We start from the raw sequence: 57,671 nt of genomic DNA on the forward strand, positions 1-57,671 counted from the left end.
GCGGCTGCCTTGTTGGGCATGACCACACCGTCCAGGCGCACTGCCGGATCGGCGGCGTCGGAATGCACGACTGTGTCGACTGCGAACCATTCGCGATGCTTTTTGAATTCGGCGACCCATTCGGCGAGTGTGTCGATGTCTTCCTGCGATTCCTTGAGCAGGTTCCATTCGATGCCCATGTGTCCGAAGAAGGCCATGGCCATGCGCAGTTCCTGTGTGGTTGCGCGGTGCGTGGAGTGTGCCGGTGATGCGCCCACGTGTTCGCCGATCATTTCCGGTGGTACGAGCAGCGAGGTGTAGCGCTGGATGTCGGCGCGTTCCACTGGATCAACGCAGTCGGATCCCCAAATGCGGTCGGCTACTTCGAGAATGCCGAGGTCCACGCGGCCGCCGCCGGAAGAGCAGCTTTCGATTTCAAGTCCCGGATGTGCGGCCTTCAGATTGGTGAAAATGCGATATACGGCGAGCGTCTGCTGGTGCACTGCCGGACGTCCGGTGCGCGGGGAGACGGCTTCGGTGACGAGCTTGTTGTGATCCCACTTGATGTAGTCGATGCCGAGTTCACCAACGAGCTTGTCCATTGCGCCGTAAATGTAGTCGCAGGCATCCGGATTGGTCAGATCCACGACCTGCTGGGTACGTCCTTGCATGGGCAGACGGCCTTCGGTGGGCTTCAGCACCCAGTCGGGATGCGCGCGGAACAGGTCGGAATCTGGGTTGACCATTTCCGGTTCGAACCACAGGCCGAATTCGAGTCCCTTGCCATGCACATAGTCGGCGAGCGCCTTGAGTGACTTTTCGCCGTCGGGCCATACGTCTTGCGAGATCTGCCAGTCGCCGAGGCCGGAGGTGTCGTCGCGGCGGGAGCCGAACCAGCCGTCGTCTACCACGAAACGTTCCACGCCACTTTCCACGGCCTTGTCGGCGAGTGCGGTGAGGGTATCGTAATCATGGTTGAAGTAGACGGCTTCCCACGTGTTGAGAATGACTGGGCGCGGCTTGGGTGCGATGTTATGTTCAGCGAGCCAGTCGCGGTGCACATGGCGAATGTAGCTGTGGAAGCGGGCTGCGACTTCGTTGAGGCCTTCGCCGTAGGAGCCGATGAGCCATGGGGTGGTGTAGGACTCTGAATTGGCGAGGTTGATTTCGCCGCCGAACAGCACTTCGCCGCCGCCGATCACGCCACTGGTGTAGGGCAGACGTTCCGCGGAAAGCACGCTGTTACCGCTCCATGCCACGTGTGCGGAGTAGACGTTGCCGTGCGTGAAGCCGAAGCCTTTTTCGCCGACGCTGAGCAGTAGGGTGGCATCGAAGTCTGGACGTCCGGCCATGGATGCTTTGGCGAAGCGGCCGAGGGTGAAGTCCTGGCGCTGCGGGGAGCGTTCGCGCAGATGATGGCCGGTGGTGGTGAGGATTTCGTTGGCGTCGGCCGGCACGGTGAATGCGAGTTCGATCTTGCCGACTTCGAGCTGGCCTTCGCCGGCGTTCACGACTTCGGCGTTCTGGCGAATAAGCCCGGTTTCGTCGAGTTCGCAGGTCCAGATGAGTTTCACATGCTGTTCCGCATCTTCGGCGGTGACGGTGACGGTCGGGGTCTGCTTGGGTTCGTCGGCCACGCTCCAACTCGGGTATCCGTCTTTTTCGCCCATGACGTAGGTTTTGCCAGCTGCCACGGTTTCGGCGGTGATATTGGTGACTGTGAACTTGCAGAACAGTTCCACGCCGTCGCGACGCACATCAAAGCGGGTTGCGCCGATCCAGGATTCGGATTGCGTGGGCAGCACGCTCGGCCATGAGGTGTAGTCGAGCGCGCCGGAAACGCGCTGTGGCATTTGCGCGTCGAACATGTCGATCACGGTTGCCGGGGCTACGAGCGGGCGGCCCCAATGCACGAGTCGTGGCAGATCATTGCCGGGGAATACGAGTGCGAACGCCACGTTTGCGGCTGGCTGTTCGGCGTAGACCGCAGTGAGTTCGGTACCGTTGGTAGCGTTGCCATGGAAGGTTTGAATGAGCGTCATTGCAGCATCCTTTACATATTGCGATTGTCTTGTACTGTCATCTTAGATGGTATGACAAGCTTCATTTGTTGACGTCGCCGAGCGTGTTTCTTTCTTTCGGAAAGTATTTCTTGCGTCCACGGAATCGCAAGAAATACCATTACGTAAACATTACTGTTGAAATCACAATCATCTTTACCGAGATTTACTTGGTATTTCAATATTTCTTACGCTTTTTGCGACTGTAAAACCGCAATTATCGTTTTCCAGCGAAAAAATCAGTCATCAATCGCGCGCATTCCATTTCGCGCACACCACCAACGACTTCCGGAACATGACCGACGTGAGGGTCACGCGGAATGTCCCAAATCGAACCGCATGCACCTAATTTGGCATCCCACGCGCCGAACACGATTCGTCCGACATGCGTTTGCAGGCACGCGCCGGCACACATCGGGCACGGCTCCAAGGTAACAATCAACGTGCAGTCGGCAAGATTCCACGTACCAAGCGACCGAGCGGCCTGAGTCATGGCCTTGACCTCGGCGTGCGCCAACGGATCGACATGCGCCTCGCGCAGATTGCGCCCCCGACCAATCACCGCTCCCCCAGCGTCAAGCACGACGGCGCCGACCGGCACCTCACCCTCCGCGGCGGCCTCGCGAGCCAACTCGATCGCGAGTCCCATGTCGTCACTCCACTGCATATCCGCCACTATACGATTCCACTCGCGTAAGGCAAAAGACGAAACACGCCCATAAATACCTCTTGGTAGGCTGGAAGAGTTAGGAAAATGCGCGCAAAGGAGGCACGTTGGCGGTATTCGAATTGATTTTATGTATTATCGCCGCGGTTGTGCTGTCTTCCTTTATCAGCCGTTTCATTCCCAAGGTTTCCACGCCTCTTGTACAGATCGCGTTGGGTGCGTTGGCATCGCAATTGCCGTTTTTCCCGAACGTCACGCTCGACCCGGAACTGTTCATGGTGCTGTTCATTGCGCCACTGCTGTATTTGGAAGCGCATGAGATCGACAAAAGCGAGCTGTTGAAATCCGTTAAACTGTCACTTTCATTGGCGATTGGACTAGCGATCGCTACGATGGTTGCCGTTGGTTTCGCACTGCATGCAGCATGGCCCGCAATTCCCCTTGCCGCGGCTTTGGCGCTCGGTGCCGCGCTCGGACCGACCGACGCGGTCGCCGTATCTTCGCTCGGCAAGGAAGCCGCTCTTACGCAACGGCAAACCAGCGTGCTCAAGGGCGAATCCCTGTTCAACGACGCGTCCGGCATTGTCGGCTTCCAGTTTGCGATCGCGGCGGCTATCAGCGGCGTATTCGAAGTGGGCGATTCGGCCGCACAGTTCGTGTTCTCGTTCTTCGGCGGCGCTATTTTCGGCCTCGTGGTAGGCATGGTTGCCGACATGCTATTCGAAACGCTCCGATCCTTCGGCTGGGAGACAACCACAAGCCGTATTTTGATGGAATTGTTCCTGCCGTTCATTCTGTATTTGGGCGCGGAAGCGGCGCATGTTTCCGGCATTCTTTCGGTAGTGACGGCCGGTTTGATCATCCGTTTCGACCGCACTGGCATCGGCCCGAATGTTGCGCGCACCAACATTGTTTCATCAAGCGTATGGGGGGTATTCTCGTTCACGCTCAACGGCACGGTGTTCATTCTGCTTGGCATGCTGCTACCGAATGCGATGAGTACAAGCTGGGATGATCCTCAGGTCAGCAATTGGCTGCTGCTGGCTGCGATTCTTGCGGTTTCCGCAGTGGTGATCGTCATGCGATTCCTGTGGATTTCATTGATGCTACGTCTCGCGCGAGATACCGTCACCGGCAAGCGACGTAAGATGACGAAGCAACGTTGGCGTTCGGCCGCGGTCATGACGTTCGGCGGGCCGAAAGGCACCATCACTCTGTCGTTGATGTTCACGATCCCGTACACCATTACGGGAGGCGCGTGGTTCCCCATGCGTGACGAACTGATCTTCATCGCAGGTGGCGTGATCGTCGTAACCTTGCTGCTCGCCAACTTCCTGCTGCCACTGCTGGCGCCGAATCGCAATAAAGACACTTCCGTGGAAATGACCGAAATCACCATCGAAGTGTTGCGACGGACCGTGGAGGAACTGACGGGACGAGTCACCCCCGACAATCGTCGTGCGGTGCTGATGATCATCGACTCGTATACGAAACGTATCACAAGACTGAAGCAGCGCATCGGAGAAATCGATCCGCAAGGGTATATGCAACTGCAGATCGACGCGCTCAACTGGGAGAAGGAATACGTCAAGGCGCGACTGGCGAAAGTCAAAGCGACGCCGAACGACGACAAGGCAGCGCACGATCTGGAAATCGAAGCATGCGAGCGCCTGCTTGACCAGATCATGAGCTCGCTGCGTCATATTGAAACGGAACATAATTCCGGACGCACCATCTGGCGAGTCAAAGGCCGCTTCAGGGCGCTGCAGAGGCGTACGGGCACCATGTTGAAGCGTGTAAACAGCCGCATTCGCCGCACTACCCCGCTGTTCAGCGACGACGAGCTGTTCGCGCACACCCGCGTGGTGCAGGTGGATGCCATCGAACATGTGATCGACCGCCTTTATGAGGAGATGGGCCGCGACACGTACAATACGGAACATTGTTCGGCACTGCTGTTGGATTACCGACGAGGCGAAGCTACGCTGAAGTCGCGCCCGAATATGGGCACGAGCGCGGAGGCGCAGGCGCAGGCGGAAGATGTGAAGCGTGAAAGCTACGGTATCGAGCTGGGTGTGATCCAAGACATGTACGAGGCGGGCGACATTACGCGTGCACAATCTAAGCAGCTGCGACGCAACGTGTATGTGATGAGCGTGGACGCCGACGCGCAGATCTAGCATCCGCTGATCTGATGGGATCAGCAAGCTGACGTGAGCCGGTGATTCGCCATGAGTTTGTTTGCGGACGAACTTGGAAGCGTGGAGGACGAGATAACTGCGGGAACGGAACACGGCGTGGAAGGCGGCAAACTGGAGGCCGTTCCACAATCTAAAACACGGGGGGAATTGAAATTCTCAGAAATTTCCCAGAAAACACCAGACATGTACTCAGCATCGTCTGCTTATATAGGAGATGTCAGCAAAAGAGCCGACCAGGAACCCCAGCAGTTCCCGACAATTGAACCCTTTCTTCTTCTCTCTCCTTTCTCTCCCCGGTGGTCTTCTCTCCACCGGGGTTTCTTTTTGCCTTCAACGGGTGGATTCCTCCAGTCAGTGGGAGCATCTGCCCGCCAGCAAGCCGCCCAACGTCCCAAAACCTCCACCCACTGGCACAATCATCCCGCTTACAAGCCATCCAGAGTCCAGATTCCTCCAGTCAGTAAGAGAATCCGCCCGCTGGCAGCGCACTCAAAGTCCAGAAACCGCAACTCACTGGAACAATCACCCCGCTTACAAGCCACTCAGCGTCCCAATCCTTCCAGTGACTGGGAGGATCGCCCCGCTGGAACGGGTATATTGGAGGCATGAGTGAAATACGCGAGCACGAGACCAGCGATTCCCACGACTCCAGCAACCCAAACACCCCGACCGGTCTGATCGGACGCGAATCGCAGGCGGTTCCGGGGCGGTTCGGCGAGCCGCTGCAGGTCACGCACGTGCAGTATTCGCGTGGGGACGGCAATGCGGCTCCACGACGACCGCTGTTCCTCTGTCTGCACGGCTGGGGCTCCAATGAGGCCGATCTGGCCGACATGATGCGTTATGTGGCCCCTTACAACGATTTCGCGTCGTTACGCGCGCCGCTCGCGCTGCAGGAGGCTGGCTCCGGTGAATTCGGTTTCGGTCAGGGCGCGTATTCGTGGTTCCATGATTGCGTACCGTCCGGCGAAGATCTGGATCGCGACGCTTATGCTGCCGCTCAAGCCATTGACGATTGGGTTGCGCACTATGTTCCCGAAGATCGCGCTGTGGTGCCGATCGGTTTTTCGCAGGGTGGTTTGCTGGCGATTCATCTGCTGCGTGTTCATCCAGAACGGTACGCCGCGTCAATCTCGCTTTCCGGCTTCCTTGCGCCGGGAATCGTCGCCGGTAGCACGCCGGCCGACAGTCATGTCGCGGAATTGAATATTCCTGTGTTCTACGGTTATGGCAAGAACGATACCGTGATTCCGATGCCGGAGCTTTTCGCAACCGCCGCCTGGTTGGACGAACATACGTTCCTCACGTCGAAAAGCTACCGTGGACTCGATCATGCGGTCAGTCTCAACGAGTTCAGCGATTTGCGCGACTGGCTTGCAACACACGATATCGCACCGGGAATCCTGTAAGAAACCCTGCGGAAGAATCCCATAGAAAAACCTGCAGAAAATCCGATGCAACGGATTTTTGCGCACCAAGCACACGGCAATCGTTACAGCCCGATATAAGCCACGATATAGCGATACCGCGTTAGACTAGAGCCAGCTAATAATCATTTCGCAATTGCCAGCATTCGCACGCTCAACCATGCGAACGTTCGAATGTTGGCGAGCGCCATACCGGCACATTCGCGTGCCTGGCAATAAGGAGTTTCGATGCTGCTGTCCGATCGCGACATTCTCGCCGCGCAGGCCGAAGGTCATATTTCACTCGATCCGTGGACCCCGGAAATGGTGCAGCCCGCTTCCATTGACGTGCGTTTGGACCGTTTCTTCCGCCTGTTCAACAATCATGCGTACACGTATGTCGATCCGGCTGAGAATCAGGGCGAGCTGACTGAGCAGTTCGAGGTGGCTCCAGGCGAACCATGGATTCTGCATCCGGGTGAGTTCGCATTGGGTTCCACGTGGGAGTATGTGAAGCTTGATCCGACGATTGCCGCCCGTCTGGAGGGCAAGAGCTCGCTGGGTCGTTTGGGTATTCTCACGCATTCCACCGCAGGCTTCATCGACCCTGGTTTCGAGGGACATATCACGTTGGAATTGTCGAATGTGTCGACATTGCCGGTGAAGTTGTGGCCTGGCATGAAGATCGGCCAGATGTGCTTTTTCCAGCTCAGCTCTCCCGCCGAACATCCGTACGGTTCGCAAGGCACCGGATCGCATTATCAGGGCCAACGCGGTCCGACGCCAAGCCGTTCCTACGTGAACTTCTACAAAGCCGACATCACCGACTAATCATCAAATATTCTTGGATTATCGCAATATATTGCCGATATATGGCGATTGATATTCCCCAAGATTGCAAAAAAGATTGGCTATCACATATCGCATGATAGCCAATCTTTTTTGCAATCTTCTATTGAGATTTCCCGTTGCAATATCAGCAATATCGAATGATATTCAGGTAAGGGTCCGCAGACATTAATCCGACTTATTACTGCGAATCTATTTTGGGATACTTTCAGAATAAATTCGTTCAGCAAGATCATTACTTACGCTGATTCCACCATCAAGAATATCATCCATGATAAGCGGGAAAACTTCGTATAGGTCATGAAGCGCATTATCACGTTGAAAAACTATGTCATATGCCGTAGCACCATCACAGCAACGAATATTTTCTTTCTCAGGCCTGCCCGACACCTTCCAAGGTCGGTCATATCGCTCAGAAGTCTTGGGGACAATCTGGAAAATATAGGCTATAGCTCCATGGGTCTTCGCTGCAAGATCCAAGGTATCCCATACTTCCTTCTCATCAGAAGCCTTAATTGTGTTAAAGCGATTCTTTACTTCTGCGACTAAAGGCTTTCCGAAGCGCGAATCAGTGAATCCTGGTTCCATTTTGAGGTCAATGCCGCCGCCATTAGAGCCAAGATCCACCCAGCCGGGCGCAAGACTCAATATATGTTGGTGCCATAAACCAACACTGTTGGAAAGCGTCTTGTTGATTTTCCTTTCGACTTCAAAATGAAGAACATTTTCAAGAGTGCTCTCAGAAATAATTGATTGTGCCACCAAAGTAAAGGGGTCCGGAGGATTACTTTTCTTCTCTTTCTTTTTATTAATCGCTGATTCAAAGACATGCTTCGTCTTCTCATATAGCGCATCTTGGTCAATCCAGTCTAAGCCGTAATCGTGTCCCATTGCCACTCCAATCTTTCCTCCGTTTGAAAGACTAATCGACAGTTTAGCAATACAGTACTTACGAAACTTCTGTGAAACAAAATTTTTTTCTTTCAATATGGTAACCCTTACATAAGTAAGGGTTACCATATATCATGAAAGAATGGAGCAAGTAACAGTAACAAAGGCAAGCCATCTTTTAGACGTGTCCGCTGACACCATTCGGCGATGGTCAAAACTTGGGCTTTTACGATGCACTCGAGACAAGAACAACAACCGCTTGTTCGATCTTGAAGAAATTCGCCGTGTGCAACGTAAACACGAAAATACTACGTCCAAAGCCGAGAAACCTCGATTCAAAGTGCTTAAATCCTCACCGACGAATTACGTAAGCCTAGAACTATTCGCCGGTGCCGGCGGAACTGCGCTCGGAATGCATAATGCCGGTTTCCAACACATCATGCTTAACGAATTTGATAAAAATGCGTGTGCCACCTTGCGGCTTAATATGCCTTCCTGGAATGTTGTTGAAGGTGACATTCATGAAGTTGATTTCGCAGAATACGCAGGGAAAGTAGACTTACTTCAAGGCGGCGTGCCTTGCCAAGCCTTTTCCTACGCAGGTCTATCTCGAGGCTTTGAAGACACTCGAGGAACCTTGTTCTTTGAGTTTGCACGCGCCGTGAAGCAAGTGCAGCCCAAAGTACTCATGATGGAAAATGTTCGAGGTTTACTCACCCATGATCACGGCAGAACAATAATGACAATGCTGCGTGCTCTTGATGGCATCGGTTATAAGGTTGCCATTAAAATTCTGCATGCCCAGTTTCTTGATGTCGCTCAAAAACGAGAAAGACTCGTGCTTATAGGCGTGCGTAAGGATCTTGATATACCGATTCTTTATCCGAAAGAAACCAGCGACATTCTCACCCTTTGGGATGCGATTGGCGATTGTCCAAAATCGGAGGGAATGGAATATTCTCCCGCAAAAAAGAAAGTGCTCAGTCTAGTACCGCCTGGCGGTTACTGGAGAGACCTTCCTGAGGATATACAGAAATCATATCTGAAGGGATCTTACAATCTTCCCGGAGGGAAAACAGGTATGGCAAGACGTCTCGCTTGGAACGAACCTTCCTTGACTCTGACATGCGCACCCGCGCAAAAGCAAACGGAACGCTGTCATCCTGAAGAGACACGACCTCTAACTGTCCGAGAGTATGCTCGAATCCAGAGCTTCCCTGATGAATGGAAATTCGTAGGTTCCATTGCCTCTCAATATCGCCAAATCGGCAATGCAGTTCCATGCAATCTTTCATTCCATGCTGGGAAAGCTATCATTGCCATGCTTAGCAATAATGATAGAGAATCATTCACAGAGGTTGCTCCCATCGACGTTGACAACATGACAACAGAAACACTCAAACATGACTCACTAGCTGCTTTTTAAACAGGACTGTGCATAGTATCTATGCCCGATTTATACTTGATGAGGCATAATACAATATAAACTATGCGCGGGTATTTGGATATTATTAATTAGAGTGCAGCCTTAGGGATGAATATACTCCAGCATTTCTATGCGTCTCTCATGTATTATGCGAAATTGTTCTGCACGTGGCAACATGCTAATGTTTTCTTGAATTTGTTGAGACTCAGAGAGCCCTAGAAAACGTCATCACCTCGACCGGGTTACAACAACTTGACGATATGCATGCTCGACGCGATGCCGGGCATGCATATCGTCGATTTAAGTGAATACTTCGGGCGCAGGCGGTCGATAAACAGTGTCTTCTCCCCGTTCGATAGGCGCCTCAAATCAGCGCTAAGTCTTTACTAATTCATGCGACTCACTTGGACGGTGTCCGGATTCGATACGATCCTGGTTCTTTCTTCATGGCTCGCATGTCGGCGAATCGAAGCCTTTCCGTCTCTGTACGCGCGATACACGTTGAAGATTTCAAGCATGGAATTCGAGGAGAGGCTGAATACCACGTGCCTGCACATCCTGTAGATCAGCATGTGTGGAAAGCCGATTGTCGGAAAACGGAGCGTGTATTTCGAAGTTCGGAACGGGAATAACTCCTCGCTGCTTTATCCCATATCGGCGGCTGGAGATTCCAGGATCACCACATTGCTCGGCATCCTTTTCATGCCGAGCAATGTGGTTACCGGACGCCCAACGATGGCGCCGGTAAACGCGTTGGGTTCGAAATACGGAATCGATCCCTCCCCTGCGGGCACGCCTCCGCGCCTTTCCTGACGTCCAGCATCACATGATTGGAATCCCGTCGTTCCGCAGACTTTCCCCGAACGAAAGCCCATGCCTCCCGGCAACGCTTAGGGAATACGTCCGTGCGCGAAACACGGGAAAAGCCATGCATGGATGCTAGAAACGGTGGCATGTCCACGAATGGCCATCCGCAGACATACAATTCAGCCACCATAGGCAGGGTTAACATCCGGCCAATGTCAGAGTGCTCAATAGTGTTCAAGGACGGACGGGATGCACAGGTCGCCGTCCTCGACCATGCACACCAATTGCAGAAGGAGAGTCCACAGTCTACAGCCTTTCATTCAGCCAGTCGAGCACAAGTCCGATGGCTTTGTCTCCACGGAATCCGTAGGCGGCATGGCTCGCGTTATCGAGCTTATAGAAGGTGACGTCCTTATTGAGCGCTTTCATCGTGGCATACAGACGGCAACTCTGATTGAACGGCACAAGCAAATCTCGTCCACCATGCATGATCAGCGTCGGCGGTGTCGGATGGTCGGTAGACAGGTAGGTCAGAGGCGAGGCCTCACGGCTCCTGTCCGGATTATCCAGGACTCTCACGCCTCCTATCTCCATGCCTTCTGGGCACTGTGCGGGGTTATGATCCTGCGAGCTTGGGTAGTAGTTCATCTTCACAAAATCGGTAGGACCGTACCAGTCCACGATGCAGGAGACCTTCGAGCTGGTTTCAGCGTAATCTGCCGTATCCGGATCCTCGTCGCCAGTGAATCCGGACATCAGCACAGTGTGGCCGCCTGCCGAATCTCCGAACAGCGCAATACGCTCCGGGTCGAATCCAAGACGTTCCGCATTCTGACGAACATAACGGATTGCAGTCTTACAGTCCTGCGTCTGCGCCGGGAACGGGGCAACCGTACTTGGACGATATTCGGGCACAACTACGGCGTATCCCTTTTCAGCGAGTCTGATGTACAAACTGTTGAAACTGCTGGGGGTCGGTTTGAAAAAGCCCGCTCCACGCATGAAGACGATTACCGGCCACCCGTTCTCGTGATTGGCGTCTGGCATGTTCGGGTCGTCATGGAACGGCGTATAGATGTCAAGATTCAAATCAAGCGGCCCACCCTTGGTCTCCCGCGTCACATACTTTTCCTTGGTGACATAGGTGGAGAAGAAGAACGTGTCTTCGAAACCATCCACGACGACGCATCCATCCGGTACTTCGTCGGAATGAGGGAATTCGGCAACCTTATCGACAGGTGTCGGAATCGGCTTGAGTGGTTCGGACGAAGCCGGTGCGACCATGTCTTCAATATCGATGTTGCTCATTGGTTGCTCCTCGCTTCTCTCAGGCCGTGACGGACTTGGCGGCGGTCTTCTTCTTGTCGTTGACCATGAAAATGACTATCAGGACGATAACCACGGCCATGAATCCTGCACCCATGTTCAGCGACTTCCAAGGGCTGGTGATACCAGTGACGGCACCAAGCAACGCGAATGCGTACGGAGGAATAAACGATCCGACGGAGTTGCCGAAGAAGGCATAGGAAGTGGTCTGGGCGGAAATCGACGGGTCGGTGTGCTCATTGACGAGGATGTTGACATACGGCATGAACCAGCAGAATCCGACGCCGAGCAGTACGCCGGCGATGTTCCATGCTGCCAGCGAGGTGGTGTTGCCCCAAATCAGCAGCGCTGCACCCTGCATCGCGACTGCGATTACACCGATCCGCATGCCCACGAAGCTCTTGACCAAGCCGAAGACGAGGCCGCCGAGCAGAGAAGAGATGGAAATGATGGTAATAACGGTGGCTGCCTGAACCGCAGTGATAGTGCCGGTCTCCTCCGCCGCAAGAGAAAGGTTGATTGTGTAGAAGCCATAGCCGGTAGCGAAGATAATCTGCAGCAGCATTCCGAAGTACGCGGAGATGGGCGTCTTCCTGCGCTTCAGCTTGTCTTCGGAGGTCGTTGCATCTTCGCGGCCGAGATCATTCACTGCGTTCGGGATGAAGAGCAGAACTATCACAGTGACGAGCAGAGCGAAGAAATACACGTAGTAGAAATAATGCCAGTCGAAAGACATGATGCCTGCGATGGTGGAAGAGATGATGGTTGCACCCAAGCCAACGGCAGATGACTGGAAGCCCATTAGCGTATCTGCTTCCTTGCCCTTGAAGCAGTCAACGATCAGGGATGCGGACAACGGCTGAATCAGGCCTAAACCAAACCCGGCGAGCACGCGCAGCGCAGTCTGCCCGTCAAGAAGCGGGATGAACATCGGGAAGAAGCCGCCGACAAAGCAGAGCAGCGTGCCGATGACGCATAGGTTCTTCTTGCCGATTCTGGTGGCGAATCGTCCGCCTATAAGCGTGGCAACGATATTACCCAGCACGGGCACTGTCACGAAGCACTGCAGCTCCATGGCCGAAGCGTTCGGGAAATCCTGCTTGAGGCTTGAGACCACGGCTGCTGTCACGGAAATGCTTTGCAACAGCAGCGCGAGAGAAAGGATAGCGCCTTTCAACATCACTTTCTTTGACCCGGATTGAGGCAGTCCTGACAGCGGATCACGGTCGACCCTCTGCACATTCGATGTGGTTGTTTCAGTCATGTCATGCTCCTTTGCTTGTCGTCTTCACGAAACCGGATTTCAGCTCCATGCTGAAGGTTTGCCAGCGAAGACAGCTCCAAGCATATGTAAGCACTAAATGACCTATTGGGGCGTTTATTGACGCAGAAAAGTCATTTTGTGACCAGGATCTTCCTATTCGACTTGTCCTGGACGATGCCTTCTACGGAATGCTGCTGGAGTGGCAGAGAAACGGTCGCTGAACGCCTTGGTGAAAGATTTCACGTTGGCAAAGCCGTTACGATCTGCGATGTCCGCAATGGTATCTGAACCGTTCATCAGATCGTCAAGCGCCGATTGCAAGCGGATTTCCGTCAGATAACGATCAGGCGTCACTCCGGTGCCGCTTTTGAACATACGCGAGAAGTACTCGCGACAGTATCCGAAATGCGTGGAGATGTCGCCAATTGACATTTTCTCGGTGTAATGATGTTCCATATATTCAGTGATGTTACGCACTCCCGATATATCCTTTGGCAAAGGATTATCTGCTGAATGGCTATCGGCTTTGCAGTGGGTGCAGATATGCATCAATAGACTGTATAGCAGCGCGTTCAGTTCGATGATTTGAAGATCCGCGTCGTCATCGCTCACACATAGGGCAATTCGCTCGCACAACCCTAACATCTCTCCATCAGCCAGACCGTTAAAGCCGTAGACAACGCCTTGATTGAGGCGAATTCCAGACAGGCTTGGGCACATACGCGACAGATACTCTCCATCGAATGATATAGACAGAACATTCTGCCCTTCACTGCCCAGATGCGGATGAATCGAATGCAGAGATTTCGGACTAATCAGCCCTATCGACCCGTCATGCAACGTCGTTTCGATGCCATCTATGAACAGGGTCACTTCGCCATGGCGCACGTAGACTACTTCTATGCCGAGATGCCAATGAAGTGGAACATCTTGAGCCGGCATTTCGGTGTGCATACGAACGATTGCGGGATATAGCCGACTGCCTCCCCATGATTCGTGATGATCTGCCCCGATGGCCATATCGTAATTGATGTGCCTGTCGATATAGAACATGCGCGCTGATGCCGCTGAAGTGAACATGCAGCCATTGTAATGGCATCCGGCGTGACGGATCCCGCGCCGGCTTTTCCTCCCCTGCCGTCAGGCGCTTCCTTCTAGGTGCCTGTATCACGGACGGCTTCTTGGATCCGGCGAGCATCTGCCGTTCCCAGTTTCTCACGACCGATGGGTCGACCCTCAGCTCGGCGGCCGCCTCGCGTGATTTCAACCGTCCGGACGCGACCGCGACCACTGCCTCGCGTCTCAGTTCCTCGGGCACGGAGCCGCGTCTCGGTTTGCGTTTGCCCGGGGCGAGCTCGTCGATCCACGCGGTGAGCAGCTCGCGGCTTTTCGGATAGCCGAGCGCTCGCATGGTACGTTTCAGACGCCTGCCATGTTCGAGATGATGTTCCACGGCGGCGCAGCGCTCGTATTTGACGTACAGATCCATGGCTCTGCCTCGCTGCTCCATGCTGCACTTTCGCCATAATGGGTTCTCCTCCTGATCAAGGAGTCCAAGAAAACGTCACCACCTTGTACTGTGAACGTCAGCTTGCAGAAACACAAGCATCTCCCCACGCGCATACGACTATGTGGTGAATGGCAAGACTGCAATCGGCTGGCTGATCGGTCATCATCAGACCACAACGGACAAGAAGATCGACATCGTCAACAATCCGAACGAATACTCGCCCGACCCGCGCTACATCGTCGACCTGGTGGAGAAGGTCATCCACGTGAGCGTGAAAACCGTCGACATCGTGAACGGCCTACCGCAACTCAATGAGAAGAAGACCCAGCCCATCTACTGACCCACCGAAATGGTAACAAATAGCACAAAAAACTGTAGGAATCGGCAGATGTTGGATTGTCTGATATCCATTATCGCGGAGATTAAGCCCACCGTCACCATCCTAGAAGTGTACAATCGCTGTATCTTTGGTCTGTCCCGTCAAACCTTTGTCGGACGATACTTTTTGCCTCCGGCAAGTACTGAACCAGTAAGTACGTTTTGTGCTTATAGGTCGAAACAAGGATGATCCCAGCTGATGGCCCAGCTTTAAAAGCTGGACGTGTGAGATCACCAGCAATCTACCTGCCTATCTCTCACGAGAGCAGCCACCAGCGACACGGTGACGGTCTTCTCGCACCTCCTGAACGAATTAGGATACCTTAGGCTTGTCCGTTCTTTCCCTGACAACGTCGGTAAACAAGGAAATCTGCAACGTGAATATCGGCGGCTTCGCCATGACGAGGAGGTCTCCCCCATACCTGTGTGCAATGTTTCTGATGCTTTTCAGTCCCAGGCCATGAGAGAAGACGTCCGGCTTTGTAGTCTTTGGTAGTCCGTCCGCCATATCCAGAGTTCCCTCGAAATAGTTGTCTATCGACAGTACAATCAGATTCCCCTTCTGGCGGGCGCTCACTGAGATCACCCGCTTGTCCGGATTGTCGAATCGCATCACGTAGTCACAGGCGTTGTCGAGCGCGTTACCGAGGACTGTGTACAGATCCACCACGTCGATAGCGTCCCAGTCGCATCCCGCCAGCGAGCATGTCATGCGGATGCCGTTGCGACTGCAGAAGAAGTTCCGTTCCGTGATCAGAGTATCCAGCGCGTCGTTGCCGGTGTTCGCCGTCGAGTCGTACAGATTCAACGCGTTCCGTACCTCCCGGACCAACGCGCCGCGGCGGGAGCCCTCCGCGTATTCCAGCGCGTCTATCTGGTGTTTGAGATCATGCGACTTGCGGTTGATATAGTCGATATTCGCGGAAATCGTATCGAATTGGCGGCTTTTCTGTTCGGAGAGCACTTGTAACAGAGTGCTTTCATGCCGGAGCTCCGTGGTGTGGTAGATCGCGTATTGGAACAGGAAGATCAGAAATGCGACCAGGCCAGCCATGCCCGTGCTGAAGTACAGGATATAGTCGAGCAACGTTCTACCTTCGGCATCGCCCCCGATAAGCTTCCGGAGCAAATCAACATACTGCTCGCTGATTCCCATGGAAGCGTTGGTGACCAGATACAGCGCGACGACACCCAATATGTACAGCATGCACAGAGTTCGGCTTTCCTCGCCTCCATCGTTCTTCAAAGAAGTCAAATCGCGCGCAAACAACGGGGCAAGCCAATGCGCCGACACCATAAGGAACAGTCCGTAGATGAATAGGCTGATGGCGATGTATGACAGCGGATGCTCCGTCTTGAAATCCTTGACGATAATCAGGAACAGCCAGTTATGGATGAACGAGGTGATGAACCTTTCAATGCACAGTCCCATCGCCCATCTGGATAATGCGTTGGTCCACGACGTTCGCCTGAGGAACTTGATCGAAAGCAAGGCAAGCAGGAATGTCACGGCAATCCAGACACGCACGAAATTTGAAACGCTCAGCCAAGGGAGCGGATTATCCGTTCCAACATACAGAGGATTCGAGACCGCAAGAATGATGCCCGCCGCGACGACCAATGCGACACGTAGACTGTATCGTCCTCTTTTGGGAGCGGATCCCCGGGTGAAGATCCATGTCGCGATGAGTACAGTGAAAACGAATCTGAAAGAATTGAACCAGTTACACACTTCAGGCCAGTCATTGCCATCCATCATTCCACACTTCCCAGGAAACGTAGGTACTCCTGCATGAACGTCGTCTTATACGCGCGTCCGATGGGCAACGTCTCTCCGTCGCAATCCAGCCTGGATGCGCCGAGTAGCTCAATGCTCCTTAGATTGACTAGATAGCTTTTGTGAATACGGGAGAACCCATAAGACCGCATCTTTTTCGTTTGATCGTTGATGCTGCCGCGCGCTTTGTAAACGCCGTTGACTGTATGAAACAGCAAGTAATGGTCGAGGACCTCTACATAATGGACATCACCGATGGCGAACGAGCGTATCCCGTCCACGGTATTTATAGACAATACTGTCTCAGCATGCCCTTTGATCAGACGAAGCGCTTTGGTGAATTTCACCTCGAAATCGAAGTAGGTCAATGGTTTGACGATGTAGTCCGAAGCGGCGACCTCGTATCCGTTGATCGCATACTGGGCCATGTTCGTCACGAATACGATCGTCACACGTCCATCGATGGATCGTATGCGCCGCGCGGTCTCCAGTCCATCCGTGCCGGGCATCTCGATATCAAGGAACACCATGTCGACCCGACCTCTGATGTACGAGGCGAGCAGTTCATCTCCGGTGGCATGACATTCGATATCGAAGTCCATCCCGTAAGCGCGGGCATATTTTTGACAGTAGCCGCACAGGGTATCGTGCATCTCCTCCTCGTCGTCGACAATGACGATTCTCAAATCCGTACCTCCATCAGCCGGTTCCTGTTTTGATTCTAGACAACACGGCCTGTCGTTCACGACAGCCGGAGAGTCGTTTGCGACAATCTCCGAAGCGAAGGCATCGGCGGTTTTATCGTGAAAATACCGCATGGTTCCAATGGTGGAACTCCATACAGCGAAGTAAGGAGAAATATCATGTCACGCAAGGGCAAGGCGCGCAAACCACTGCCGTATATCGCATCAGCAGCGATCATACTGATTGCCATAGTCGTCAGCGTCGCAACGATTATCGGTAATGTGTATGCCTCGAAATACTCGGATTTGATTTCCGTGTATTTCAATCAGAAGACATCCAAGGTAGTGTCCGCCGATAATGAGACCACCGAGCATTTCAAGTCCGGTTACGCATCCGATGAGGAACGTCAGAAGGCGTTAGGCAAGATGGGTACCGACATCCTGCGCGAGGGTGTGACGCTACTCAAGAACAACGATTCAGCATTGCCACTGTCTAAGAACGCGAAGATCTCCGTGTTCGGTCAGGACAGCGTTGACCCGGTCTATGGCGGCGGCGGCGCCGGTTCCATCGACACGTCCAAGGCCAAATCATTGCTGAGCGCGTTCAAGGACGCCGGATTCGACGTGAATCCGACTCTGACCGATTTCTACACCAAGGGCGCCGGCAAGGACTACCGTAAGACATCCACCGACGCGTACGGCAAGGGCGAATTCGCGGTCAATGAGGTTCCCGTATCCAAATACACCGACGATGTAAAGAAATCATTCTCCGAATACGATGACGCGGCCGTCGTCATCATAGGCCGTTCAGGCTCCGAAAGCCAAGATCTGCCGACCGGCAAACTGGCATCCGGCTACACGTATCTGCAGCTCGACGACAATGAACGTGCAATGCTGAAGATGGCCTCAGGCAACTTCGATAAGGTCGTGGTCCTACTCAACACGCAGAATCCGATGGAACTCAAGGATCTCGAGGAGGACTCCGTCGACGCGGTTCTGTGGATCGGCTCGCTTGGTCAGACCGGAGCCACCGGCGTCGCGGAGGCTCTCAACGGAACCGTGAACCCATCTGGCCACCTGACCGACACGTACGCTTACGATCTAAAATCGGCCCCGTCCTCCGCTAACTTCGGATCCTACACGATTGTGAACAGCTCTCAGCCGTTCTCCACCTCGTACATGGCATACTCTGAAGGCATCTACGTCGGATACCGTTATTACGAGACCCGTTACGAGGACGTCGTGCTCGGCAACGAAGACAAGGCAAACTACAATTACGCCGAGCAGGTCGAATATCCGTTCGGCTACGGCCTGTCCTACACCGATTTCGAATGGTCCAACTATGCGATGAAGAAGACCGCCGACGGTTACGACATGTCCGTGAAGGTCACCAACACCGGCAAGACCGACGGCAAGGACGTAGTCCAGCTGTACATGCAGTCCCCGTACACCGACTACGACAGGAGGAACGGCATCGAGAAGGTCTCCAACGAACTGGTCGGCTTCGCCAAGACCAAACTCCTCAAGGCAGGCGAGTCCGAGACCGTGACCATCCATGTCGACAAAGAGTCCCTCAAGACCTATGACGCCAAGGGCGAAGGCACCTATATCGTGGACGCGGGCGACTACTATTTCGCCGTCGGAACCGACGCGCACGACGCATTGAACAACATCCTCGCAGTCAAAGGCAAAACCACGTCGGACGGCATGACCAGCAGGGGAAACGCATCGCTCGCCTCCAAGGACACCATCCGCACACAGGATGACAAGACATACGCCAAGAGCGCGGAGACCGGCAAGAAGATCAGCAACCAGTTCCAGGATGTCGACCTCGCTACCTATGACGGCTCGTTCAAGTACCTGTCTCGCTCCGACTGGAACGGCACATGGCCAGCCACCTACAAGGATGGCAAGTGGACCGCTACCCAGGAGTTCGTCGACGCGCTGGCCGTAGACACCAAGCAGACTGAACCGGAACAGGCCCCCACCACCGGCAAGGAGGATTCCTCCTTCGGCAAGCTCAACGCGTCCATGCTCATGGATACCGACTATGACAACGAGACCTGGGCCGCGCTGATTCAGCAGATGAGCGTCAAGGAGCTCGACGAGCTGGTCCGTATCGGCGGCTACGCCACAAAGTCCGTGAACTCCACACAGCTTCCGGCCACCACCGACAAGGATGGTCCGGCAGGCATCAGCTCCACTCTGGTCGGCGGCGAAAGCGGCATGGGTTATCCGGGTGAGCTTGTGATCGCCTCCACTTGGAACACCAATCTTGCTGAGGCATTCGGCAAGGCGATCGGCGAGGACAGCATCGCGTTGAAGGTGGCGGTCTGGTACGGACCGGCCTGCAACATCCACCGCAATCCGTACGGCGGCCGTGCATTCGAATACTTCTCTGAGGATTCCTTCCTTTCGGGCGCGATGTGCGCGAAGGTCGTCTCCGGAGCCAGATCGAAGGGCGTAGTCCCCACGGTGAAGCACTTCGCATTAAACGACCAGGAGACCAACCGTATGGGCGGCGCGATTCTCGCCAACGAGCAGACCGTCCGGCAGCTGTACCTCAAACCGTTCGAAATGAGCGTACGCGATGGTGGAGCAACCGCCATGATGGCCTCGATGAATCGGATCGGCACCCGTTGGACCGGCGGACATAAGGGCCTGATGACCAACACGCTGCGCGGAGAATGGGGATTCAACGGATTCGTCGTGACCGACCAGGCATCCTACTCTGTGTTCGCTTATGAGGATATGCGCGAAGGCCTCGAGGCTGGAACCGACTTGTGGCTCAACACCGACGCGTCGCTATGGAAGCTGGACAAGGCCGACATGACCGACGGCGTGATCTCCAACATGCAGCGTGCGGCCCACAACAGCAGCTATGCGATCTCCCATTCGAACGCAATGAACGGCCTGTCCGCAAACTCTAAGATCGTCAAGGTGACGCCATTGTGGCGCTGGGGCGTATACGCGCTTGACGCTCTGGTCGCCATCAGCTCGGTCGCCACGATTGTCTTCTCGGTAATGCAGATCATTCGCCGTCGCCAGATGGCAACCGCAACAGTAACCGTGGCATCATCCCAATGATTGCCAATAAAAGATAGGAAGAACTCCCGATCATAACCAAAACAAGAAGCGTGGATGGCTCTGCCCCTAACGGCCATCCACGCTTCTTTTATACTCACATATCTCGCCACTCGTACAGCCCGACTCAGTCATACGCTTGCGTTTCACCCGAGCAATGCCAAAGGCAATGAAAAGGACTCATCTTTCCAGACACCGGTAGATGGTGGATCGTCCCACGTGCATCATCGCGGCGATCTGGTCCACCGTCACCGTCCTGGATTCGTACAGACGACGCACTTCTTTGACCTGCTTCTCATCGAGCTTGGCAGGACGCCCACCCTTCCGTCCGCGCGCACGTGCGGCATCGAGCCCGGCGCGCGTGCATTCGCGGAGCAGGTCGCGCTCGAACTAGGCGAGACTGCCGAAGATATGTCTTTCGTCAAATAAATCTGCATGTCGGGGGCTGGTGACGTTTTGTTGGACTCGTCATTGATTCCATCGACTGGTTTTCTAGACAATCTCCAATCTAGTGGGTTGCACTTTCATTTAGGCAACGGCACGAAGTAGAAAACTTTGGGAACCAGATAGGCTGATTGAAAATCTGAAAAGGCTAGGACTCCGGCCGGGAGGCCGGCACGACAACAACAGACAAGACAAAAACAAAGGGGGTTCCCGGAGCGTTACGCTCGACGGGAACCCCCAACAAGTGAATGCGGCGGCGTGCTACTCTCCCACACCCTCTCGAGTGCAGTACCATCGCCGCGACCAGGCCTTAGCTTCCGGGTTCGGAAAGGGACCGGGCGTCTCACCTGGGCCATGACCACCGCAAAACCAAACACAACGGCCAACCACAAGGATCGGCCGGCAAACGGAACCAACCACGATTCCGATCGTGGCGGTCCGGGAACCGGACAACGGACGCGAACAAAACGCCTTACCAACATCATCATTGTGACCACAAGAAACAGCGTTCCCTGCCATCCAACGAGAAAAACCACCACAGGACGAGACCCAACCCACAAGGGTTGGAAAGTGTGCCGCGTTCGCCCGTTAGTACCGGTCGGCTCCACCCCTCGCAGGGCTTCCACCTCCGGCCTATCGAACACGTGTTCCACATGCGGGCTACAGACGCTCCGAAAAGCGTCAAGGAATCCTAATCTTGGAGCAGGCTTCCCGCTTAGATGCTTTCAGCGGTTATCCCTCCCGAACGTAGCCAACCGGCCATGCCGCTGGCGCGACAACCGGCATACCAGAGGTCCGTCCACCCAGGTCCTCTCGTACTATGGGCAGGCCTCCTCAGGATTCCAACGAGCGCAGAGGATAGAGACCAAACTGTCTCACGACGTTCTGAACCCAGCTCGCGTGCCGCTTTAATCGGCGAACAGCCGAACCCTTGGGACCTGCTCCAGCCCCAGGATGCGACGAGCCGACATCGAGGTGCCAAACCATCCCGTCGATATGGACTCTTGGGAATGATCAGCCTGTTATCCCCGGGGTACCTTTTATCCGTTGAGCGATGCCGCGCCCGTGCGCCGGCACCGGATCACTATCTCCGACTTTCGTCCCTGCCCGAACCGTCGTTCTCGCAGTCAAGCCCGCTTGTGCGATTACACTCGAAACCCGATTGCCAACCGGGCTGAGCGGACCTTTGAGCGCCTCCGTTACTCTTTGGGAGGCAACCGCCCCAGTTAAACTACCCGCCAGGCACTGTCCCTGAACAGGATCACTGTTCGAGGTGAGACGTCAAACGAGAACAGAGCGGTATTTCACCTTGCGGCTCCACACGGGCTGGCGCCCGCGCTTCGAAGCCTCCCGCCTATGCTACACAATCCGCGCCTAACGCCAATACCAAGGTATAGTAAAGGTCCCGGGGTCTTTTCGTCCTTCTGCGCTTAACGAGCATCTTTACTCGTACTGCAATTTCGCCGAGCTCCTGGTCGAGACAGTGGGGAAGTCGTTACGCCATTCGTGCAGGTCGGAACTTACCCGACAAGGAATTTCGCTACCTTAGGATGGTTATAGTTACCACCGCCGTTTACCGGGGCTTGAATTCACCGCTTCACCACAAAGGCTGACGGATCCTCTTAACCTTCCGGCACCGGGCAGGCGTCAGTGCATATACAGCGGCTTGCGCCTTCGCATGCACCTGTGTTTTTGGTAAACAGTCGCTACCCCCTGGTCTGTGCCACCCCCAAACGCTCCGAGGGCAAGCCTCTTCACGTCCGGGGGTCTCCCTTATACCGAAGGCACGGGAGTGATTTGCCGAGTTCCTTGACCAGGATTCGCTCGATCGCCTTGGTATTCTCTACCTGACCACCAGTGTCGGTTTGGGGTACGGGCGGCAACGCCCCTCGCGCCGAGGCTTTTCTCGACGGCCTGGACCACCGGATATCGCGTCCGAAAGGACGCCCATCATCGCACCTCACCCTGCATGTCCCACGGATTTGCCTATGGGACGGGCTGCGTGCTTGACCACGGAAAACCACCTCCGCGGCCGGCTCCCATTCCGTGTCACCCCTGTGCGCTAACCTACCAGGACTACGCTCCCAACAGCCGCGAGCCCCGAACCCCGAAGGGAACGACGCCACGCGACCGGAGGTTAGTACTCATCCGTTCAGTTCGGACGGTTCGCTGCCGGTACGGGAATATCCACCCGTTCATCCATTCGACTACGCCTGTCGGCCTCGCCTTAGGACCCGACTCACCCGGGGACGACGAACGTGGCCCCGGAACCCTTGGTCATCCAGCGGACGGGATCCTCACCCGTCTCTCGCTACTCATGTCTGCATTCTCGCTCCCCCGAAGTCCACGGCCGGCTTGCGCCGCCGCTTCGCCCCTCGGGGGACGCTCTCCTACCCAACGGTCGAAAAGACCGTTGCCGCGTCTTCGGTGGTGTGCTTGAGCCCCGCTACATTGTCGGCGCGGAACCACTAGACCAGTGAGCTGTTACGCACTCTTTCAAGGATGGCTGCTTCTGAGCCAACCTCCTGGCTGTCTATGCGACTCCACATCCTTTCCCACTTAGCACACGCTTCGGGACCTTAGACGACGATCTGGGCTGTCTCCCTCTCGACGACGGAGCTTATCCCCCGCCGACTCACTGCCGGAATACACATCCACGGTATTCGGAGTTTGGCTGCTATTGGTACCCCACACGGGCCCGCAAGCATCCAGTAGCTCTACCCCCGCGATGCAATCAACCGACGCTGCACCTAAATGCATTTCGGAGAGAACCAGCTATCACGGAATTTGATTGGCCTTTCACCCCTAGCCCCAGGTCATCCCCCCGGTTTTCAACCCAGGTGGGTTCGGTCCTCCACGCGGTCTTACCCGCGCTTCAACCTGCCCAGGGCTAGATCATCCCGCTTCGGGTCCAGGGCACGCGACTCAAAACGCCTTTTGAGACTCGCCTTCGCTACGGCTCCCCCACGACGGGTTAGCCTCGCCACGCACCACTGACTCGCAGACTCATTTTTCGATAGGCACGCCGTCACCCCACCAGGGAGGCTCCGACGGATTGTAGGCGCACGGTTTCAGGAACTCTTTCACTCCCCTCCCGGGGTGCTTTTCACCTTTCCCTCACGGTACTGGTACGCTATCGGTCAGACAGGTATGCTTAGACTTACCCCACGGTCGGGGCCGATTCACACGGGATTCCACGAGGCCCGCGCTACTTGGGACGCATGATCGGAAGACGGCAAGCTTCCAGGTACGGGGCTGGCACCCTCTGCGGCCAGGCCTTCAAGCCTGTTCCCCTGGCAAGCCGTTTTATGACTCCCGCCCGGTCCGTCGGAACCGGGACACACGCTCCCACAACACCACGGACGCAACCCCCGACGGGTATCACGCGCCCATGGTTTGGTCTGATCCGCTTTCGCTCGCCACTACTCACGGAGTATCCCTTCCTGCAGGTACTGAGATGTTTCACTTCCCTGCGTACCCCCGGAACAACAAGGTTCCGTGCCGGCCCATGACGGCCGGCGGGTTGCCCCATTCGGAAATCCTCGGATCGAAGCCATGTTGGAGGCTCCCCGAGGCTTATCGCATCCTCAAACGTCCTTCATCGGTACTGTCTGCCAAGGCATCCACCATACGCCCTTCAGGGCGGCACACGCCCCGAAAAACCTGATAATAGCTTTTCTACGCCAGACGACAGATCATCACACTGTAAAAAATGATCACAAAACGATCGATCTCGAAACCAGACTCCAAAAAAAGAGCCTGGCGAAATCGCGATAAAGCAAGCAGGACAACAATCCTGCATTGCTCGCGTCCACTATCCAGTTCTCAAACCACCACGCGCCCCGACAAGACCCGGCCCGCGGCCCACAGACCCACGGCGTCCCGCCAGGGGCATCCGGAAAACCGCACGCGACCAAACGTCGCGGGTGGCGGTCCGGGAACCCAAAAGCATACCCATACCACTCCCCGCAGGCCCCCAACGGAACCCGCGAAGCCCACGATCTCTTCCACACCAGCACGCCCACACCCTCCGAAGACTCTCTCCGGCATGCGGGCCACACTACGGACGCCGACCGGCGTCCTGAAAAACTCCGTAGAAAGGAGGTGATCCAGCCGCACCTTCCGGTACGGCTACCTTGTTACGACTTAGTCCCAATCACGAGTCTCACCTTAGACGGCTCCATCCCACAAGGGGTTAGGCCACCGGCTTCGGGTGCTACCCACTTTCATGACTTGACGGGCGGTGTGTACAAGGCCCGGGAACGCATTCACCGCGGCGTTGCTGATCCGCGATTACTAGCGACTCCGCCTTCATGGAGTCGGGTTGCAGACTCCAATCCGAACTGAGACCGGTTTTCAGGGATCCGCTCCACGTCGCCGTGTCGCATCCCGTTGTACCGGCCATTGTAGCATGCGTGAAGCCCTGGACGTAAGGGGCATGATGATCTGACGTCATCCCCACCTTCCTCCGAGTTGACCCCGGCGGTCCCCCGTGAGTTCCCACCATCATGTGCTGGCAACACAGGGCGAGGGTTGCGCTCGTTGCGGGACTTAACCCAACATCTCACGACACGAGCTGACGACGACCATGCACCACCTGTGAACCCGCCCCGAAGGGAAGCCCCATCTCTGGAGCGGTCGGGAACATGTCAAGCCCAGGTAAGGTTCTTCGCGTTGCATCGAATTAATCCGCATGCTCCGCCGCTTGTGCGGGCCCCCGTCAATTTCTTTGAGTTTTAGCCTTGCGGCCGTACTCCCCAGGCGGGATGCTTAACGCGTTAGCTCCGACACGGAACCCGTGGAACGGGCCCCACATCCAGCATCCACCGTTTACGGCGTGGACTACCAGGGTATCTAATCCTGTTCGCTCCCCACGCTTTCGCTCCTCAGCGTCAGTAACGGCCCAGAGACCTGCCTTCGCCATTGGTGTTCTTCCCGATATCTACACATTCCACCGTTACACCGGGAATTCCAGTCTCCCCTACCGCACTCAAGCCCGCCCGTACCCGGCGCGGATCCACCGTTAAGCGATGGACTTTCACACCGGACGCGACGAACCGCCTACGAGCCCTTTACGCCCAATAATTCCGGATAACGCTTGCACCCTACGTATTACCGCGGCTGCTGGCACGTAGTTAGCCGGTGCTTATTCGAAAGGTACACTCACCCGAAGGCTTGCTCCCGATCAAAAGCGGTTTACAACCCGAAGGCCGTCATCCCGCACGCGGCGTCGCTGCATCAGGCTTGCGCCCATTGTGCAATATTCCCCACTGCTGCCTCCCGTAGGAGTCTGGGCCGTATCTCAGTCCCAATGTGGCCGGTCGCCCTCTCAGGCCGGCTACCCGTCGTAGGCTCGGTGGGCCGTTACCCCGCCGACTACCTGATAGGACGCGACCCCATCCCATACCGCTAACGCTTTCCCAGACCACCATGCGATGGACTGGAGCATCCGGCATTACCACCCGTTTCCAGGAGCTATTCCGGTGTATGGGGCAGGTCGGTCACGCATTACTCACCCGTTCGCCACTCTCACCACCAAGCAAAGCCTGATGGATCCCGTTCGACTTGCATGTGTTAAGCACGCCGCCAGCGTTCATCCTGAGCCAGAATCGAACCCTCCACAAAAAACCTTTGCAGAAAGCCAACATGTGACTCTCAAAAATAAGAAACCGACATCCGTTTATCAGGAAAACGGACTGTCCGCAAAAACCCCGTCCCGTTTGACCGGCCTCCCGGCACCCACACGCCAAACGCGCGCGGGCCGTAAGACGGACTGGCAATCATTGACTATAAAGAAGTAGTACAAATACGCTCTTGAGTTCTCAAACCACCACCACTCACCCACCTCGAAGCACCCCAGCCGGGGAACCAATCGCCGAGCGGCAGCAAAAGACAAACTTACAGCACATCGCCAATCCACGCAAATCGGCTTCCCGGAAACACGGTCAAAACCCTTGCGACACAACACATTCATCGGCGTGTCTCAATTCCGTCCACCTGAATCGTCTTTCTCCTTTTCCACAGAAACACTTAAATTTCATCAGACGCCGTACTTCAACAAACGAATGCATCCCACGCACCTCCCATCTCACCAAAAGGATTAGGCAAGAAGAAGCCCATCAATTATTGACTTCACAAACCTTTCCCTTCCGGAAAGCTGGATAAGGGGCTGCGGAATCTGGCGCGGAGGACGCATTTACGCAGTTCGGAAGCGATGAGCACGATCATGGCAAGGCCCAAGCATTCGACCCATGCGCCGGCGCTGAGCGGTACCGTACCAAAAGCGGTGTTGAGGAACGGAATGTAGATCACCGCCAGCTGCAGCACCGTGCTCAGTGCGAGCGCGCCCCATAGCCACTTGTTGGAGAACAGGCCGACGAACGCCGACTGCAAGTGCGAGCGCGAGGCAAGCGCGTTCAGCATTTGGGTGAACACGAGAATCGTGAAGCCCATGGTGCGCGCTTCAGTCATTTGCGCGTCGTGACCGATCGCATCGACGGAGCGGTCAGTGAACAGGCCTCCAGCCAAATGCATGTCCATGCCAATCAGGGTGACGGCCGCCATAATCACACCGATGAAAATGATGTCGCCCCACATTTCGGCGTCGATCACACGATCGGTGAGTTTGCGCGGTTTGCGTGCCATCACGTCATCGGTAGACGGGTCGACGCCCATAGCAAGCGCGGGCGCGGCATCGGTGAGCAGGTTGATCCACAGCAGCTGCGTAGCGAGCAGAGGCACAATCACACCTTGGCTGTTGGGCTGGGTGATGCCGAGGAATCCGGCGAGCATCACGCCGCCGAACACGGTGAACACTTCGCCCACATTGGAGCTCAGCAGATAGCGCAGGAACTTGCGGATGTTGTCGAAAATACCTCGTCCTTCGCGCACGGCTGCGACGATGGTGCTGAAGTTGTCGTCGGCGAGAATCATTTTCGCGCTTTGCTTGGTTACTTCAGTGCCAGTAATGCCCATGGCGACGCCGATATCGGCGGTTTTAACGGCGGGAGCGTCGTTCACACCGTCGCCGGTCATGGCCACGATATTACCTTGCCGCTGCAACGATTCGACGATTTTCAGCTTGTGTTCCGGCGCGACTCGCGCATAGACGGACACTTCACTGGTCACCTTGTCGAAGGCCGCTTCGTCGGGCAGTTCGTCAAGCTGGCTGCCGGTCATGGCCTTGCCGCCCTTGTCGATAATACCCAAATCGGTGGCGATGCGAGCTGCGGTCAGCGGGTGGTCGCCGGTAATCATTACCGTGCGGATGCCGGCGCGATGCGCTTCTGCCACGGAATCACGCACTTCCGTACGCGGCGGATCGATGATGCCGACCATGCCGACCCAAATCAAATCATTCTCAAGCACATCGCTTTGTTCCGCAATATCGGCAACATGACCCGCGGAATTCAGCCTGACTCCTGGCACTTGCGCAAGCGAAGCGGTACCGAGCGGACGGTAGGCCTGACCCAACGTGCGGTACGCGTCGGAAGAAAGCTGTTCGACAGTCGCAAGAATCTGCTGACGATCGCCTTCCGTAAGGGGGCGAACGGCACCGCCGACCGCAATCCTGCTGCAATATCCAAGAAGTACATCGGGGGCACCCTTGGAGAAGACGGTCAGACGTCCGGCGTCAGCGTTGTCTTGTGCCACGATGGACATGCGCTTACGTTCGGAAGTGAAGGGGATTTCGCCGACACGCTCATAGTTGGCATACTTGCGATTCGCCTTCACTTTTTGTGCTGCGACAATGAGTGAGACTTCGGTCGGGTCTCCGACTGCCTCCCACGTTACGTTTTCCGCATTTCCGGCAGAAGCAGCAGATTCGCGCAGTTCGCCGTCGTTCGCCAGCGCACCCACGGCAAGGGTTGCGACGGCCTCCGATTCGATGATCTCGCGTATTTGCGCATGTTCCATGATCTGCGGATCGACCACCATGCGGCCTTCCGGCGCATAGCCAGTGCCAGTGAGCTGCACTTCGCCGCTCGGCGTGACCACACGTTCCACGGTCATCTCATTGCGGGTGAGCGTACCGGTTTTGTCGGAGCAGATCACCGACGCGGAACCGAGCGTTTCCACCGAATGCAGCTTCTTGACGATCGCATTATGCATGGCCATGCGCTGCACACCGAGTGCAAGCACTACCATAAGAATCGCAGCCAAACCTTCCGGCACGGCCGCGACCGCCAACGAAACGGCCAACAGCAGCGAATCGATCACATCGTGAACGTCGTGGAAGCCTTCGGTAAGCGCGAGCGCGACCAGCACCACGACCGCAATGATGCATACCGCGGTGCCGAGGATTTTGGAAACGTAGTTCATTTCCTTTTGCAGCGGGGTTTCGTCGTCTTCCGTGGCTTGCAGCAGATCCGCGATTTTGCCGACCTGCGTACCCATGCCGGTGCTAGTTACGATGGCTCGGCCGGTGCCTTGCGTTACGGACGTGCCGTTGAACACCATGTTGGCGCGGTCGCCAAGGGCTTTCGCCTGTGCGAGGGTGTCGGTCTTTTTGCCGACGGGCACGCTTTCGCCGGTAAGGCTGGCTTCCGCGACGCGCAGGCTGGCAGCCGCGAAGAGGCGTCCGTCCGCGGAGACGGAGTCGCCTTCACCGAGCACGATAATGTCGCCAGGCACCACGTCAACCGTGTTGATGCGGGCGATTTGACCGCCACGCAGCACGTTGGTCTGCGGCGCGGTCATGCTGGAGAGCGCTTCGACGGCCGCTTCCGCCTTCGATTCCTGAATGTAGCCGAGCACCGCGTTGACGATGAGAATCAGCACGATGACGATGGCGTCGAACGGCAATGCTTCGCCGCCTTCCGCACCCGGCACGGCGTTGGCCCGTTCGATGAACCATGCAACGAGCGAAATGCCGGTTGCAGCCAACAGCAGGTAGACAAGGGGGTCTTTGAATTGTTCGAGGAATTTCTTCCATTTCGGCACCGGCGGTGCGGACGCGAGTTCGTTCGGCCCGTACTTGTCGAGTCGCCGCTTGGCTTCCGCCTGGCTCAGGCCGGTATTCAAATCGACGCCAAGTGATTGCGCGACGGTTTGCGCATCGGCGAGCGATGGATCGACTTGCGTTTGCGCCGCGATATTTTTCGCTTGTTCGAAATTTCCCGAACTGGTATCGCGGAATTGGGTGGATTGATCTTCCTTGCGATCAACCATGATGATCTCCTTGGGAGCGCCGCGGAGTAGTCAGCTCTCCCCTGCCGTTGTGATAGTACGAAAACCGCGGAAAATTGCGATTTTCGCAACCACTCGCCGAACTGGGCAATGCTGCGCGGTTGCGGGCACCGGGCGTGCGCCATCGGTGCATACCTGCCATTATTGCACACCGTGCCCATTTTGTAATACTGCCACACACCGTCTTTTGTCAAAATTTCGCAAATTCGTGAAACATGTCGTGAAACATGAGCCGCATATCTGCAATCTCAATAACATCACAAAAAGAAAAGCCTGCGGCCGCGAGCCGCAGGCTATCAACACAGCATTTGGCAGTAGCTAGGGATTGGAAAACTACTAATGCAGTGAAGCTCGTGGAACCAAGCCATTATCAGCAAAAACTTGGCAAGAGAAACGACGGGCTATCTCCGCATACAGCTGAGCATCCGGATGCAGGCCGTCTGGCAAACAGAAATTCTCTACATCAGACGGACCAAACAACGTCAGCCCATCAAGATACTGAATATTTTCCCCATACGTATCGTGACGAACCTGCGTCACATGCTGCAGCTCCTCGCGAGACTGCTCCAATGTCAATGCGCCAACCGCAATTTCCTTACGGTCACCATACGAATAGCAGGTCACAGAACCATCATCATGGAAGCGCACATCAGAAGGACCAGGAACATCGTCACTGTCCGGCCAGTAAATAGATGAGACTAGCACAATTGGAGTATCTGGGTGCCGCTCACGGATGACGTCAAGGAAACCGTGCAGGGCAGGTGTAAATGTCCGCTGATTCATGGCACGCGCACCGGTAATGTTCACACCGACCGACAGCGTAATGACATCTGCATCGCTCGCCGCAATAGCCTTCGCCACGTACGGATCAAGCATGCACTGACCGGCAAAACCAAGATTGGTGACTTCCAAATCATTCAAACCAGCCGCCAGCACTGGCCACACCTGCAACGGACTGGACGGTGTATGGCAGTGGCTAATTGAGCTGCCGTAATGAAGCCAGCGCGGTGTCGAGGATTCCTCCGCAGCCTCGACCGGCTCACCATGGACGCCACTAACGCCCAGCAAATCGACAATTACCGTTTGCGGAAGCCAAATGACCACAGTCTTTTCACCAATGGCACCAAGACCTGTGAACTCTACAACTGAACACTCATCAAGCTCTGTACGCACACAAGTACGCCCATCGCGCGACACCTGCTCAATGGCATCCGGCTGAGACGTCACCTCGCATACCGTGTGCCCATCAACTGTGGCGGCAAATGCATTGAACTCACTATTCAGCTCACCATAATCCACGCGCGCAGCACGTACCGCAAGCCGTATGGCATCAGCCGCCGTGCGAACACGCAGATGCACACCAGAACATCCAGATACCACCGTGCGCACCGTCTCATATTCGTACAGGGAACGTTGCACCAAGCCAGACAATGGAAGACGAATAGGGCGTAACCCAGTACGTTCACCAATGGTCACGCGCTGCACATCCATGGCACCGCACAAACGCACCGATCCACCTTCTGGCAGATTAAGCACACGACTCGCGTTGGACGCGTCAGAAGAGGCGATTACGGAAACATCATTGCACATCTTCACTCCTTCGAATCGTTCTCAGAAAATCTCTACACCCTGATAACTGACACCAGCGTGCTCAGCGATGAACTGCGCGGTCTTGCTCATGACGAACTCACGATCAGGCACCGAACAAAAACCATGGTCTCCGTTTTCTTTCACTATCAGCGTGGCTCGATCACCGAAGACATCTTTGTAGCGTTGCGCATACTCCACCGGCACAAAGTCCGCAGTACCGTGTATCAGCAACACATCACTGGTGCACCCAGTAACTTTGGCGTACAAATCAAGCCCTTTGACATCTTCGACGATGGCTGGCCCCATTTTTGCACCCATGAAATCGAAATAGGCCTGAGTCCGCAACCCTTCCAGTGATTTACCTTGAATTTTCCCCGACGTTATTTCGTCAACGCAAGATGCAGCGCTCGACACCATGACCATACTGCGTGGCTTAGCTGCGGTCTCGGACGCAACGATTGATTCAACAACCGCACCCAAACTAATACCACCAAAGTGCAGATTGTTTTCGTCAACATAGTCCAGTGAGCAAACCTGTTGCAGCACCTGCTTGGCATGACGGACTTCACGACTAATGCTCACGTCGAAGAATGTTCCGTCGCTTTCACCATGGCCGGCACGATCATAGGTAATCGCGACAATGCCCTGCTGACTTAGCGACCTGGCCATCTGCACCATGAACCCTGAAAAGTCGATTCTATTGCCACCGAAACCATGGAACAGAAGTGCCGTCGGATAACGCTTTTCTTGTTCAAAACCGCCTTTCGGCTCATATACCGAACCGCGTAACGTCAATCCTTCGACGTCGAATGAGATGGGTTTGAGGTTCATTGCAACGCTCCTTCCGACTCAATCTGAGCCTCAGTCTGGAATGTATTGCCCGTGCTCTTATGGAAGCCAAGCCAGCCAACGAAGAAACCAACAGCCGACAGCAGCGCAATGCCCACATACAGCATCTTGGGGTTAAAGACAAGCAACGCCGGGGTTACCGCGCTCATGATTGCGGTCAGTATACGAGAAATACCGTAGATGAAACCCTGGGCGGTGCCACGAAGCATAGTCGGGAAGGACTCCTGAGTCCATACCTTCATGATGGTCTCGTAGCAGAACGCACCGGCGAAAGTCACAATATAGGTGAAGACGCACAGCGTCACCAGGTTGAAACCAAAGATCACCGGAATCAGACCACTCACCGCGACCAAAACCGAGCCGATGACATAATAGGTCATACGCCACTTGGAATCGGCAACAGCCATGAACCACGCTGCACCAAGAATGGCCAGAGGCATACAGGCAAGCGACGCGGTGGAGTAGGTAGACACCGAGATATTGGCGACGTTGTAAGCGATGTACGTGCCGAATCCAGAAGAAACAGACACAGAGATGGCAACAAGCGAGTAATAGCACACGAGAGTCACGAACGGCTTGCGCCACGGGGTCTTCATCAAATCCTTAACGCTGGAGTTGTCAGCGCGCAGAGTGTGCACACCCTCCTTGCGTTCCTCGTTGGCCTTCAACCATGTTTCGGTTTCTGGAATCGTCAGACGCATCAGTAACACAATAACTGCCACCCCGCCGAACGCACCGAAGATAACATGACCGCCGAACACGCCTGAATTGCCAAAGAAAATACCCAACAGCACTGACATCAAAATGCCGAAACCACCCAAAAGGTTGGAGAATACAAGAATTTTTGCTCGGTTCTTATCAGTCGCCGTTTCGGAAATAGTGGCCATGGCCACTGGCAAATCCGCGCCAATACCCAAACCCAGCAGCAAAACGCCCGGCAGCATGAATGCAAAATCCGTGCTGATGAACGGAATAAACGCACCCAAAATGATTATCAGCATAGTACCGACGAACACATGACGACGTCCGAAACGGTCTCCAAGACGTCCTCCAAGGAATGAGCCCAAGGCCACGCCAATAGTGACGGATGAAGTCAGCATACCAATCTGGTTACCGGTAAGTCTTCCTCCGGATTGATAAAGCACGAATGCCGTGGAAACACCCATGGTCGCCGCATTGTCCACAAAAGTGGCCATGCCGCACACGAAGCCAACCCACCATGGATTTGGATGCTTCAACGCCTTGATAATGCCAGCAGACTTCGTTGTTGATGACATTGTTTTCTCCTCAATTGTTATCTTAATAAAACGTCGTTTAATCAGCACTGCCGTACATCTCTGTACGTTGCTGACATCTCGTCATAAGCGAGTTATTTATTCAACCATCATTGCTCACCCCACAGGTTTGATTGGGTAAGCATAGTTATGCTTGATACGGTCAGTCGATAAAACTTTCATCTCTCCTTTCCCTCGCCTGTTTTTGTATCTGCTCTTCTATAAACGCAGCAAGGAACCGAATCGCAGCCAACGTCTGCGGTAGCCGTTCAGACGGATACCAGTTCAAGAAGCCATGCAGCACGCCAGCCGCCATACGTAATTGCACCGGCGTGCCCGCTTGACGAAGCTGCTCGGCAAACACCATGCTGGAAGGAGCCAAATCGTCGAATTCACAGCAAATCAGCGCGGAAGGCGGGAATCCATGCAATTGCCACGCATCGCATTCCCCAGGCACACTGTATGCTGGAAAATCGGTGGCACGACCGACATAACGCGCATACATGTCTTTGCAGACCTGTGGAGTAAAACGCAACGGCGTTGGCAATATGCCCGTATTAGCATCCCAGCCTTTTACCAATTCACGCTGCATATCGTGAAAAACACCGTATGCACCAAGAAAAGCATGTGGCACCGGCAGCAACACGCCGCCTTCACGAGAAGAGTCAACCAACTTGCGGCATAACGCAGCGGCAAGGTTACCGCCAGCACTAGCTCCGCCTATCATCAGCGTTGTCTGCTGAGCATTGCGTTGCGTCTGCTCCACTATCCACGCCCACACATCGAACAGATCATCCAATGCGGCTGGATAAAGATTCCGTCCATCATGAGTCAGTCGATAATCTACCGAAATGCAAGTCGTGCCTGTACGTGCAGTTAGTTCGGCACAAGTCGCATGAGCTTCCGCAGTATCGATGCTTCCTTCGGTGAAGCCTCCGCCATGCGCCCACAGCAGCCAAGCGTTGTTCTTTCCCCCGCAGGATTTGTCACGATATATACGAACCGACACGGCATTCTGTGCGCCACCGATAGTGCGTTCCTCCACAGTTACGTTCCAAGGCAGGCGCCAGACGCCGGCAGGCTCCATAAAATCATCTGGGAGTCGAGCAGGTGGCGTCGCATTGGGACGTAGAGACAATCGGTTACGAAAGAAAACGTCAAGCCTGTAGTAAGGATCATCTCCTCTTAGGGACGCGTTAATGAGCTGCCCTACTTCGATCGAACCCATATGTGTCACCTCGTTGTCATTGATAGCCACTTTGCTTGTCACTCTACGCTAAATCGGTATAGCTTGCTTGCTAAATCAGTATAGCATAGAGGAAAAAGAATTTTATTGGCGTGTTGAAGTTAATCGGCATCGATAGGAGTCTCTGGAGCCGTTCTTTGTTTCACGTGAAACATCACGTAGCGACGATCGTGCCGCAGCCGAACGTCGATCGCATCTTACTTGCGAGGGGAACTGACCGTCGCCCCTTGAATCAATGGCATTGATATGCGTACTCGCTGCGCCGTCTCCTTCTGCTCCAACAGCATTCTTGCGGCAGCGCTTCCCATCTCTAACTGTGGTAAGCGCAATGTTGTGATCGGAGGCAACATAGCAGCAGCCCAATCACTGCCATCGAAGCTAATCAGCGATACGTCTTCCGGAATACGCACACCCTCACTCAACAACACCTGCATCATGCCGAACGCAACAGCATCATTGACACAGATAATTGCTGTCGGAAGCTCATCACGCCGCGAACAGGAAGCCAATACTTGATGTGCGATCGTCCTGCCTGAATCGATTTCCCATTCCGTAGCCTCAAAATGCGCAAACAGTTCGTAACCCGCCAGCCTCAATGTATCGTCAATACCCTGCAGACGCTGGGGCAACGCCCATGAACCCCAAGACCCCCATCGAACACCACCAGCAACGCCTTCTGGAAAGCAGCCTGCAAAAACAATACGATCAGTATGCCCCGCTTCCAACAGCAAACGGGACGCATCGCATCCAGCCTGATATTCATCAGGAACCACGCTGGAGAACGCACTATCTGCCCTACCATCGTCAGTTTCATCAAGGCAATTCAGCAATACTGTCGGTACAGTACGCAACACGGCTGGCACTTTCGCCTCACGTGTAAACATGGCTGCATAAATGACGCCATCAACCTGGCGATCCAACAATGCTTTAATCGATTTGCTCTCCACGTCTGCGTCACCCTGGGTATCCACAGTGAACAACAACTTCCCCTTGTCTCTCAGCACATCCAGCGCCCCCATCACCATGGAGTTGGCATGCGACGTTGTGCCAATAAAATCCGAGACAAGGCCGACCGTGCCAGACTTGCCAGTACGAAGTGTCTTAGCAGTGAGATTAGGTCGATAGCTTAAATCCGCAGCCGCCTTACGCACCTTTTTTATAGTGGCCTCTGAAATACGCTGATCAGTGCGACCCGTCATAACGAACGAGGCGGCAGATCGCGACACTCCAGCGGCATCAGCCACCTGTTGTAGAGTCACTCGCTTGCTGCGGGATTTCTTCGACACTGACTGCTTCGATCGTTGCGATTCTTGAAAAACATCCTTTTGTTGCAGATTATTCATCGAACCGATCATGTTACCTCATCTCACTTCCGGCGCTACACCGATTCCGTCGCACCACACACGTTAAGCGTACCGAGAGTAGCATGATATGGCCTGATTTTTGTTCCGCCCTTATAGTGGGGCGGTTTGCGCCGCTTGGTTTGCATAATACTCGGTTTCGGTCTGTTCTGGTGTCCTGTAGCCCAAGGACTAGTGCAGACGCTTCGGGTCCCCGCCACGAGACCCACCGGAACGTCGCCAATTCCAGGTCCCTCAAAATCCTGGAAGGGCTTGCGCCGCCAGACGAGCTCGGTCCTGTACGCGCCGTCGGCGCTCTCGGCCATGGCGTTGCCGTACGAGGCGCCGACCGTGCCGGTCGAGGGAAGCATGCCGAATTCCCCGACCCTGGTGGCGTACACGAGGCCGATGTACTGCGCGCCATGGTCGGAATGGTGCACGAGACCGTCCGTGCCGCCATGCGAGGCGGCCCATGATATCGCCTGTTCCAGCGCCTGTAGCGGCAGCTCCCTGGTGTCCATGGTGGTGGCGCGCGCCCAGCCGACGATCCTGCGAGCGAACACGTCGGCGGCGAACGCCGTGTAGCCGAACGAGCCGTTGTCCATGCGCACGTAGGTGATGTCGGCCACATGCGGCCGGTTCGGCGCCTCCGCCTCGAACCCGCGTTCCACGAGGTCGGGCCTGCCGCCCGTGCCCTTCGCCGGTTTGGCGGTGACGGGCGTCCTGCCGCGGCGCACGCCGCGGATTCCCGATTCCCGCATGACGCTCATCACCCGGCCGCGGCCGATCTCGGCCGGATCCCAGCCCCGCGCCGACGACCAGGCGTGCGTCTTGCAGTACCCGTACACGGCCATGAAGAAATCCGAGTGGACCAGAAGGATGTCGCGGGCCGGCGCCTCGTGCCTAGCGGCCATGCGGCTGACGGGCCCGGATCTGAACATGCGGTAGCCGCGCGGCGTGACGAACCCGCAGTCCAGCGAAGCGGCCAGCGCCCTGCAGATCGGCCCGACCCTGAAACGGTCCTTGAATTCGTCGATGTAAGCGACCATCAACGCCGTGTCGGGTCGGGCCTAGCCGCGAAAAAAGCCGACGCCGTCGTCAATGTCTCGTTCGCCCGCCTCAATTGCGCGACCTCGGCCCGCAGACTCTTCAACTCCGCCATCGCGTCCTCGGCTGACTGCTTGGTCTCCGACGAATACGAGCTGCGCGACTCGGTCAACAGCCTGACGGCCTTCGCCTTGAACTCCAGCGTGTATCTCGTGCCTTTCGCCATGGTTCCATCATCTCCCATCGAGTTAGGGGAAATGCGGAACAAAAATCAGTTCATACCACAGTAACAGTAGGCTTAAATGACGTTGGTATGAGCGATATCGCGATAACGCAATCCTGAATCCTTCCAGATGCGTTCCTGCGTGCCATAGTCGACACGTACGATGCCGAAGCGTTTGGTATAGCCAAGTGCCCATTCGAAGTTGTCAAGCAATGACCAGGCATAGTAGCCCGTCACTTTGGCTCCAGCATCAATGGCACGGGCCACAGCGAGTATATGGGCGTCAAGATACGCCACACGCTTCGGATCATGCACAATCCTCCCCGGTACCACAGACCAGGATGCGGCATCATCCGCCACCATCGGACCTAGAACTCCGGCAACTGAATCATCCTTCGAAACCTCATCATCCCAGGCAGAACCATTCTCGGTGACCATAAGTTCCAGTCCAGGGTATCGTCGCGTAAGTTCCAAGAGGATATCCGTAAGTCCCTGAGGATCTTGATTCCAACCCATGGCTGTCAACTCGCCCTCAGGCGGCAACGTCTCCACGTGTTCCTGCGCTGGAATGGGATTGTGATGGACATCAAGACCAGCTGGGGTCGTTGCCACGGGTGCGGTTTCATCGGATGCAATACTGGTGGCATCGGCACGGTACCGCACAGTATTGGTGGAATAATAATTCACGCCAAGCACGTCAATCGGCTGCCGGATGGACTCAAGGTCACCGTCATGCACAAAATTCCAATCGGTGACCCGCGCCGTCGCCGTAAGAAGTTCAGAATCATATCTGCCTTCAAGCATGGGACCGAGAAACACTTCATTATTGAATAGGTCAGCACGTTTCTTGGCCATAACGTCCTCCTTGGAATCCGTCGCGGCGCGGGTGACCGACAGGTTCAATGTCACTGAACAGCGCGCTTTATCACCTAGTTCCGCGCGGATCGCCCGCACGCCCAGCCCATGCGCCAGATTGAGGTGATGCACCGCGGCCAATGCCTGTGCATGATCCTTGATTCCCGGGGCATGATCGCCACAACCATAGCCAAGATATGCCGCGCACCATGGTTCGTTCAACGTGGTCCATGTATCCACTCGGTCTCCGAAAGCCTTGGCGAGACTGGCCGCGTATTCCGCGAACCGCAGCGCTGTATCGCGCCGAGGCCACCCCCCACAGTCCTGCAGGTACTGCGGCAGATCCCAATGGTATAGCGTGACAACGGGCCTGATACCGTTATCCCGCAGCATATCCAGCACGCGACGATAATGATCCAGGCCCTCGGCGTTGACGGTTCCGTCTGGAGTGGGTTGAATACGCGGCCACGCGATCGACATGCGGTACGCGCCAATGCCTAGTTCTTTCATCAAACTGATGTCTTGTGGATAGCGATGGTACTGATCACATGCGTTTTCACCGGAAGACCCATCGAATATGGTGTCAGGCCGGGCGCAAAACGTATCCCAGATGGACGGCGTGCGGCCTCCTTCATGAATGGCCCCTTCCACCTGATATGAAGCGGTTGCCGTACCCCAAGTGAATCCTTCAGGAAACCGGTAGTTCATCGATGCTCCTTCGCAATAAGTTTTAGCTTCATGTTGCCGCAGCATTAAAGCGGTGAGGTTAATTCGAGTTTATAGCCGAGCCAACCTCACCGCAGTTTTTATTACGCACGAGTGCTGCAATATATTGACCCATGTGTAGGGTTCACGCTGAATTCTGAATTCTTGCTGAATCGATTGTCACAGCACCACCTTGCCATTCTGCGCAGCAACTGTTTTACCGAACCCAAGTCGTGCAGTAAACGCACGCCCGTCGGAACTGACGATTTCTGTCCCAATAGGTGTTCTGCACGCAGTAAATGTCACGGAAGAACCATCCGTTTCTGTTACTACGGCCTCCGCCCGATCTTCATGATCGAGAAATACTGAGATCAACGCGTCCTTGCCGTACTCGTAATCCGGAGTCTCGGCATCCGGCTTGGTGACCAATACGCTGCCGTCACGCACCCACAGCGGAATGGTATCGAAACCGTGGCGCTCGTTGCGCCATATACCGTGTTCGGTTGTTACCTTCTCGCCGGTGAACCAATTAGTCCAAGTGCCGGACGGTAGATAGTAATCTACATCTCCGGAATAGGTGAATACCGGAGCCACCAGCAAATTTGGGCCAAACATGTATTGGCGGTCGAGTGTTCGGCAGGTGAGATCGTCAGGAAATTCGACAAACATTGAACGCATTACCGGAGTACCGTACAGATGCGGTTGCAGACCTACCTGATACAGGTACGGCATCAGACTCAATTTAAGCTTGGTGAAGGTACGCGCCACATCCACAGCGGTCTGGCCCGGTGCGTTGACCACGCCGTTCTTTTCGTCCGCTTCATCGAACAACCATGGCACACGATACACAGAGGACCCGTGCATACGGGAATGCGAACCAAGTAAGCCGAAAGCGACCCAACGCTTGTACACGGCCGGATCAGGATATGCGCCCTCAAAACCACCGATATCATGGCTCCAGAATCCAAAGCCCGAACTGGTGATGGATAGACCTGCACGCAAGGTCTGCGCCATGCCATTGAATGTGGATTCGCAATCACCACCCCAATGCACCGGCTCCTGCTGGCCACCGACCGTGGCGGAACGTGCGAACAGGCACGCCTTGCCTTTGCCGTAAGTCTCCTCGATAGCCTCGAACACCGCCTGGTTGTACAGCTGGGTGTACCAGTTGTGCATGGAAAGCTTCGGTGAGCCGTCGTACCAGACCACATCGCGTGGAATACGCTCGCCGAAATCGGTTTTGATGGCGTCCACACCTTGGTTCAGCAGATGCTTGACCTTATCCTTGAACCATTCGCGGGCATCCGGATTGGTAAAGTCCACCAACGCCATTCCAGCCTGCCAGAAATCGGTCTGCCAAATCTCGCCATTGCCTTTTTTGACCAAATACCCCTTTTCTTTGCCTTCCTTGAACATGGAACCGCGCTGACCGATGTACGGGTTGATCCAGGCACAGATATGCAAGCCCTTGTCCTTATGCAGGCGTTTGAGTGTAGATTCGATGTCGCCGAAGAAGCGCTTATCCCATTCGAAGTCAGTCCAATGGAATTCGCGCATCCAATAACAGTCGTAGTGGAAGGCGCTTAGCGGAATGCCGCGTTCGGCCATACCGTCGATGAAGGAGTTGATAGTCTTCTCGTCATACTTAGTGGTGAACGAAGTGGTGAGCCATAAGCCGTAGCTCCACGCCGGCACGTTGGCCGGGCGGCCGACCAGCTTAGTATAGCGGTCAAGAATCTGCTTCGGAGTCGGCCCATAGATCACGCAGAAGTCGATACTCTCCCCGGGCACGGAGAACTGCACAGCCTCAGTGTTTTCGGAACCGACTTCGAACGACACGTGCCCACGATTGTTGACCAGCACGCCGTAACCGTTGGAAGTCATGTAGAACGGGATGTCCTTGTATCCCTGCTCGGAGGAGGTACCCCCATCCTCGTTCCAGATATCGATGGTCTGACCGTTCTTGACGTACGAGCCAAAACGCTCACCGAAACCGTATACGTTCTCCCCCACTCCCAGATGCAGCTGGATACCGGTGAATACGTCGGATTCGTCGTATGCGGAACCGTCCATACTCACACCGAATTCGCCTACGGGCTGCGCGTTGACGGCCGCACGCGGCTCAAGCTTGAATCGGGCGAGGGACTTTCCGACAGACTGTGTCAGCACTTTGCCGCCCTCGCCGGTGAATGTCATATTCCAAGGCGAGCCTTTGACTACTTTTATGCTCAGCCCACCGGATGTCAACGTTGCCGAGGCGCCAATCTGACCGATCTCGCCGTCACCGTTGCCATCCTGAACTGCGGCGATGTAGTCGCGGTCGCCAGGCTCGTCAGCGTTCAGCAGGAATCCCGGGTATTCTGTCGCGCCCTGCCAGTGGTCGGCAGTCACACGAATCACGCCTTCAGCAGGACTGGTGATGTTGACCTCGAATGCCGGCAGATTCAGCGTGTTCGCACGTTCACGAACCGGTGCCACCGGTGCGAGCACGTTCAGGCTTTCGCCGTCCTTTCCAATGCCAACCTCATAGGCGTCACGCGCGTACAGGGCTTCCACGCCCGGCCGGGTAAGCCAGTAACCATTAGTGAACTTCATTGTTGCTCCTGGATTATTGTGATGATTTGTCTGAAAAACGACTTGCATACAGATGTGTACAGATACAAATGGCTGTTTTCTCCGTATGAAGGAGATTACAGCGGAGACAGCCACAGATTTAATGCCACGGCCGGGGAAGGGAACCGGCCGCAACTGTATGGCAATCCGCTACTTGACCGCGCCTGTGGTGATACCACGGGATAGCGTACGTTGGAAGATCAGGTAGAAGATGAGGGTTGGAACGATGCTGACCAGCGAGGCCGCGGCGGTTGTGGTCACGTCCATCAGGCGGTCTCCGGACAGAGAGCTGACCGCGATTGGGATGGTCTGCGTAGAGTTGTCAACTAGGAAGGCCATCGGAATCATGTATTCGTTCCAAGTCCAGATGAAGAAGAATACGAGCATGACGCTCAGTGTCGGCTTGGAAATCGGGAACACGATCTTGCGGAAGATGGTCCAACGGTTTGCACCATCAATGGTCGCCGCTTCCAGAATCGCCTTTGGGAAGGTGCCATATACCGAGGAAAGCAGGTAGGTGCCGAAAGCGCTCTGAATCACGGTGAAGATGATGACGATCGCCCATTGGGAGTTGTATAGACCTATGTTCTTGAACATGATGTACAGCGGGTACAGCAAGGCTTCTTGAGGCATCATGTTGGCAAGCATGATGAGCAGAATAATCCATCGGCGCCCTTTGACGCGGCCGATGCCGAGTGCGAATGCGTTGAACATCGACAGAATCACCGCGAGGATGGCGACCAGTCCCGATGTCCAAATGCTGTTCCACAGCTTTTCCGGGTAGTTGACACGGTTCCAGAACTTCATCAGACCGTCAAGACTGAACTCCTTTGGCCACGACAATGGGCCTGCCGCATTGTAATCGGCGGTTGTTTTGAATGCGTTGAGCAGCAGGACGATGAACGGGAAGAGCATCACCAGCCCGCCCACGATCAGCAGAGCAAGGATGAACCAGTCACCGGCGGTGCGGTTCTTCTTGGCTTTCGGGGCACGTACTTTTGCCATTGTTACGCTTGTCATTTCAGATCACTCCTCGTCTTCTTTCGCGACCTTCTCCTGCACGTTGGTGAAGATAATCGACACCACGACGACCACCACGGTCAATGCCGTGGAGATGGCGGCACCGTAGCCGACCTGTTGGGATTGGAAGAACTGCGTGTACGAATAGTACGACGGTACTATGGTGCTGGTTCCCGGACCGCCCTTGGTCAGCATGTAGACCGGACCGAACACCTTGAGGGCCGCGATGGTGCAGGTGAGCGCCACCACGAATATCTCGGGCTTGATGGACGGCAGGGTGATGGCGCGAAACCGTTGCCACCAGTTGGCACCGTCGAGGCTGGCTGCCTCGTACAACTCCGGATCGACGCGCTGCAGACCGGACATGAAGATGACCAGAGGGTAGCCGACCTGAATCCAGATCATGATAAGCATCAGGAAGATCAGCGAGGTGTCTGGTTTGCCGAGCCAATCATGCTGCAGCGAGCCTAGACCGACCGCCTTGAGCAGCGCGTTCAACGCGCCGTTTTCCGGTCGGAATATCCAGCCCATGACCAGAGCTGCGACGGAAATTGGCAGCAACTGCGGGAAGTAGTAGATGGCTCGCATGGTTGAGGCGGTTTTTGCACCAAACTTCTTCTGTACTACGTCAAACACGAGAGAGGAAAGAATCAGACCAAGCAGGATGGGGATGACCACCATAGCAATGATCATCCAGATCGAGTTGCGGAACGAGATCCAGAATGTGGTGTCATGTATGAGCTTGGTCCAATTTGACAATCCGCACCAAACCGGCGGTTTGATACCACGGTAGTTGGTGAAACTCAGGTACACATTCCACACGGCAGGGATGATGATGATCCACAGCAACATCAGAAAGCCTGGGATCAAATATAGCCAGAACCTGTTGGACGGGCTGCCGGGGATTCGAGACATCCCCTTTTCACGGGCATCCATCGGAGCGACCGAGTGGTTCTTGTTCTTTGTCGTAGTCATAGCAGGTCACTTTCCAAGTTCAACGTACATATGGCATCCGGTCGGCAATAATCTTCGATTGCGGATGCATGGGGCCTGGCAGCGTTGCCATGCCCCGGAAAAGTCTGACAGGAGAGGAAAAAGGTGTGCGGGGAGAACCCCGCACACCTGGGTTCAATTACTTTCAGTTATGGTTCAGGCGTTCAGTTCTTGACGCCGGCGGCTTCGACGCCCTTGTCGTAGTTGTCCTTCATCTGATTGAGTACCGTCTTGGTGTCGGAGGTGCCGTTGACGAGCTCCTGCAGCGATGAGTTGAGCTCGTCATAGAAAGTGGAGGTCGGCCAATCCGGGTAGAAGCCGAGGCCATCTTCCTTCACCACCTTGCTGAAGGATTCGACGAGCTCCTTGTTGGACGGATCAGTGATCTTGTCGGCGTTCGCCGCGATCGGCAGACCGCCGTTGTTGCCCATCAGGTCCTGCACTTCCTCGCTCAGCGTGATGTTGATGAACTTGGCGGCGAGATCCTTCTTCTTGGAGTTCTCCGGAATCACCCAGATGTTGCCAGAGGAACCGGGAATCTTCTTGGATTCTGGGAAGGTACCGATGGTCCAGTTGAAGTTCTTGGCGATATCGCTCTGGAAGCGGCCGTACCACCATGTTCCGGAGAAGAACATCGGGTAGGTACCCTTGATGAAGTTCTGTCCGGCGTCTTCGGCCTTGGTGCCGGTGCAGTCCTTGGAGATGTAGCCCTCATCAACCCACTTCTTGATGGTGTTGGTTGCGTAGGTGGTGGCCTTGCCCTGCCAATCGACGTCACCGTCGTACATCTCGTAGGCCTTCAGGAACTTGCTGTCGGCTTTTTGCAGAACCAGCTGCCACCACAGGTGCTGCAGTGGGTATTCGGCCACGCCTTCGGAGAGCGGAGTGATGCCATTGTCCTTGAACTTCTGCATCGCAGTCTCAAGCTCATCCATAGTGGTCGGAATCTCAATACCGTACTTGTCGAACATGTCCTTGTTGTAGTACATCACGACGTCTTCACCGTAGTTCGTGATGCCGTACCAGTCACCGGAGCCCATCACGCCCTTGTCATTGTATTTGCCGGTGTCGGCCAAAGAACCAGAAATCTTCTTGTCCCACTTGTACTGCTTGACATAATCGTTGAGGTTACTCAGCAGTCCCTGACTGGCCAGCAGACCTGCGGTGGCGTTGCCCTTGTTGTATTCCATGACGTCCGGAGCGTCATCAGAATTGAGCACTTGGCTGGCGGTTTGGCGGATCTGCTCGAAGGATTTCTTCTCAAATTCGACTTTGACACCAGTCTCTTTCTCGAAGATATCCATGGCCTTCTTCCAGGCCTTGCCCATAGCACCATTGTCTTCCTCGTAGTGCCAGATCTTGATGGATTTAGGATTTTCCTCCTGAGCATTGTTGCTGCTTCCGCAACCAGAGAGGGATGTCATACCCATCAAGCTTGCTACAGACAGAACGGCTGCCATGATCTTACGGGACCACTTCATCGTTTTCTCCTTTTTCAGCGCCATTACTAAAGAAGATTTCCAGGATAGACCCCGGAACCTTCCAGCCTCCATCGGCTTCATTATTGAAGTTAAACGAATGAACTAATTTCGACAAAAATGTTCGATGCAACTATCGAAATTTCGATTAGCGAAACGCAGCTACGTTCCCGCACACACTGGAAGCCACCGTCCCTCTCGCCTGGTATTCATAAGGCAACAACTCGACATAACCGGAACCGTTGCGCTCACCTTCGATTACTTCCAGCATAAGGTCAATCGCCCTCAAACAGACGCTTGCCGGCGACAACGGAATCTCGTCAACTGGTTGCGGCAACTGCATCACGCCACCACACGTTCCGGCAGCAAGCATCGAAATATCAGCTGGAATGCTCTTGCCCATGTGACGAAGCACTGTCTGCATATTACCTATCTGCGCCGCACTGGTCTGACCAACAATGAATGAAATCTTAGGATCCTCCGCGAAGGAGTCATCAAGTATACATCCCGCCTCATGAAGGTCGCCGATGGCGGCGCACTTGAACACGACTGACATTCCCAACACCTTCGCACGCTCCAACAATGCATCGCGGAATCGGACGAGGAAGTTCGAGCCGGCACGGTACGCAGATGCGTTAGCGCCCACAAACAGCAGATGACGATGACCAAGTTCATAGGCGCGTTCGACTACCTCACGAGCCATACGAGCAAAATCAAGATCAACGCAGTAGACGCTGCCGCAATTTTCAGGGTAACCAACTGAGACAACCGGCAGGTCGATAGATTTGGCAACTTCGGCGCGCGAGTCGTCCATCAGTACATCCAACAACAGAATGCCATCGGCCATATTGTTATTGGCTACGCGGCGCATTTCGGCACCACCAGACTCATGCATAAGCAACATCAGATCATATCCATGCTGCCTGGCGCTGGTAGCCAATCCAAAGAAGAACTGCGCATAATTCGAATAATCGGTGTACGAATGAACAGGAGAGCTTACCGCCAACACTTTGGTTCGTGGACGAGTTCGCCACCCGGTTCTGCTTACATCAGCTGCAGTACCAGTTGACCTATCTCCCACCACTGTATCATTGAGACGCCTGTCGTCAGCGCCCCGAGTCTTCTGCGACTTGGACCGATACCCCAAGTCCGCAGCGGCCTGCATAACCTTATCGCGAGTCTCCTTGCTGATGGTTCGCTTACCGCTCATCACGTACGACACTGTACTAATGGACACGCCAGCCCTCGCGGCAACATCTTTGATACCCATCCATATGCTCCTTTGCGATTTGCTATGTAAGAGCAATAGCCGTATTCGCTCACAACCACCCTACAATGGCCTTTTGTCTATTTAGATTCAACGCCCACCATTAGCACTCGGTGGGCGTTGAATCTACCATGCGGGCTAGCTTCTGCAACGTTTATGCTGCGCGATTCAACCGACGAAGAGGTGGCTGATCCCTGTACAAGTAGCAGGAATCACATATTACTCAGTTCGGACGGCACCTTCGTTCCCAGTCCAAGCGTCCGGTTCCAATCCATCGGCACGAGTACGACGGCATCGATGCTTTTGCTCTACGAATCCGCCACGACTGACTCCGAAGCACTCCTCGCCAAGCTGCGTCCCTACGTCAACGACATCGAAGACTGACACGTTCACCGTCCAGACACCTTCCAGTTGCTTATAGGACATTCAATCGTCCAAACGAGCGCACTAGTATGGGTGACGATTCGGTGTGCCCGTAATTCCCCATTTTCAGGAGTTGCGCCTCAACGGAAGCGACAATGCGATACGTACATTCCGCTGTTCACGCCTCTGCACCTTCATATGTCAAGCACCCTCAACTGCCGTTCGCTACAGGTACGTATCAGCCGCTGATCGCCAACAACAAAACGTTCTCCCCTGCCGACTTCAAAGCACGTCATCGCGCAGCACTGTATACGCACAAAGCTTCGCCTTGCGCAACTCCCGTCCGCAAAAGCATCTACACACCGACCGTTTCGGTTTCGTCTCCGCAAGTTTCCGAAGATGCTTCTGCAATCAAGCAACTGCAAAATAACCAGCCCCCCCCATAGCAGAAAAGCAATTCAAGAAGTAAGACAAATCACCGCAGCAACCAGGATGTGCTTACACTATTTAAGTTTTGCGTGATAATTGCATGTGTACGCCGAGGCATGACATCACGCTTGACCAGTTCATGAGGATCGCACATCTGTTGCCGCGCCAGCGCGGCAACGTGGCGGTCGACAACCACACGTTCGTCAACGCCCTGCCGCGGATGTGCCGCACGGGAGCCCCGTGGAGGGACCTGCCGGAGTGCTACGGCAAGTGGATCACCGTCTTACCGGCGGTTCAACCGCTGGTCCAGGAACGGCGCGATAGAGCGCCTGTTCACGGCATTGCAGGAGGAGCGGATCATCGGGGTGGAGATCCGGGTGTCCGCCATGGACTCCACGAGCGTGAAGGTCCACCAGCACGCGGCCGGGGCGCCGGAAAAGGAGGCTCCCGGTCAGTCAGCGTCTCCCGGGGAGGGCGGAACACCAAAGTTCACGTGGCATCCGACAGCGAGAGCACGGTCGTCGAGATCCATCTGAGCCCGGGCAACGAGCACGACGCGGCCCACGGGCGCCGCTCGATGGCCGCGCTCGGCGCGTTCATGGGCACGCACCTGCTCATGGACCGCGCGTACGAGGGGGATTCCACCCGGCTGCTGGCCGAGTCGTTCGGCCTGACGCCGGTCGTGCCGCCCAAGAGGAACCGTACGGCCCCATGGGATTGCGCCAGGGAGACGTACAAGGGGCGGAACATGGTCGAACGCGTCTTCAACCGCATGAAGCACTACCGCAAGGCCGCCACCCGCTACGACAGGCTCGACGAGACCTTCCTCACCAACCTCCAGCTCATCCGCATCGCCATCTACCTGAAAAACACAGCCAAAAACCAACTAGTGTAAACACACCCTAGTTGCCGCACGATTGGGCTGAATGTCGCATGATTCCGACAAATCGTCGCACAATTTGATATTTTCGTCGCATGATTCGACAAATTTAACTTCACGATTCATTTTTTCTTGATGAAAATGAAATCGTGAGGTACACCCCTGCAAAATGGACGATGAGGGGGATTTTGTTGATGGCTTAAATTAGACAGATTGCCTAGAATAAGGGGTAGGGCTTCCGAAACGTTTGAGCGCAGGCGAACACATTCATGCTCGTCCGAACGTCACGAAGCAAGCTCTTCAAGGAAAGGGGCCGTCATGAGCGACGCAATGAACAACCCGTATGCGAACGATCCAAACACAAACAATCCGAATCAGAACGGCAGCAACGGACAGCAGCCGCAAGGCCAGCCGGAATATGGAGCATACGCGCCAAATCAGCAATCGCAAGGCCAGCAGCAGAGCGGCAATCCCAACAATTCGGGCAATTCAGGCAATCCATATCAGAACGAACCGCAGACCCCACGCTACTTCGGCGGTCCATACGCCAACCAAAACCCGAACCAGAATGGCTTCTTCTACGCGAGCTACAGCACCGGTCAACCGTACGGACAGCAATACGGACAGCAGAACCGCCAGCCAGGAACCGGCAATTGGCAGCCGATCAGCCCGTTCAAACTTGCGGAAGAATGGCTGCCGAAGAAGGCGAAGAACGCGATCCGCGGCACCTACGCAATACTCGGCATCGCCGCCATCATCCTCGGACTGGCACTGCTGATCTGGCCGGGAGCCACGCTGAAAGTTGCCGCGATCGCACTCGGCGCATACTTCGTGGTTTCAGGCGTGGTCCGCATTGTGACCGCAATCGTGGAACTCGGGCTTCCGGGCGGATGGCGCGTGCTTGACATTCTGATCGGCCTGATGCTGTCTGTCGGCGGTGTGGTCATGTTGAAGAACGCGGCGCTTTCCGGAGCCACGCTTGCCGTGCTCGTCACCATGGTGGTCGGCCTTGGCTGGATGTTGGAAGGCGTGATGGCGCTCGTGGAATCGTGGCGCATGCCAAGCTCCGCATGGGCTGTGATTTACGCGCTGCTGTCGATTGTCGCCGGCTTCATCGTGCTGTTCTCCCCCATCAGCTCCACGACCTGGCTGATTCTGTTCGGCGGATGCGCGCTTGTGGTAATCGGCATCGTCGCGATCGTGCGCGCATTCACGTTCGGCAAGCCCAATCGCAAGTAATTTTTCGCGGCGCAGGCCGTAAAGTCTGATTATCTCTGTTTTCCCAAGGGCACCAAGCAACAGCTCGGTGCCCTTTCCTTTCTTCTTCGCGTCTGCTGTCGTTTGCTTTCACAGGTTATTACTTTTTCTTCAAGATTAGCCGATGATTTTACAAAAGAAGTGACGATCGTCGCATGACATTAATGGTTTGCTTGGCTTAGAATGAAGGCACAACAGAAGAACGAAGAAAAAAGACAAACACAATACAGACTTACGGCAGCGGCCAGAGGAATGACAAGAAGAAAAGACGTGCCGCCAAGCCAAGTGAAAGGAAACATCATGAAGAACAACACTTTCGATCAGATCATCAACGCCAACCTCGCCTCCATCGATCCGGGTTTCGGCCAGTTCGCTCTCGCCAAGGCTTCCGCTGACCTCTTCAAGAAGGTCCTCAACAAGTAAGACCGTTTCCTAGACGGGAGACAAGGCGCAGGCGCCACAGCACCTCGCCCCTCTTCTTTCCAATCCTTAAATCACATAGCGGGAGGCCGCGGTTTCAAACGGAATCGCGGCCTCCCGCTTTTCACGTACGCCGGCTACCCCTCCTCAACAGCGAGATTACGGGCTGCGGCACGTTCGCGGGGACCGCGCGTCACATAGAAACCAATCGCCACAATCACGAACATCACCGTGCAACAGGTCCACAGCATGTGGCTGCCGAACGCGTTCAGAATCCAACCTCCGACAAGAGGCGAGAACGCATTAGACAGCGACCACACCAGGTTGTACAGGCCCTGATACGTGCCGCGCACATCCTTCGGCGCGATGTTCGCCACCGTCGTGGCGGCAATCGGGAACGTGCCAAGCTCGCCGAGCGTCCACAACACGGTTGCAATCGCAAATGTCACCCACGAATCGGCGCAGATTTGGAACGCGTAACCAACCGCCGTGATGGACATGCCAAGCACCAGCACACGGGTATTGCTCATCCGCTGAAACAACGCGATCGCGGGAATCTGCAGCAAGCACAGAATGCCACCGTTGATGGTCAGCAGGCTGGAATATTCGTCTGTGCCGAGCCCAATCTGCGTCATGGAGATCGGCAGGCCGCTGACGATCTGGAAATACGCCAGCGTGTACAGGAACATCAGCACCACCATCGACATAAGTGCTTTGTCGGCGCACGCGCGACGATAGCTACGCCAGATGGAGAATTGTTGCGATTGGGTAGTTTGCGAAGTTTCAGAACGTTCCACAGGTTGTTTCACGGATGGTTCTGACGGTTGTTCCACAGGTTGTTTCACGACACGTTTCACAAACCGTCCGGCAACGCGCACACCCAATCCGGCTTCCTTGAAGAACACCATCATCAGCAACGTGGCGAACACCAGCACCGCCGCTTCCACATAGAACATCAGCGAATAGGAAATCTTGACAAGCTGGTTGGCGATGATCGGCCCGATCGCAAAACCAAAATTCGCAGCCCACGTCTGCAACGAATACGCGCGCTTCTGCTTGCGGAACGGAACAACGTCGGAAACGTACGCCGCGACCGCGGGCGTCGGCATGGAGGAAATCACACCGTATATCAGCAACGCAATCGCCATAATCCAAGGATCGCCGATAAAAGCCAGCAAAACCAGCATCGCGGCGGAACCCAAGTTGCCGATGACAATCATCGCGGGCCGCCCGAATCGGTCAGACAACGCGCCACCGTACAGGCAGCCGAAAATGCCACCGAAACCGTACATGGAAACGATGGTGCCGGCCACGCCCGCGCTCACATGCATGTCGGAAACAAGATACATGGAAAGGAACGATGTGACGAAACGGCCCATCCACAGGATGAGCAACGTGACCCACAAACCCCAGAACATGACGGGCAAACCAAAAATCTCTCTTCTTTTCTCCATTCCATCCATCATATCGGCTAGGAGCGAAGCAGCCGATTTTCCCGGGGTGCTGGGAGAATGGACAACTATGGCAATGAAAAAAGGACCGACCAAGGGGTCGGGTGGAAAGCATCGTAACTCGCTGAGAGGCAAGGGACCGACTCCCAAGGCCGAAGACCGCGTGTATCACAAGGCTTACAAGGAAAAGCAGGCCACTAATCGCCGTAAGATGGCGGATCCGCGGCTGGCAGCACGCCGTCGCGTGGCAAAGTTCAGCTCGGAATCCGATGATCTCGTCATCGGCCGCAATGCCGTGCTCGAGGCGCTGCGTTGCGGTGTGCCCGCAAGCACGCTGTATGTGGCCGCGCGCATCGAACATGATGACCGCACGCGCGAAATCATTCGTCTCGCCGGCATTCATGGACTGAACCTCATGGAAGCCGACCGTTTGGAAATGGATCGTATCGCACGCTCCTCCAACCATCAAGGCGTGGTGATGAAGGCGCAGCCGTTCCAGTATTCCTCGCTCGCCGAGCTGGTGGAACGCGCTGACAAGAAGTCCCGCGCCATGGAAGCGGCCAACTCCACAAGCGCACGCATTGCGGCACGTCCGCTATTCATCGCGCTTGACGGCGTTACCGATCCGCAGAACCTGGGCGCGGTCATCCGTTCCGCGGCCGCATTCGGCGCGAACGGCGTGATTCTGCCGGAACGTCGTTCCGCTTCGGTCACCGCAGCCGCTTGGAAGGTGTCCGCAGGAGCTGCCGCACACATGCCGGTCGCCCGCGTGGTGAACCTCACCAAAGCCATTGAAAGCCTGAAGGAACGCGGCTACTACAGCGTTGGTCTCGACGGTGGCGGCGACGCCCTCGTTGGCGAAACCGGTTTCGAAACCGATCCGCTGGTCGTAGTGCTCGGTTCCGAAGGCAACGGCCTGAGCCGTCTCGTACGCGAGGCATGCGATTCCATCGCCGGCATCCCAATGTCGAACATGGTTGAATCACTGAACGCTTCCGTCGCGGCCGGCATCACGCTGTATTCCGTCGCACGAGCCCGTCGTGAGGCCGGTGCCGCCGCCAACGCGAAGTAATAACGCGCAAAGCAACAGCAAGCACAGCGAAACTGCGGAAGCAAACACGGCAAAGCAGCACGTCTGAAATGATTATGAGCGGATAGTCCATACGGATTATCCGCTCATTTGTTATGCAAGTCTGTACTTGGATTGATCCTGCGCTTCTGCAGATCTACTCTCCCACCATCGCTCTCTCGCAGTACATGTCTCACTTTCAAAAGTCAAATATTTTTTGAGTTTTGAAAGTGAGACTCTTTCACATAAACCCCTGTATATAAACAATCATTACATAAAAAGCGCTATTTTTCAACGAAAGTGCATTGTTAATTAATACTCATATAGCTACGGATGATACACTTTCAGAAGTCAAATATTTTTTGAGTTTTGAAAGTGAACGGTTCTGCAACTATGGATACATTGAAGTCTAGAACGCGGTATCTTAACGAAGCGCTCCTTTTCCGAGACACGGATTTAATCAAAGTAATAACCGGTGTCCGACGTTGCGGCAAATCAAGTCTGCTCAGACTCATCCGCAGAACCATCGAAGCAGAACAAGTACCCGGCCGCGCCTTCGTCGAGCTCAACCTCGAAAGCATGGCCTGCCCGGTCAACACCGTCGAAGAACTTTACTCATATTTCCATGACCGCGCCAGCACAGCAGGCCGCACCTACATCTTCCTTGACGAGCCGCAACGCATCACCGGTTGGCAAAATGCCGTGAACGCACTGCGAGTCGACTTGGACTGCGACATCTACCTCACCGGATCAAACGCATACCTGCTTTCAAGCGAACTATCCACCTATCTTTCCGGACGGTACGTGGAAGTGAAAATGATGCCGCTCGCATTCGAAGAATATTTGGACTTCTGCTCGATTTCATTCGCCCCCGGCAAAACAGTCGCGTTGGATGCCGACGGACAGCCAGTCCTCTTCGACGATTTATTCGAACGATATCTCATCTATGGTGGTATGCCCGCCATAGCCTCATTGAATACCACGCAACGCATGCACTCGACTTATATGTCAAGCTTGTATGACGCCGTTGCCACACGAGATATCGTGAACCGCGAGCGTAACAGAGACCAAAGTCGCGTATCAAATCCCGAATTATTACGTAATGTCGCCAACTATCTTGCCGACAGCATAGGCAATCCGATCTCCGCGAAGAAAATCGCAGACACACTCACCTCAGCAGGATCGAAAACATCACACGTCACCACCGGATCCTACATATCCGCCTTGAACGAAGCATACTTGTTCTACCGCGCTACGCGTTACGATCTGCACGGCAAATCCATGTTACGCACCAATCCAAAAGAGTACATCGTGGATTTAGGACTCCGATCCTACCTCGGCGGCTATCGCATGACCGACATTGGCCACGTTTTTGAAAATGCCGTGTATCTGCAACTTCTGTACAGAGGATACACAGTGCATGTCGGCGCACTCTATGGCAAAGAAATCGATTTCATTGCAGTGAAAGACGATAAACGACTGTACATTCAGGTCACTGATGAGATGGAAAGTTCGACCACACGCGAGCGCGAAGTCGCACCGCTCAAGTCACTACAGGAAGAATTTCCTAAGATGATAGTCGTAAGAAAAGGTTCGTACGGCACCGATATTGACGGTATTGCGATTGTCAGTGCCCGAGATTTCTTCCTCCCTCACTTTCAAAAGTCAAATATTTTTTGAGTTTTGAAAGTGAGGGTCGAGAGGGGTAGCAAAAAGCGGAGGATTTAATAGTCCTCCGCTTAACGGCTCGGCCCTGCAATTTTTGACTGCGGCTACGCCGCAGGCTCAATACTGCCTTCGACTCGGCTATCGCCTCGTCTCAGGGCACATTGGAAAAGCTCCACTGGAGCTTTTTCTATCAATGTGCCCATACAGCTGCGTCGGGATCGTCGTCGGGGTTGTAGCCGTCGTCAGGATCGTCATAGGTGTATTCGTCGTCAATCACACCGGAATCGGCTTCGGCGTTCAGGGCGGCCACATCCTTCGTGGTGAGCTTGTACTGCGGAAGCACCTTGTCCACATAGCTTTGCACAGCCTCAGCCATCGGCACATCATGACCAGCACTCTCGGCCAGGAACCAACGGTGGTCAAGCACCTCATGGAAGAACTGTGCCGGTTCGATCTGCGAACGGTATTCGCGCGGAATCATGCGCACGGTCGGCTCGAACACTTCACGCATCCAATCGGTGGCAACAATCTCAAGATCCTCACCATCACGCCATGTGGAAGCACGGTAGGCATCCAAATCGTTGAGAAGTCGACGAGCCTGATTCTCCTGCACATCAAGACCAGTCAAACGCAGCAGCTTACGATTCGCATAACCGGCATCGACCACACGCGGACGCACCAGCACGCGCTTGCCATCTTCGGCGGTCTTCATTTCCAGCTCATCCACATCAAAACCAAGCTCATTCAGCTTGTTAACGCGCTTCTCAATCTTCCACATCTCATCCGGACCGAACTTGTCGGTATCAGTCAGCGCGCTCCATAGCGAATGATAACGATCCACCAAACGGTTGCCGATCTCAATCTCATCAACACCGCTCGGCAGCAGCGAACCGGACGAAAGATCCATCAATTCGCCAATAATGTTCGTACGAGCCAAATCAACATCGTATTCGCGCTGGCCTTCCGTCAAATTAATCTGCAGATCACCGGTTTCCGCATCAACCAAAAATGCGGAGAACGCATAGGCATCACGCAGGAACAACACGTTCGACAGCGACACATCGCCCCAATAGAAGCCGGCCAAATGCAAGCGCACCATCAGCACAGCCAGTGCGTCGATCAGTCGTTCCGCAGTATCAGGGCGCAGATTACGCGCGAACAGCGCACGATACGGCAGTGAGAACTTCAAATGCTTGGTAACAAGAATCGCTTCCAGCGGCTCACCTTCACGGCTATGACGGCCCGTGACCACGGCGATCGGCTGCACGGTCGGCAGTTCCAGCTTCTGCAGGCGACGCAGCAGCTCGTATTCTCGTTCCGCCACATTGCGCGTGATTTCCTTCATGGCGTACACTTCGTCGCCCACGTGCACGAAACGCACCACGTGCCTGGAAATACCACGCGGAAGATTGGCCAGCAGGTCTTCCGGCCAAGTAGCCAGCGGCTTTTCCCACGGCAGGGTGAACATCTTCGGATTCGAGCTTGCGGCGGTGATTTTCAGCGCCTGCGGCTCCGGAGATGAGGCGGCCGGATCTTCAGCCTTCACGGAAGTTGCTTTCAGCACACGGGGATCCATCTGTGGCAATTCAAGAGATTCCATAAATCAACAATTTACCTGTTGACCTACCCGAAGAAGCAAGTATGGACGAATCCGTTTCACCTGCCGATATTTCATTCATCGATATGCGATGATCATCATTGAAATTTCAATATCACATTTCATTTGAGATCTCACCATTGCAATCTCAATAACGAAATCTCACTACAGGAAAACAAATCTCACTATTACAGATACAACAAAAGAAGCCCCGCACCAACGCGGGGCTTCTCCAACGAGACGGTAAGAGAGGAAGAGTACGTCTCGTTTAATGGTTGACGGAAGTTCGCGCTTCCGCCAAGTTTATATTCAGCCACCCGCCAGCCGATTTCCGCAAAGGATATTCCCCTGAAGAAACAGCCAACGGTTGGTTACTCGGTATCAGCTCAGTTCAGACGCAGCTCGGTCGACGGAGCGAACAGGTGCATCTTGGACGGGTCGATCTTGATCTTGACGGTATCGCCGACCTTCGGGAGAGCACGCGGGTTCACGCGGATCGTGGTGAGCTTGTTCTGGTCGGACATCATGGTGGATGCCTCAGCAGCGGAGCCATCGGTGATGATGTTGCCGTAGATATAACCATCGGAGCCCAGATCCTCAACGTTCATGACCTTGAGGGAGAAGGCATTGGCGTCATCCGGGGCAGCCAAGGAAGCGTCTTCCGGACGGAAGCCGACAACGATCTGGCTGTTGTCTTCAGCGGTGAGCTTGTTGACAGCCTCAGCCGGCAGATCCACGGTGTCTTCGCCGATCTTTGCCTTGCCGTTGACCACCGGGTGGGTGTTGATGTTCATCGACGGGGAGCCGATGAAGCCAGCGACGAAGACGTTGGCCGGACGATCGTACAGCTCGGTCGGGGCGCCGACCTGCTGCAGGACGCCGAGCTTGATGACGGCGATGCGGTCGCCCATGGTCAGAGCTTCGGTCTGATCGTGGGTCACGTACAGGGTGGTAACGCCCAGCTGGCGCTGCAGAGCAGCGATCTGGGTACGGGTCTGCACGCGGAGCTTGGCATCGAGGTTGGACAGAGGCTCATCCATGAGGAAGACCTTCGGCTCACGGACGATTGCACGACCCATAGCCACACGCTGACGCTGGCCACCGGACAGAGCCTTCGGCTTACGATCAAGGTACTCGGTCAGGTCGAGGATCTCAGCGGCCTTCTCGACGCGCTTGCGAATCTCTTCCTTCGGGGTGCCGGCGATCTTCAGAGCGAAGCCCATGTTGTCAGCCACGGTCATGTGCGGGTACAGAGCGTAGTTCTGGAACACCATTGCGATGTCGCGGTCCTTCGGTTGCATCGTGGTGACGTCCTTGCCACCGATGAGGATGCGGCCCTTGTTGACCTCTTCAAGGCCAGCGAGCATACGCAGAGTAGTGGACTTGCCGCAGCCAGACGGGCCAACCAGCACCAGGAACTCGCCGTCCTTGATGTCCATATTCAAATCATCCACCGACGGCTTATCGTTGCCCGGGTAGATACGAGTAACATGGTCGAATACGACTTCTGCCATGATTTGTCATCCTTTCAGAGGCAGGTACGTGCCTCACGATCCGTTGTAAAGGGATTTCTTCCGGTGCCTCGCCTTGCGGCTTACAACTTCGACAAAGCCACAATTTAAAGCGTTAATTTATTTCTTTGGTTTGGCGAAGGTTCTCTTCGTTGAGCCACGTTCCATGATACATACAACACTAAAACTGTCAACGCGTGTCGCGAGTCGCACTGTTTACCTACGCTGACAAAAGGGGGCTAACGGCATAGTAGATACACGAATTTATCGTCATCATGCAAGACAATGGTGCGGAGCGAAAGACGGAACAGGGAGGTTGCAATGCGCAATATTAGAATCGGCGTGGTCGAGGACGATCCCGCAAGCTGCCAGCTGGTGCTCGACTATCTCAATCGATATCAACAGGAAAATGGCGAGCAATTTACCGTTTCCGTATTCGACGACGGTGCGCGAATCGTAGAAAAATATACCCCCGTTTACGATATTTTACTGCTCGACATCGAGATGAGCGAAATGGACGGCATGGCCGCCGCGAGACGCATCCGCGAGCGCGATGACAAAGTCGTGATCGTGTTCATCACCGCT

At 55.0% G+C, this 57,671-nt stretch carries 37 protein-coding genes, 3 rRNA genes and 1 pseudogene (2 of these 41 cut by a window edge); 13 read left to right on the plus strand and 28 right to left on the minus strand.

Translation table 11 applies throughout. The features are described from left to right. Both AH68_RS09580 and AH68_RS09585 read right to left on the minus strand, forming a co-directional pair. On the minus strand, positions 1 to 2,021 hold the 5' portion of the coding sequence (locus AH68_RS09580) for an alpha-galactosidase (protein ID WP_039199501.1). It extends 292 nt beyond the left edge of the window; 2,021 of the gene's 2,313 nt are visible here — the first part of the coding sequence; its start codon is at positions 2,019 to 2,021; the stop codon falls past the left edge of the window. A 235-nt stretch (positions 2,022 to 2,256) separates the two neighbouring features. Then, the gene (locus AH68_RS09585; RefSeq protein WP_039200080.1) at positions 2,257 to 2,706 is read right to left on the minus strand and encodes a nucleoside deaminase; all 450 of its coding nucleotides are present in this window, start codon (positions 2,704 to 2,706) and stop codon (positions 2,257 to 2,259) included. Positions 2,707 to 2,813: 107 nt separating this feature from the next. Here AH68_RS09585 and AH68_RS09590 point away from each other — a divergent pair, with 107 nt between their 5' ends. The 3 genes from AH68_RS09590 (at position 2,814) to dcd (ending at position 7,144) form a co-directional block, all read left to right on the plus strand. Beyond that, on the plus strand, positions 2,814 to 4,886 hold the full coding sequence (locus AH68_RS09590; protein WP_039199503.1) for a cation:proton antiporter: 2,073 nt from the start codon (positions 2,814 to 2,816) through the stop codon (positions 4,884 to 4,886). 626 nt (positions 4,887 to 5,512) lie between these two features. Beyond that, a complete protein-coding gene (locus AH68_RS09600; RefSeq protein ID WP_081995928.1) occupies positions 5,513 to 6,316 on the plus strand; it encodes an alpha/beta hydrolase in 804 nt (267 codons plus the stop codon). A gap of 246 nt (positions 6,317 to 6,562) precedes the next feature. Next, the gene (dcd, locus tag AH68_RS09605; RefSeq protein ID WP_004223871.1) at positions 6,563 to 7,144 is read left to right on the plus strand and encodes a dCTP deaminase; all 582 of its coding nucleotides are present in this window, start codon (positions 6,563 to 6,565) and stop codon (positions 7,142 to 7,144) included. A gap of 210 nt (positions 7,145 to 7,354) precedes the next feature. On the opposite strand, the gene AH68_RS09610 is transcribed toward dcd, so the two are convergent. After that, positions 7,355 to 8,149, minus strand: a complete 795-nt coding sequence (locus AH68_RS09610) for an Eco47II family restriction endonuclease (RefSeq protein WP_201772594.1) — start codon at positions 8,147 to 8,149, stop codon at positions 7,355 to 7,357. A gap of 46 nt (positions 8,150 to 8,195) precedes the next feature. Here AH68_RS09610 and dcm point away from each other — a divergent pair, with 46 nt between their 5' ends. After that, on the plus strand, positions 8,196 to 9,479 hold the full coding sequence (gene dcm / locus AH68_RS09615; RefSeq protein ID WP_039199508.1) for a DNA cytosine methyltransferase: 1,284 nt from the start codon (positions 8,196 to 8,198) through the stop codon (positions 9,477 to 9,479). A 644-nt stretch (positions 9,480 to 10,123) separates the two neighbouring features. Here dcm and AH68_RS10805 read toward each other — a convergent pair. The 4 genes from AH68_RS10805 to AH68_RS09630 all read right to left on the minus strand — a co-directional run bounded on the left by AH68_RS10805 (position 10,124) and on the right by AH68_RS09630 (position 13,956). Further along, positions 10,124 to 10,273 carry a hypothetical protein gene (locus tag AH68_RS10805; protein ID WP_158333002.1) on the minus strand — a complete coding sequence of 50 codons (150 nt, stop codon included), beginning with the start codon at positions 10,271 to 10,273 and terminating at the stop codon, positions 10,124 to 10,126. A gap of 319 nt (positions 10,274 to 10,592) precedes the next feature. Then, positions 10,593 to 11,594: an alpha/beta hydrolase gene (locus tag AH68_RS09620; protein WP_039199510.1), complete on the minus strand. Its 1,002-nt coding sequence runs from the start codon at positions 11,592 to 11,594 to the stop codon at positions 10,593 to 10,595. Positions 11,595 to 11,613: 19 nt separating this feature from the next. After that, positions 11,614 to 12,876, minus strand: a complete 1,263-nt coding sequence (locus AH68_RS09625) for an MFS transporter (RefSeq protein WP_039199512.1) — start codon at positions 12,874 to 12,876, stop codon at positions 11,614 to 11,616. Positions 12,877 to 13,029: 153 nt separating this feature from the next. Continuing rightward, positions 13,030 to 13,956 carry an AraC family transcriptional regulator gene (locus tag AH68_RS09630; RefSeq protein WP_236682413.1) on the minus strand — a complete coding sequence of 309 codons (927 nt, stop codon included), beginning with the start codon at positions 13,954 to 13,956 and terminating at the stop codon, positions 13,030 to 13,032. Positions 13,957 to 14,510: 554 nt separating this feature from the next. On the opposite strand from AH68_RS09630, the gene AH68_RS09635 reads away from it, so the two are divergent. Beyond that, positions 14,511 to 14,726, plus strand: a complete 216-nt coding sequence (locus AH68_RS09635; protein ID WP_144245737.1) for a hypothetical protein — start codon at positions 14,511 to 14,513, stop codon at positions 14,724 to 14,726. Between the two features lie 351 nt (positions 14,727 to 15,077). Here AH68_RS09635 and AH68_RS09640 read toward each other — a convergent pair whose 3' ends face one another. After that, on the minus strand, positions 15,078 to 16,196 hold the full coding sequence (locus tag AH68_RS09640; RefSeq protein ID WP_236682414.1) for a GHKL domain-containing protein: 1,119 nt from the start codon (positions 16,194 to 16,196) through the stop codon (positions 15,078 to 15,080). A 323-nt stretch (positions 16,197 to 16,519) separates the two neighbouring features. Next, complete coding sequence (locus AH68_RS09645) at positions 16,520 to 17,194, minus strand: LytR/AlgR family response regulator transcription factor (protein WP_236682415.1); 675 nt, start codon at positions 17,192 to 17,194, stop codon at positions 16,520 to 16,522. Between the two features lie 210 nt (positions 17,195 to 17,404). On the opposite strand from AH68_RS09645, the gene AH68_RS09650 reads away from it, so the two are divergent. Continuing rightward, positions 17,405 to 20,311: a glycoside hydrolase family 3 protein gene (locus AH68_RS09650; RefSeq protein WP_039199514.1), complete on the plus strand. Its 2,907-nt coding sequence runs from the start codon at positions 17,405 to 17,407 to the stop codon at positions 20,309 to 20,311. Between the two features lie 54 nt (positions 20,312 to 20,365). Next, positions 20,366 to 20,737 carry a hypothetical protein gene (locus AH68_RS11365; protein ID WP_039199515.1) on the plus strand — a complete coding sequence of 124 codons (372 nt, stop codon included), beginning with the start codon at positions 20,366 to 20,368 and terminating at the stop codon, positions 20,735 to 20,737. Between the two features lie 263 nt (positions 20,738 to 21,000). Here the strand turns inward: AH68_RS11365 and rrf are convergent. The 16 genes and pseudogenes from rrf to AH68_RS09740 form a co-directional block, all read right to left on the minus strand. Further along, a 5S ribosomal RNA gene (gene rrf, locus AH68_RS09660) occupies positions 21,001 to 21,118 on the minus strand. A 203-nt stretch (positions 21,119 to 21,321) separates the two neighbouring features. Next, positions 21,322 to 24,402 (minus strand): 23S ribosomal RNA (locus AH68_RS09665). A 447-nt stretch (positions 24,403 to 24,849) separates the two neighbouring features. Next, positions 24,850 to 26,377, minus strand: a 16S ribosomal RNA gene (locus tag AH68_RS09670). The 16S, 23S and 5S rRNA genes sit together here, the layout of an rRNA operon. Before the next feature lie 507 nt (positions 26,378 to 26,884). Continuing rightward, positions 26,885 to 29,923: a cation-translocating P-type ATPase gene (locus AH68_RS09675; protein WP_052189220.1), complete on the minus strand. Its 3,039-nt coding sequence runs from the start codon at positions 29,921 to 29,923 to the stop codon at positions 26,885 to 26,887. A gap of 354 nt (positions 29,924 to 30,277) precedes the next feature. Then, a complete protein-coding gene (locus AH68_RS09680; RefSeq protein ID WP_201772595.1) occupies positions 30,278 to 31,450 on the minus strand; it encodes an SGNH/GDSL hydrolase family protein in 1,173 nt (390 codons plus the stop codon). 102 nt (positions 31,451 to 31,552) lie between these two features. After that, a complete protein-coding gene (locus AH68_RS09685; RefSeq protein ID WP_039199517.1) occupies positions 31,553 to 32,362 on the minus strand; it encodes an alpha/beta hydrolase in 810 nt (269 codons plus the stop codon). Next, positions 32,359 to 33,657, minus strand: a complete 1,299-nt coding sequence (locus AH68_RS09690; RefSeq protein ID WP_052189222.1) for an MFS transporter — start codon at positions 33,655 to 33,657, stop codon at positions 32,359 to 32,361. The genes AH68_RS09685 and AH68_RS09690 overlap by 4 nt, the downstream gene beginning before the upstream one ends. 160 nt (positions 33,658 to 33,817) lie before the next feature. Further along, entirely contained in the window at positions 33,818 to 34,882 is a 1,065-nt protein-coding gene (locus AH68_RS09695; protein WP_081995930.1) for an alpha/beta hydrolase fold domain-containing protein, read from the minus strand. Positions 34,883 to 35,097: 215 nt separating this feature from the next. Further along, a complete protein-coding gene (locus AH68_RS09700) occupies positions 35,098 to 36,255 on the minus strand; it encodes a LacI family DNA-binding transcriptional regulator (protein ID WP_236682416.1) in 1,158 nt (385 codons plus the stop codon). Positions 36,256 to 36,328: 73 nt separating this feature from the next. After that, positions 36,329 to 37,513, minus strand: a pseudogene (locus AH68_RS09705) (IS3 family transposase); the annotation flags it as partial. A gap of 72 nt (positions 37,514 to 37,585) precedes the next feature. Next, positions 37,586 to 39,073: a glycoside hydrolase family 1 protein gene (locus AH68_RS09715; protein ID WP_039199521.1), complete on the minus strand. Its 1,488-nt coding sequence runs from the start codon at positions 39,071 to 39,073 to the stop codon at positions 37,586 to 37,588. A 177-nt stretch (positions 39,074 to 39,250) separates the two neighbouring features. Next, positions 39,251 to 41,665 (minus strand): alpha-xylosidase, encoded by a 2,415-nt coding sequence (gene yicI, locus AH68_RS09720; RefSeq protein WP_039199523.1) that lies wholly within the window; start codon positions 41,663 to 41,665, stop codon positions 39,251 to 39,253. A 168-nt stretch (positions 41,666 to 41,833) separates the two neighbouring features. Then, complete coding sequence (locus AH68_RS09725) at positions 41,834 to 42,703, minus strand: carbohydrate ABC transporter permease (RefSeq protein WP_039199525.1); 870 nt, start codon at positions 42,701 to 42,703, stop codon at positions 41,834 to 41,836. Between the two features lie 6 nt (positions 42,704 to 42,709). Next, a complete protein-coding gene (locus tag AH68_RS09730) occupies positions 42,710 to 43,678 on the minus strand; it encodes a carbohydrate ABC transporter permease (protein ID WP_039199528.1) in 969 nt (322 codons plus the stop codon). Positions 43,679 to 43,860: 182 nt separating this feature from the next. After that, positions 43,861 to 45,177, minus strand: coding sequence for an ABC transporter substrate-binding protein (locus tag AH68_RS09735; protein ID WP_039199530.1), 1,317 nt, complete (start codon positions 45,175 to 45,177; stop codon positions 43,861 to 43,863). A 145-nt stretch (positions 45,178 to 45,322) separates the two neighbouring features. Further along, entirely contained in the window at positions 45,323 to 46,444 is a 1,122-nt protein-coding gene (locus tag AH68_RS09740; RefSeq protein ID WP_052189224.1) for a LacI family DNA-binding transcriptional regulator, read from the minus strand. 928 nt (positions 46,445 to 47,372) lie between these two features. Between AH68_RS09740 and AH68_RS10675 the strand changes: the two genes are divergently transcribed. From AH68_RS10675 to AH68_RS11195, 3 genes are all read left to right on the plus strand, one after another. Continuing rightward, on the plus strand, positions 47,373 to 48,128 hold the full coding sequence (locus AH68_RS10675) for an IS5 family transposase (RefSeq protein WP_158333003.1): 756 nt from the start codon (positions 47,373 to 47,375) through the stop codon (positions 48,126 to 48,128). A gap of 303 nt (positions 48,129 to 48,431) precedes the next feature. Further along, entirely contained in the window at positions 48,432 to 49,352 is a 921-nt protein-coding gene (locus AH68_RS09750) for an HdeD family acid-resistance protein (protein WP_039199532.1), read from the plus strand. A 318-nt stretch (positions 49,353 to 49,670) separates the two neighbouring features. Beyond that, complete coding sequence (locus AH68_RS11195) at positions 49,671 to 49,793, plus strand: hypothetical protein (RefSeq protein WP_260847255.1); 123 nt, start codon at positions 49,671 to 49,673, stop codon at positions 49,791 to 49,793. 134 nt (positions 49,794 to 49,927) lie between these two features. On the opposite strand, the gene AH68_RS09755 is transcribed toward AH68_RS11195, so the two are convergent. Continuing rightward, positions 49,928 to 51,244, minus strand: a complete 1,317-nt coding sequence (locus AH68_RS09755; RefSeq protein WP_039199533.1) for an MDR family MFS transporter — start codon at positions 51,242 to 51,244, stop codon at positions 49,928 to 49,930. 67 nt (positions 51,245 to 51,311) lie between these two features. Between AH68_RS09755 and rlmB the strand changes: the two genes are divergently transcribed. After that, complete coding sequence (gene rlmB / locus AH68_RS09760) at positions 51,312 to 52,313, plus strand: 23S rRNA (guanosine(2251)-2'-O)-methyltransferase RlmB (RefSeq protein ID WP_039199534.1); 1,002 nt, start codon at positions 51,312 to 51,314, stop codon at positions 52,311 to 52,313. Positions 52,314 to 52,685: 372 nt separating this feature from the next. Continuing rightward, the gene (locus tag AH68_RS09765; protein ID WP_201772596.1) at positions 52,686 to 53,990 is read left to right on the plus strand and encodes an ATP-binding protein; all 1,305 of its coding nucleotides are present in this window, start codon (positions 52,686 to 52,688) and stop codon (positions 53,988 to 53,990) included. 178 nt (positions 53,991 to 54,168) lie between these two features. On the opposite strand, the gene AH68_RS09770 is transcribed toward AH68_RS09765, so the two are convergent. Next, entirely contained in the window at positions 54,169 to 55,578 is a 1,410-nt protein-coding gene (locus AH68_RS09770; protein ID WP_039199537.1) for a DUF4032 domain-containing protein, read from the minus strand. 383 nt (positions 55,579 to 55,961) lie between these two features. Next, positions 55,962 to 57,089 (minus strand): ABC transporter ATP-binding protein, encoded by a 1,128-nt coding sequence (locus tag AH68_RS09775; RefSeq protein WP_039199539.1) that lies wholly within the window; start codon positions 57,087 to 57,089, stop codon positions 55,962 to 55,964. Between the two features lie 318 nt (positions 57,090 to 57,407). Here AH68_RS09775 and AH68_RS09780 point away from each other — a divergent pair, with 318 nt between their 5' ends. Next, positions 57,408 to 57,671 carry the 5' portion of a LytR/AlgR family response regulator transcription factor gene (locus tag AH68_RS09780; RefSeq protein ID WP_039199541.1) on the plus strand. It continues 453 nt past the right edge of the window, so 264 of the gene's 717 nt are visible here — the first part of the coding sequence; its start codon is at positions 57,408 to 57,410; the stop codon falls past the right edge of the window.

Origin of the sequence: Bifidobacterium catenulatum PV20-2, from assembly GCF_000800455.1 — a bacterium.
Lineage (GTDB): Bacteria > Actinomycetota > Actinomycetes > Actinomycetales > Bifidobacteriaceae > Bifidobacterium > Bifidobacterium kashiwanohense_A.

Bases quoted from the DNA above. Each gene is read 5' to 3' on its own strand.
- AH68_RS09740 (WP_052189224.1), bottom strand. From the start codon at position 46,444: ATGGGTATCAAAGATGTTGCCGCGAGGGCTGGCGTGTCCATTAGTACA.
- AH68_RS09600 (WP_081995928.1), top strand. From the start codon at position 5,513: ATGAGTGAAATACGCGAGCACGAGACCAGCGATTCCCACGACTCCAGC.
- AH68_RS09685 (WP_039199517.1), bottom strand. From the start codon at position 32,362: ATGAACCTCAAACCCATCTCATTCGACGTCGAAGGATTGACGTTACGC.
- AH68_RS09650 (WP_039199514.1), top strand. From the start codon at position 17,405: ATGTCACGCAAGGGCAAGGCGCGCAAACCACTGCCGTATATCGCATCA.
- AH68_RS10675 (WP_158333003.1), top strand. From the start codon at position 47,373: ATGAGGATCGCACATCTGTTGCCGCGCCAGCGCGGCAACGTGGCGGTC.
- AH68_RS11195 (WP_260847255.1), top strand. From the start codon at position 49,671: ATGAAGAACAACACTTTCGATCAGATCATCAACGCCAACCTCGCCTCC.
- AH68_RS11365 (WP_039199515.1), top strand. From the start codon at position 20,366: ATGGCTCTGCCCCTAACGGCCATCCACGCTTCTTTTATACTCACATAT.
- dcm (WP_039199508.1), top strand. From the start codon at position 8,196: ATGGAGCAAGTAACAGTAACAAAGGCAAGCCATCTTTTAGACGTGTCC.
- AH68_RS09690 (WP_052189222.1), bottom strand. From the start codon at position 33,657: ATGTCATCAACAACGAAGTCTGCTGGCATTATCAAGGCGTTGAAGCAT.
- AH68_RS09700 (WP_236682416.1), bottom strand. From the start codon at position 36,255: ATGATCGGTTCGATGAATAATCTGCAACAAAAGGATGTTTTTCAAGAA.
- AH68_RS09675 (WP_052189220.1), bottom strand. From the start codon at position 29,923: ATGGTTGATCGCAAGGAAGATCAATCCACCCAATTCCGCGATACCAGT.
- AH68_RS09750 (WP_039199532.1), top strand. From the start codon at position 48,432: ATGAGCGACGCAATGAACAACCCGTATGCGAACGATCCAAACACAAAC.
- AH68_RS09695 (WP_081995930.1), bottom strand. From the start codon at position 34,882: ATGGGTTCGATCGAAGTAGGGCAGCTCATTAACGCGTCCCTAAGAGGA.
- AH68_RS09775 (WP_039199539.1), bottom strand. From the start codon at position 57,089: ATGGCAGAAGTCGTATTCGACCATGTTACTCGTATCTACCCGGGCAAC.
- AH68_RS09585 (WP_039200080.1), bottom strand. From the start codon at position 2,706: ATGCAGTGGAGTGACGACATGGGACTCGCGATCGAGTTGGCTCGCGAG.
- AH68_RS09620 (WP_039199510.1), bottom strand. From the start codon at position 11,594: ATGAGCAACATCGATATTGAAGACATGGTCGCACCGGCTTCGTCCGAA.
- AH68_RS09630 (WP_236682413.1), bottom strand. From the start codon at position 13,956: ATGTTCACTTCAGCGGCATCAGCGCGCATGTTCTATATCGACAGGCAC.
- AH68_RS09755 (WP_039199533.1), bottom strand. From the start codon at position 51,244: ATGGAGAAAAGAAGAGAGATTTTTGGTTTGCCCGTCATGTTCTGGGGT.
- AH68_RS09625 (WP_039199512.1), bottom strand. From the start codon at position 12,876: ATGACTGAAACAACCACATCGAATGTGCAGAGGGTCGACCGTGATCCG.
- AH68_RS09725 (WP_039199525.1), bottom strand. From the start codon at position 42,703: ATGACAAGCGTAACAATGGCAAAAGTACGTGCCCCGAAAGCCAAGAAG.
- AH68_RS09735 (WP_039199530.1), bottom strand. From the start codon at position 45,177: ATGAAGTGGTCCCGTAAGATCATGGCAGCCGTTCTGTCTGTAGCAAGC.
- AH68_RS09770 (WP_039199537.1), bottom strand. From the start codon at position 55,578: ATGGAATCTCTTGAATTGCCACAGATGGATCCCCGTGTGCTGAAAGCA.
- dcd (WP_004223871.1), top strand. From the start codon at position 6,563: ATGCTGCTGTCCGATCGCGACATTCTCGCCGCGCAGGCCGAAGGTCAT.
- rlmB (WP_039199534.1), top strand. From the start codon at position 51,312: ATGGCAATGAAAAAAGGACCGACCAAGGGGTCGGGTGGAAAGCATCGT.
- AH68_RS09640 (WP_236682414.1), bottom strand. From the start codon at position 16,196: ATGGGACTGTGCATTGAAAGGTTCATCACCTCGTTCATCCATAACTGG.
- AH68_RS09730 (WP_039199528.1), bottom strand. From the start codon at position 43,678: ATGACTACGACAAAGAACAAGAACCACTCGGTCGCTCCGATGGATGCC.
- AH68_RS09715 (WP_039199521.1), bottom strand. From the start codon at position 39,073: ATGAACTACCGGTTTCCTGAAGGATTCACTTGGGGTACGGCAACCGCT.
- AH68_RS09645 (WP_236682415.1), bottom strand. From the start codon at position 17,194: ATGCACGATACCCTGTGCGGCTACTGTCAAAAATATGCCCGCGCTTAC.
- yicI (WP_039199523.1), bottom strand. From the start codon at position 41,665: ATGAAGTTCACTAATGGTTACTGGCTTACCCGGCCGGGCGTGGAAGCC.